This window comes from Enterobacter sp. BNK-13, from assembly GCF_048685015.1.
Lineage (GTDB): Bacteria > Pseudomonadota > Gammaproteobacteria > Enterobacterales > Enterobacteriaceae > Enterobacter > Enterobacter quasiroggenkampii.
In genome coordinates this window covers 4,719,183-4,771,595 of the sequence record NZ_JBLQTP010000001.1, presented here as the reverse complement: position 1 = coordinate 4,771,595, position 52,413 = coordinate 4,719,183, and the positions used below count along the sequence as shown (strand labels likewise).

The following is a 52,413-nucleotide window of genomic DNA, read 5'->3' as shown; positions in this document are numbered from 1 at the left end:
CCCGAACGACCGCAACCGAAAAGTTGCAAAAAAATGACTGACTGCTGCATTCCCCAGCAAAACCCCGCCTTATACCCTTTTATGCACAAAGTTATCCACAATCATGCACGGGTCCGGACGCGATCCCACGAATTGAGCGGGAAGATCAACTATACTAGCGGCAAATACTCTCCTCTGTGCAGGCCGCTTCATGACCACACAACGCCTCACCCGTGACTGGCGTCTCCCTACCGCTGGGTTGATGCTGCTGGCAATTCTCTTTGCCGGTTTTACCCTGCATACGCACTGGAACGCCTTTATCCAGTGGTGTCTTGCCACGCAAATTACCCTGCACCGTTATCTGGTGATGTACCTGCTGCAGCTGAATAACCACCAGTACAGCGGTGGGTTATGGCTGTTAACGGGGGCTTTCCTTTATGGTGTTCTTCATGCCATCGGACCTGGGCACGGAAAATTCATTGTGACGACCTATCTGACCACCAATAAGGAAAGCGAGCTGGCCGCCCGGGTCGTCCCCTTCCTGGGTAGCCTGATGCAGGGCGTCAGCGCCATTCTGTTTGTCTTTATTCTAGCGGTGGGGTTCAACCTCGCCTCAGGGGATATCAGTACCAGCCGCTGGTACGTGGAGAAGATCAGCGCAGTACTTATTGGCGCATTCGGCGCATTTGTCATTTACCAGGCGCTGAAGAGTCTGCGCCCGCGCAGGATGTCTGTCTCTGCCATTAAGCCGCTTCATCAGCACGACGAACACTGTGGCTGCGGCCATCACGGCGTAGGCACAGACCTGACGCAGGGCGACTGGAAAACCCGTCTGGGCGTGATTCTGGCAATTGGGGCACGCCCGTGCAGCGGGGCGATTATGATTCTGATGTTTTCGAACGCGCTGGGCATTGTTACCTGGGGAGTGGCCGCAGTCATGACCATGTCTCTGGGAACCGCGCTCTCTATTGTGGGGCTTTCCCTGGCTGTACGGTACGCCCGCGAACGTACGGTGACCTGGTTCGGAGAAAGCGCCTCATTAAGCTGGCTGGTGCCGGCAGTCAAAATAGCCGGAGGGATAGTCCTGATCCTGTTCGCGACGGTGCTGTTCCTGACGGTGATCCCCATCAGTGCCAATGGCGACTACATCGCCGCCGGATGCTAATAAAAGAAAACCCGCCGTTGGCGGGTTTCTTTATTACTCGTTGATGCGTGGATGCTGATCCACCAGTCGGGAGCGTTTTTTCTGCAGCTCTTCAATCTCGGCGTCAATATCCTCAATCTTCTGCTCTACATTATCGTAGTGCTCACGCAGGATCTCTTTCGCTTCCTGAATATCCGATGCCGCAGGCGTGGCGCCTTTCAGAGGACGATTCGCCGTCTCCTTCATGGTAATACCGGTAATCAAACCAATCACCGCGATCACCATCAGGTAATAAGCCGGCATCATCAGGTTCTGCGTGCTCTCCACCAGCGAGGCGGCAAGCGTCGGGGTCAGACCGGCAATCAGTACCGAGATGTTAAAGGCCGCGGCCAACGCGCTGTAGCGAATGTGGGTCGGGAACATCGCGGGCAGCGTTGAGGCCATCACCCCGATAAAGCAGTTAAGGATCACCGCCAGCATCAGCAGACCGGCAAAAATCAGCCCCAGCACATCGCTGTTAATCAGAATAAATGCCGGGATTGCCAGCGCAAACAGCGCAACGCTTCCCAGAATAATGAACGGTCGACGGCCAAAACGGTCACTCAACAGGCCCATAATCGGCTGCACAAACAGCATACCGACCATGATGGCGATAATAATCAGCACACCGTGATCTTCCGAGTAGTGCAGGTTATGCGACAGATAGCTCGGCATGTAGGTCAGCAGCATGTAGTAGGTCACGTTGGTCGAAATCACCAGACCAATACAGGTCAGCAGGCTGCGCCAGTGCTTAGTGGCGATCTCTTTGAACGATACCTTCGGACCATCCTGCAGCCCTTCACGGTCACCCTGTTCCAGTTTATCGACGTGCTGCTGGAACGCAGGCGTCTCTTCAAGCGCATGACGAAGGTAGAGACCAATGATCCCCAGCGGCAGTGCCAGGAAGAACGGGATACGCCAGCCCCAGTCGAGGAAGTTCGCTTCCCCCACTACGGTTGAAATCAGCACCACCACGCCCGCGCCCAGAACGAACCCGGCAATGGAGCCGAAGTCCAGCCAGCTTCCCATAAAGCCGCGCTTACGGTCGGGGGAATACTCGGCAACAAAGATCGAGGCACCGGTATATTCACCGCCCACGGAGAAGCCCTGCGCCATCTTACAGATCAGCAGCAGAATCGGTGCCCAAATGCCGATGGTGGCGTAAGACGGGATAAGACCGATACAGAATGTACTGATCGACATAATGACGATGGTGATAGCCAGGATCTTCTGACGACCATATTTATCACCGAGCATACCGAAGAACAGACCACCCAGCGGGCGAATCAGGAAGGGGACGGAGAACGTACCCAGTGCGGCAATCATCTGCAGGCTGGGATCGGCCCCGGGGAAAAACACTTTACCTAACGCATAGGCCACAAAGCCGTAGACACCAAAATCGAACCATTCCATCGCATTACCGAGCGAGGCTGCGGTAATCGCTTTACGCAGTTTTGCGTCATCAATAATGGTGACGTCGCGAAGCGTGATGGGTTTAATCTTTTTCCTTCTCAGCATAGCTATCCTCGTTGACTCGGCCCTGTCTGTTTCACAGTCCAGTTTACGTTCTGTGAACCATGGGATCCGCTCCATGCGAATCGCCTTATTCAAGCGTAGCAGGTTTACTTACATTGACGTTTTACGTCGATACAACCGAACCTGTTGACGCCTGCCTGGGCAGTTAATGACCTTTTTACCCTACCAGCGTTTATATTTGTGATCAACTTCACACATATTTCAGCGTCAGGTCAACTCGTTCCCGGATTTGTCAATGAGTGCAAATAAGCACTTTCTCATCCCCGCCTTTAGAGCCCCTTCACACACATCATGAGTTCTTTCTCAACAAAAAAAACAAACCACGTTTTCTCACATCCAATTTACATAAATTTTCATCATCAGGAAGCCATCGATGTTTTTACATTGAATATGTGACAAAGATAACTAAAACGATATTTTATTTTCATTGAATCAATATTCCATTGATCGCATGATAAATCCGAATACAACGTTTCATGTGTTTTCTAATGAGGTTAATCGAGAGCACGCATTTATTTTCCTTGCAGGGTTATCGAGAAATGCCCCTCAAGCAAAAACGCCAATCAATTGAATTTATTGACTAATTTTTAGCACCGATCGCCCGTCAGGCGGGGTCAGATGTGAGGATTGTCTATGAAGATTAAAGCCACGATAGAACGCATACCCGGCGGTATGATGCTGGTTCCGCTGGTACTGGGCGCCATCCTGAATACCCTTGCCCCTGATACCGGGGCTTATTTTGGCGGTTTCACAAAAGGCATGATAACGGGCACGGTTCCGATTCTTGCCGTCTGGTTTTTTTGTATCGGTGCATCTATTAATTTGCGGGCGACGGGTACCGTATTACGGAAATCCGGTACGCTGGTAATAACCAAAATAGCGGTAGCCTGGGCAGTAGCGATGATATGCGCGATGTTCATCCCGGAGACTGGAATTCAGACCGGGTTCTTCGCGGGATTATCGGTCCTGGCGATTGTCTCAGCGATGGATATGACTAACGGCGGATTGTACGCCAGCCTGATGAACCAGTACGGGACAAAAGAAGAGTCCGGCGCATTTGTGTTGATGTCTCTGGAGTCTGGCCCGCTGATGACGATGCTGATCCTGGGGTCTGCTGGCCTGGCCTCTTTTGAACCCCACCACTTTGTCGGCGCGATCCTGCCCTTCCTGATCGGCTTTGCCCTTGGCAATCTCGATCACGATCTGCGTGATTTCTTCAGCAAAGCCACGCCGGTGCTGATCCCGTTCTTCGGCTTCGCGCTGGGGAACACCATCAATCTGAAGGTTATCCTTGATACTGGCCTGCTGGGTATTGTGCTGGGTGTCGCCGTAATTATCATTACCGGTATCCCGCTAATCATTGCCGACCGCGCGATCGGCGGAGGAAACGGCACAGCGGGCGTCGCCGCCTCTTCAGCCGCAGGCGCTGCCGTCGCCAACCCGGTGATTATTGCCCAGATTAACCCGGCCTTCGAACCGGTGGCCGCTTCCGCGACGGCGCTGGTTGCGGCCAGCGTGATTGTCACCGCGATTCTGGTGCCGATCGTCACGGCGCTGTATGCGAAACGCTACGGGAATATGCAAGAGACCCAGCCTGAACCGAAACCAATTGAAATGAATCATTAACGCGCCGCACCAAACCACTCCCTCTCCCCCCGGGGAGAGGATCAAGGTGAGGGGAAGAAGGGATTCACCCAAAAATCTCTTCCACCATCCCGTCCACCAGCCGTTTTGCCGAACAGAGCCTCGGCATTCCCAGCGCGACGGTCTGCCAGTTTTGCGTCACTGACCAGCTCACCGGATGCTTATCCGCCTGACACCAGTCCCCCAGCCAGCCCAGCATGTCTTTATGATCGATCAATCCCGGCGAAGCCGGCGTTGTCAGCCACTGGTGATAAAAATGGCGGGTCGTGGGGGAGGCATTGATGCCCTGCGCCAGATAGTTAGCCGCCATGCTGCGCAGGTTATCCTTAAGCATTGCCGCCACATCTTCGTTCGCGAGACGGCATGCGTCGCCAAATGCCCCCCAGCGCAGCTCCTCCAGGACGATAAAACAGCGCCCGGCCAGCGACCAGCCATCATAATGCCCGGCCCGCCAGCGGGTAAAAATTTGCTCGCTGTGCTCACCCGCCTGCACCGTCAGGCCGCGCTGGGTCAGCGCCTTTTCCTTATAGGCTGCGCGTTGGGTAAAATGAGACACGAGATCGGCGTACTGCTGCGTCAGTCCGGGGGACTGCAGGGTGCGCGGGTGAGTCTGCTGACGCAGCGCTATCAGCTTCTCTGCCATCAGAGTCAGCGCGAGATGACCCGGATCAAGCATGCTGGCCAGTTTTTCCGCCAGCCCCAGACGCAGCCCCGCATTTTCATTGAGCATCCCCGCCATTGCCCAGGGGCGTAGCCGGGTATGCGTCATGATTTCCTGCGTCAAACGCTCACGAAACTGCAGCTGCTGTGGTCCCAGGCGGGGATGACGCGCCGCGTCTCCCCCCTGCACCAGATCGACCATAAATTTTGGATTAATACACTCCAGCGTTCGCCCGGGGCCGTCCAGTAGTGGTGTTGTCATGGTTGCTCTGCCGCGAATAGGGTTTGAATATCATCGCGTAACAGTCGGGTATCTTCCTGTATCCACGTCGCAGTAGTGATGCTTTGCTTCAACAACTGGCAGAGCGCTCGGGTTGAGTGCTCATTTTGCTGACGCACTGCGAGGCTATCACGCAAGCTTTCCTGTAACCCGGTCAGGCACAACGAAAATTCTGCAAAGAACGTCGCCATTCCTGCCGTAACAGAGACATCGACCTGCGCGGACAAAGCTTTACGTATTTGTTCACAAAACTGATCAATATGTTGCTTAAATTTGTCATGTAGCTGCGCAATGTCGATAACATACCGCGTGCGCGTTTCCACATACTCGTCCCAGCCCCAGCCTGGATTATTGAGCCAACGAGAGACCGTTTCACGCATGCTGCTCCCGCCGGAGGGAGGGACGGCCTGGCTGTCGTCCTGCGCAATCGCATCGTTGAACAGCGCCCGCGTATTAAAGTTAAGCTGGCTTGCCTGAAACGCCGGGAAGCTGATCCGCGCCCGAAAACCCGCATGGCTCAGATGCTCTTTAATACGCGTTTCGATGGGACGCATGGCTTCGTTCAGAGAGCGCGCCAGCGTGGACTCCAGCTGATCGAAGCGTAACGCCAGCTCCCGGCCGATCTTCGTCTGGGCATCCAGCATCACCTGCTCGCAGGAGGCGCGTAATTTACTCAGCGCAATCTGCGCCTGCCTTTCATCGTCCAGAACCAGCTGCTTCAGCACCTCACCGCGAAGGTTCGGCCGGTCGGTGCCTGGCAAATCAAGAATCGGGTGCGTGCTGAACACCAGGTCAATTTCATGGTGTAGCGCGGTTTTTTGGGACCCGATAAAGTCCGCGGTAGCGCTCAGCGCTTCCTCAACCTCGTGTTTCACCTCATCGCTCACCACGCACTGACGCGTCTGCAAAAGCGCCATGTCCTCTTCCAGACGTGCGATATTCAACTCCAGCGCCTCAAAGGCCACCGTCAGCCCCTGATAGCGGAAATCGAGATACTCGCGGGCATTTTGCGCGTAGTTGAGCAGCTTATGCGAGGCTGAACGCAGCGCGTATAGCGAGGCATTGGCATAGGCGGCGTAAATCAGCTTACGTATCGGTTGCTCGAAGAGCGAATCTTCCCAGAGCAAATCGGCAGAATGTCGGATATGGTCGATATCGTCCAGGTCCGCCGTACGCCAGCGACGTCCGAGTGCCGCTTCGGCAAAATCCTGCACCCAGGGTTGCTCCTGATGATCCGGCAGTTGACCGTGCGTACTCAACTCGTAGCGCGCGCGGTTCGCCAGATACGCCCACATGGACGAAACGGGATAAATCTGCCCAGGCGAAATATTGCCTTTCATTAAGGTGCCGGAGATCATCGCCCGGATTTGTTCTTCATCGTCGCTATTGCGATCTTTCTGATCGAATTTATTAACCAGCGCATACAGCGGCACCGATTTTCCCGCCGCGGAAATGGCCTGGCGGACTTCTTCATCAGAGATGGATTTAAGCTGGGTATAATCCATCACGGCCAGCACCGCCGATGCGCGGGAGAGTTGCTCGCTGAGCATTTTTTGCAGATGCGGCTGTCCGGCCTCGTTCGGCCCGGGCGTGTCGAGCAGCGTCAGCTGCCCGAGGTGGGCATCCAGGCCCGCAAGATGCACGAACTCCACTTCAATGACCGGGATATGTTCGATAGCCGCATATTCCGAGAACGGAAACGCCACGCCCAGCGCCTGGGAAAGTCTCACCAGGTCATTGAGGCTTTTCAGACAATGAAATATCGGCTGCGCGCCCAGATGATGCTTCTCAAACGCTTCCCCTTTTTCAATGCGCTCCAGCAGCGTATTCATGTCTTTATCAATTTCCAGACGCTGGGCCAGCTTCCCGCGATCGTAATCGCATAGCTGTTTCTGAAGCAGTTGGATCAATTCATCAATCGGGGAGGCATGAGAGAAATGCAGCACCGGCTCCTTCTGACCCGGCGTGTGGCGGATCAGCGTCGGCAGCGCCGTCATCGGACGATTGCGGTTCGGCAGCACTTCGGTACCCACAATCGCATTAATGGTGGTCGATTTTCCCGCTTTCATGGTGCCCACAATGGCCAGGACCATTTCCAGCCGGGTTATTTTCCGTAATTCATTATTCAGCATCGCCTGCTGCGCGTCGACGCCGCGCGCGCTAAAATGCAAAGGTAAAACGTTGTTCGTTTCGCCTGTAATAGCAGCCGCAGTGCTCTCCAGCATTGCAGTCGGCATTGATTTCAACGTATCAAGATTTTGCAGGGCAAGCTGTAACAAACGCTCCGCTTCCTGGCTTAATTCAAAAATGGTCTGTGTGTGCATGATAAAAGCCTTTCCTTAACGCAAATTTATTACTTTTATTAAGCCACTTGTTTTAATTATGTCGTTCAGGCTTATATGATCACGTGTGGAAAACATGTTCGCCGAAATATAACTGATTGAAGATAATCAGAAATAATTCACTATCCTTGCATGGCGTGTATAGCTTCTCTCCTGGCCCGTTAGCCAAAAGAAAAAAGCGTAGCCCATTTTTAAGAAACTTCAGGATATATCATCATTATTTATCCACCTAAAAAGAGAGGTAATGTGCCACTGCCATAAGATATGTAGGGCAGTGAAGTCCGGCGATAAATAACAATGTGTCGCTTCACCTTATCCGAAATGGCAGAGCGTAGCAATTTGCTGCAATAAAATATTCGATATATTTATCGTCATTTCTTCCCACCGTGTTAATGGGCATAAGCATCGCTTAACTGACTGACAGAACGTGTCACTCCCGATACGCTTTTTGCCTTTTTAATTCACAATATCACCGACAACGGTGTGGATTTGCGCTATACTTGCCGCCTTTTTCGGCACCCTGCCGTCATTTTGCTGGCACTTTCCAGCGCGTTTACACTTTTGAGGATACCGATATGTCACTTCCACACTGCCCAAAATGCAATTCTGAATACACCTATGAAGATAATGGCATGTTCATCTGCCCGGAATGCGCTCATGAATGGAATGATGCCGAGCCGGCTCAGGATGCTGATGCGCTCATCGTGAAAGATGCGAACGGCAATCTGCTGGCGGACGGTGACAGCGTTACCGTCGTTAAGGACCTGAAGGTGAAAGGCAGTTCTTCCATGCTGAAAATCGGCACCAAAGTGAAGAATATCCGTCTGGTTGAAGGCGATCATAATATCGACTGCAAAATTGACGGCTTCGGTCCGATGAAACTGAAATCTGAGTTCGTGAAAAAGAACTGATTTACCCGCCCGGTGGCGCTTCGCTTGCCGGGCTTTCGGGAACTACACTTAATGGGCTTTTCTTACGTGAGGTAAAGATTATGCCGTTAAGTCCCTACATCTCTTTCGCCGGCAACTGCGCTGAGGCCACCGCCTTCTACCAGCAAGCCGTCGGCGCAGAGCTTCTCTATAAAATTACCTTCGGCGAAATGCCAAAAAGCGATAACAGCGATGAAGGCTGTCCGTCCGGTATGCAATTTCCGGATTCGGCTATCGCCCACTCCAACGTCCGCATTGCGGGCAGCGATATCATGATGAGCGACGGGTTGCCGCCTGGCAGCAATGCGCAGTACGCGGGCTTTACGCTGGTGCTCGACACCCAGGACGTCGATGAAGGCAAGCGCTGGTTCGACAACCTTGCCGATGGCGGGAATATCGAAATGGCCTGGCAGGAGACCTTCTGGGCGCACGGTTTCGGTAAAGTCACCGACAAATACGGCGTGCCGTGGATGATTAACGTCGTCAAGCAACAAACGTCGTAGGCAGGACACGCGCAGCGCATCCGCCCACAGCGCCGGTGGCGCTGCGCTGACCGGGCCTACGATGATTGTCATCAAACTCCGCTCAACTCTTCAAACTCCCGCAACCTGCACTTAACCCAAATGTCACATTGATGCGCCAGCATGAGGCCACATTTATCGTGAGGCCCAGCACATGCAAACTGTCATCCGCGTCGAGAAACTGAGCAAGACCTTCAATCACAACAAGGCTCTGCATGCCGTTGATCTGACCGTCCGGCAGGGCGATATGGTGGCACTTCTCGGGCCTTCCGGCTCGGGTAAATCCACTCTTCTGCGCCATTTGAGCGGGCTTATCACCGGCGATAAAACGCCGGAAAGCCACGTCGAGCTGCTGGGTAATACCGTGCAGCGCGCGGGGCGTCTGGCGAGCGATATCCGCAAGAGCCGTGCCCAGACGGGCTATATCTTCCAGCAGTTCAACCTGGTAAACCGCCTGACGGTGCTGGAGAACGTGCTGATTGGCGCGCTCGGCAGCACCCCGTTCTGGCGCACCTGTCTGCGCTGGTTCACCCCTTCCCAGAAGCAGGAAGCCTTACAGGCGCTGACCCGCGTCGGCATGGCGCACTTCGCCCACCAGCGCGTCTCCACCCTGTCCGGTGGACAACAGCAGCGCGTGGCGATTGCGCGCGCGCTGATGCAGAAAGCGCAAATCATTCTTGCTGACGAACCCATCGCCTCGCTGGACCCGGAGTCCGCCCGCATCGTGATGGAAACCCTGCGCGACATTAACCAGAACGACGGCATCACAGTAGTGGTCACGCTGCATCAGGTGGATTACGCCCTGCGCTATTGCGAACGCATCGTCGCCCTGCGTCAGGGGCACGTGTTCTTTGATGGCGCGAGCCATCAGTTTGATAACGAACGTTTTGACCATCTCTATCGCAGCATTAACCGCGTCGAAGAGAACGCGCAGGCTGCTTAATTAAACCCGATCCGAGGAAAGTACATGAGCTACAAAGCCGTTGCCGCGCTGGCCTTTACCAGCATGTTCAGCCTCAGCACCCTGTTAAGCCCGGCGTATGCACAAGAGCAGGAAAAAGCGCTGAACTTCGGCATTATTTCGACGGAATCACAGCAAAACCTGAAACCTCAGTGGGAACCGTTCCTGAAAGATATGGAAACCAAACTGGGGATCAAAGTGAACGCCTTCTTCGCCCCGGACTATGCAGGCATCATCCAGGGGATGCGCTTTAATAAAGTAGACATCGCCTGGTACGGCAACCTCTCCGCCATGGAAGCGGTGGACCGCGCGAACGGCCAGGTCTTTGCCCAGACCGTCGCGGCAGATGGCTCCCCGGGCTACTGGAGCGTGCTGATCGTCAACAAAGACAGCCCAATCAACAACCTCAATGACATGCTCGCCAAACGCAAAGAGCTGACCTTCGGCAACGGCGATCCGAACTCTACCTCCGGCTACCTTGTCCCTGGCTACTACGTCTTCGCCAAAAACAACGCCTCTGCCAGCGACTTCAAGCGCACGGTAAACGCCAGCCATGAAACCAACGCTCTGGCCGTGGCCAACAAGCAGGTGGATGTTGCCACCAACAACACCGAGAACCTCGACAAGCTGAAGACCTCCGCCCCGGACAAGCTGAAAGAGATCAAGGTTATCTGGAAATCCCCGCTGATCCCCGGCGACCCGATCGTGTGGCGTAAAAACCTGTCCGAAAGCACCAAGGACAAGGTGTACGACTTCTTTATGACCTATGGCAAAACGCCGGAAGAGAAAGCGGTCCTCGAACGTCTGGGCTGGGCGCCGTTCCGCCCGTCAAGCGACCTGCAGCTGGTCCCGATTCGCCAGCTGGCGCTGTTTAAAGAGATGCAGGGCGTGAAGGACAACAAAGGCCTGAAGGACGAGGAGAAGACCAGCAAAGTGGCCGCGATTCAGGCCCAGCTTGAAGACCTCGACCGCCTGACCGCCGCGCTCGGCGCGATGACGAGCGTGAATAAAGCGGTGCAGTAACGCTTTTCGCCCGGTGGCGCTGCGCTTACCGGGCCTACATTTTGGATCGTAGGCCGGATAAGCGTAGCGCCATCCGGCACACAAAGACCTGCGGAGTAATACATGCAAACCATCACCCTCCCACCGCCAAAGCGCAGCTGGTTCTCGCTCATAAGCTGGGCCATCCTGCTGGCGGTGCTGGTTATCTCCTGGAAGGGCGCGGAAATGGATCCGCTGCTGCTCTTCAAAGACGCGGGCAACATGGCGACCTTCGCCGCCGACTTCTTCCCGCCGGACTTCAGCCAGTGGCAGGACTACCTCAGCGAAATGGCGGTCACCCTGCAAATCGCCGTCTGGGGCACCGCGCTGGCCGTTATTCTCTCTGTTCCGTTTGGCCTGATGAGCGCCGAAAACATCGTGCCGTGGTGGGTATACCAGCCCATGCGCCGCCTGATGGACGCCTGTCGAGCGATCAACGAAATGGTCTTTGCGATGCTGTTCGTGGTCGCCGTCGGCCTGGGTCCGTTTGCGGGCGTCATGGCGCTGTTCATCCACACCACCGGTGTGCTCTCCAAGCTGCTCTCCGAGGTGGTCGAAGCCATTGAGCCCGGTCCGGTGGAAGGCATTCGCGCGACCGGCGCCAACAAAATCGAAGAGATCCTCTACGGCGTTCTGCCACAGGTGATGCCGCTGCTGATCTCCTACTCCCTGTACCGCTTTGAGTCCAACGTCCGCTCCGCCACCGTCGTCGGCATGGTCGGCGCAGGCGGGATTGGCGTCACCCTGTGGGAAGCGATTCGCGGTTTCCAGTTCCAGCAAACCTGTGCCCTGATGGTGCTTATCATCATCACCGTCAGCCTGCTGGATTTCCTCTCTCAACGTTTGCGTAAGCACTTCATCTGAGAAGCGAGGCTTTGTTTTCTATGCACTTATCCAGACATCCGACCAGTTACCCTACCCGCTGGCAAGAGATTGCGGCGAAGCTCGAAGTGGAGCTGCGCACGCACTACCGCTGCGGAGACTACCTTCCTGCCGAGCAGCAGCTTGCCGACCGCTATGAAGTGAACCGACACACCCTGCGCCGTGCCATTGACCAGCTGGTCGAGCGCGGCTGGGTCCAGCGCCGTCAGGGCGTGGGCGTGCTGGTGCTGATGCGCCCGTTCGACTACCCGCTTAACGCCCAGGCGCGCTTTAGCCAGAACCTGCTGGATCAGGGCAGCCACCCGACCAGCGAAAAGCTGCTCTCTGTCTTACGCCCGGCCTCCAGCCACGTGGCGGACGCGCTGGGTATTCAGGAGGGCGACAACGTCATCCACCTGCGCACCCTGCGCCGGGTCAACGGCGTCGCGGTGTGCCAGATAGACCACTACTTCGCGGATCTCACCCTCTGGCCAGTGCTGCAGAATTTCTCCAGCGGTTCGCTACATGATTTTCTCCAGAATGCGACAGGCATTGCGCTGAAACGCACCCAGACGCGTATCAGCGCCCGCCGCGCGCAGGCGAAAGAGAGCAAAGTGCTCGAAATCCCCAATATGGCCCCGCTGCTCTGCGTGCGCACCCTCAACCACCGTGACGGCGAGATCGACGCGACGGAATATTCCGTCAGCCTGACCCGCGCCGACATGATCGAATTCACCATGGAGCACTGAATGCACTTCGACACCGCCACCCGACAGCGCTGGATGCGCGTGCTGGCCCACAGCCAGCCTGCTGCGCTGTCTGCCCGCATGAACGCCCTTAGCCTGGCTCCCGGGTACGACATCCTCCGCGCGCCGGAGATCGGCCTCGTGCAGATCCAGGCGCGCATGGGCGGCACCGGCGAGCGCTTTTTCGCCGGGGATGCCACCCTCACCCGCGCAGCGATCCGCCTGCACAGCGGCACGCTGGGCTACAGCTACGTACTGGGGCGTGATAAAGCCCACGCCGAGCGCTGCGCGGTCATCGACGCGCTTTTACAGGAACCACCGCATTTCCAGACGCTGATGGAAACCCTTATTTCCCCGCTGGAGGCCGACCGCACCGCACGTCTTGCCGCGCGTCAGGCCGAAGTGAATACCAGCCGGGTCGACTTCTTTACGCTCGTTCGCGGAGACAACGCATGACGCTTCAACCTGCTTTTACCCTGGCCGTCCAGGATGCCCAACACAGTTTTCGTCGCCTGCTGAAGGCCATGAGCGAGCCGGGCGTGATTGTCTCGCTGCACCAGCTCTCCCAGGGCTGGCTGCCGCTGAATCTGGCCACCACCAGCGTACTGCTGACCCTGGCCGACAACGATACCCCGGTATGGCTTTCGGGTGCCCTGTCGAACGACATCGCCAGCCAGAACCTGCGTTTTCATACCGGCGCTCCGCTGGTCGATCAGCCCCGGCAGGCGATCTTTGCCGTGGCCGACGAACAAATCAGCCATGAACAGCTGAATGCCCTGAGCGAAGGCACCGCCGTCGCCCCGGAAACCAGCGCCACGCTGATTTTGCAGGTCGCCAGCCTGAGCGGCGGCCGCATGCTGCGCCTGACCGGCGCAGGCATCGCCGACGAGCGCATGGTCGCGCCGCAGCTGCCAGAGTGCATCATTCACGAGCTGACCGAGCGCCCGCACCCGTTCCCGCTGGGCATTGACCTGATCCTGACCTGCGGCGAACGCCTGCTGGCCATCCCGCGGACCACCCACGTGGAGGTGTGCTGATGTACGTAGCCGTTAAAGGGGGCGAGAAGGCCATCACCGCCGCCCATGCGCTGCAGGCGCACAGACGACGGGGCGATGAACAGCTCCCCGAGCTGAGCGTCGCCCAGATTGAGCAGCAGCTTAATCTCGCCGTAGACCGGGTAATGACCGAAGGCGGCATCGCCGACCGAGAACTGGCGGCGCTGGCCCTGAAGCAGGCCAGCGGTGATAACGTGGAAGCGATCTTCCTGCTGCGCGCCTACCGCACCACGCTGGCGAAACTGGCGGTCAGCGAGCCGGTGAACACGGCGGAGATGCGCCTGGAGCGCCGCATTTCTGCCGTTTATAAAGACATCCCCGGCGGCCAGCTGCTTGGCCCTACCTATGACTACACCCATCGCCTGCTGGATTTTACCCTGCTGGCGAACGGCGAGGCGCCACGACTCAGTAACTCTGACGCCGAACAGGAACCGTCTCCGCACGTCTTCAGCCTGCTGGCGAAACAGGGCCTGGCGAAGGCGGAGGAGGACTCCGGCGCGCAGCCGGATGACATCACCCGCACGCCGCCGGTCTACCCGTGTACACGCTCGTCCCGCCTGCAGCAGCTGATGCGCGGCGACGAAGGCTATCTGCTGGCGCTGGCCTACTCCACCCAGCGCGGCTACGGGCGTAACCATCCATTTGCCGCCGAAATTCGCAGCGGCTACATCGACGTTGAAATCGTGCCGGAAGAGCTGGGATTTGCGGTGAACATCGGCGAACTGCTGATGACCGAATGCGAAATGGTGAACGGTTTTGTTGCCCCCGAAAATGAAGACCCGCACTTTACCCGCGGCTACGGGCTGGTGTTTGGCCTTGGCGAGCGCAAGGCGATGGCCATGGCGCTGGTCGACCGCGCCCTGCAGGCGCCGGACTACGGCGAACACATCGCGGGCCCGGCGCAGGACGAAGAGTTCGTCCTGGCCCACGCGGATAACGTCGAGGCCGCGGGCTTCGTCTCGCATCTCAAGCTGCCGCACTACGTCGATTTCCAGGCCGAACTGGAACTGCTGAAACGCCTGCAACGGGAGCGCAAACATGGCTAACTTAAGCGGCTACAACTTTGCCTATCTGGATGAGCAAACCAAACGCATGATCCGCCGAGCGATACTTAAAGCGGTGGCGATCCCTGGCTATCAGGTGCCGTTCGGCGGCCGCGAAATGCCGATGCCCTACGGCTGGGGTACCGGCGGTATTCAGCTCACCGCCAGCGTGATCGGTGAAGCAGACGTGTTGAAAGTGATCGACCAGGGCGCGGACGACACCACCAACGCCGTATCGATCCGCACCTTCTTTCAGCGGGTGACGGGCGTCGCGACCACGGAAAAAACCGAAGACGCGACGCTGATCCAGACCCGCCACCGCATTCCGGAAACCCCGCTGACGGAAGATCAGATTTTGATTTTCCAGGTGCCGATCCCGGAGCCGCTGCGCTTTATCGAGCCGCGCGAAACCGAAACCCGCACCATGCACGCCCTGGAAGAGTACGGTGTCATGCAGGTGAAGCTGTATGAGGATATCGCCCGCTTCGGCCATATCGCCACCACCTATGCCTACCCGGTGAAGGTCAACGGGCGCTACGTCATGGACCCGTCGCCGATCCCGAAATTCGATAACCCGAAGATGGACATGATGCCCGCCCTGCAGCTGTTCGGTGCCGGACGTGAAAAACGCATCTACGCCGTCCCGCCCTACACGCGTGTCGAAAGCCTGGATTTCGACGATCACCCGTTTACGGTGCAGGAGTGGGACGAACCGTGCGCCATCTGCGGTTCCAAACACAGCTATCTGGATGAAGTGGTGCTGGAAGACACGGGCAAACGGATGTTTGTCTGCTCCGACACCGATTTCTGCCGCCAACAGAGCGAGGCGAACGGCCAATGAAACCGCTGCTTTCGGTTAACAACCTGACCCACCTGTATGCGCCGGGCAAAGGCTTTAGCGACGTGTCGTTCGAGCTGTGGCCGGGCGAAGTGCTGGGGATTGTCGGCGAGTCCGGCTCAGGCAAAACCACCCTGCTGAAGTCCATCTCCGCGCGCCTGACGCCGCAACACGGCGAGATACTCTATCAGGGACACTCCCTCTATGGCATGAGCGAGGCCGAGCGCCGCCGCCTGCTGCGCACCGAGTGGGGCGTGGTGCACCAGCACCCGATGGACGGCCTGCGCCGTCAGGTCTCGGCGGGGGGAAATATCGGCGAACGCCTGATGGCCACCGGCGCGCGCCACTACGGCAACATCCGCGCTACGGCGCAACACTGGCTGGAAGAAGTGGAAATCCCCGCGTCGCGCATCGACGACCTGCCCACCACCTTCTCCGGCGGTATGCAGCAGCGCCTGCAGATCGCCCGCAACCTGGTCACGCACCCGAAGCTGGTGTTTATGGATGAACCCACCGGCGGGCTGGACGTCTCGGTGCAGGCGCGCCTGCTCGACCTGCTGCGCGGCCTGGTGGTAGAGCTGAACCTGGCAGTGGTGATTGTCACCCACGATCTGGGCGTTGCGCGCCTGCTGGCGGACCGCCTGCTGGTGATGAAGCAGGGTCGGGTGGTGGAAATTGGGTTAACCGACCGTGTGCTCGACGATCCCCACCATCCCTACACCCAGCTGCTGGTGTCGTCCGTGTTGCAGAACTGAGGGTGCTGCTGCCGGGTGGCGCTGCGCTTACCCGGCCTACGAATAGCGCACCTGTAGGCCGGGTAAGGCGAAGCCGCCACCCGGCAAAACAAATCGCGAGGCCAACATGATCCACGTACAAAACGTAAGTAAAACCTTTGTGCTCCACCAGCAAAACGGCGTACGTCTGCCGGTGCTGCAAAATGCCTCTCTGGAGGTTAATCGCGGCGAATGCGTGGTGCTGCACGGCCACTCCGGCAGCGGAAAATCGACCCTGCTGCGCTCCCTCTACGCCAACTATTTGCCCGACGAAGGCCATATTCATATTCGCCACGGCGATGAATGGGTCGACCTGGTACAGGCCCCCGCGCGGAAGGTGCTGGACGTGCGCCGCACCACGATCGGCTGGGTGAGCCAGTTTCTGCGGGTGATCCCGCGGATCTCCGCCCTCGACGTGGTGATGCAGCCCCTGCTGGATCTCGGCGTGCCGCGCGAAACCTGCGCCGCCAAAGCCGCCAGCCTGCTGACGCGCCTGAACGTGCCCGAGCGCCTGTGGCACCTTGCCCCGTCGACCTTTTCCGGCGGCGAGCAGCAGCGCGTCAATATCGCCCGCGGCTTTATCGTCGACTACCCGATTTTACTTCTGGATGAACCCACCGCCTCGCTCGACAGCAAAAACAGCGCCGCCGTGGTGGAACTGATCGAACAGGCCAAAGCGCGCGGGGCGGCGATCGTCGGGATCTTCCACGACGAGAACGTTCGCACCCGCGTCGCGGACCGGCTGCACCCAATGGGGACTCCCGCATGATTATCAATAACGTCAAGCTGGTACTGGACAATGAGGTGGTTGGCGGCTCGATTGAGATCCAGGACGGAACAATCCGCGCGTTTGCCGAAACCCAGAGCCGCTCACCCGAAGCGATGGACGGCGACGGCGGCTGGCTGCTGCCGGGGCTGATCGAACTGCATACCGATAATCTGGACAAGTTCTTCACGCCACGGCCGAAGGTGGACTGGCCCGCGCATTCAGCGATGAGCAGCCACGACGCGCTGATGGTCGCCAGCGGCATCACCACCGTACTGGACGCGGTGGCCATCGGTGACGTGCGCGACGGCGGCGACCGTCTGGAGAACCTGGAGAAGATGATCAACGCCGTGGAGGAGACGCAAAAACGCGGCCTCAACCGCGCCGAGCACCGCCTGCACCTGCGCTGCGAGCTGCCGCACCACACCACCCTGCCGCTGTTTGAAAAGCTGGTAGGCCGCGAGCCGGTCTCGCTGGTCTCCCTGATGGACCACTCGCCGGGGCAGCGTCAGTTCGCCAACATTGAAAAGTATCGCGAATACTATCAGGGCAAATATTCTCTCAGCGATGCGGAGATGGCCCGTTACGAAGAAGAGCAGTTGGCGCTTGCGGCACAGTGGTCGCAGCCTAACCGTCTCAGGATCGCGGCGATGTGCCGGGACCGGAATATCGCGCTGGCCAGCCATGACGACGCCACACACGATCACGTGGTCGAATCCCACCAGCTTGGCAGCGTGATCGCTGAATTTCCCACCACGTTCGAGGCGGCTGAAGCCTCTCGCAAGCACGGGATGAACGTGCTGATGGGCGCACCGAACATCGTGCGCGGCGGCTCACACTCCGGCAACGTCGCGGCAAGCAAGCTCGCTTCCCTCGGCCTGCTGGATATCCTCTCGTCCGACTATTACCCCGCCAGCCTGCTCGACGCGGCGTTCCGGGTGGCCGACGACGAGGGCAACCGCTTTACGCTACCACAGGCGATTCGCCTGGTGACGAAAAACCCGGCTTCGGCGCTTAACCTGCAGGATCGCGGCGAGATAGCCGAAGGCAAGCGGGCGGATCTGGTGCTGGCCCACCGCAGGGGCGAGCACATCCATATCGACCACGTCTGGCGTCAGGGAAAGAGGGTGTTCTGATGGGAAGACTTATCTGGTTAATGGGGCCGTCCGGCTCCGGTAAGGACAGCCTGCTGTCCGCCTTACGGCAGCAGGAGCATCCGCAACTGCTGGTGGCGCACCGGTACATTACCCGGTCGGCGAATGCGGGGAGTGAAAACCATATCGCCCTGAGCGAGCAGGAGTTTTTCACCCGTGCCGGGCAAAATCTGCTGGCGCTGAGCTGGCACGCCAACGGTTATTACTACGGGATCGGCATCGAGACCGATCTGTGGCTGCATGCGGGGTTCGACGTGCTGGTCAACGGTTCACGGGCGCATCTTTCGCAAGCGCGCGCCCGCTATGGAGCGGCCCTGCTGCCGGTCTGCCTGCAGGTTTCACCGGACGTCCTGCGCAGCCGGTTGCAGAGCCGGGGGCGTGAATCCGCCCGTGAGATCGACCAGCGGCTGGAGCGTGCGGCCCGCTATACCCCGTCCGACTGCCACGTCCTCAATAACGACGGAAGTTTGCTACAGTCAGTCGAGACCTTTTTATCGCTTATCCGTCAGAAGGAGAAACAGCATGCCTGACTGCACGCTTCGTCCCGCCACCGCCGACGATGCGCAAATCGTTTACGCGTTAATCTGCGAGTTAAAGCAGGCCGAGTTCGATCGCCAGGCGTTTCACGCGGGCTATCTTGCCAATCTGCAGGATCGCAATATGCGCTATCAGCTTGCCGAACTGGACGGGCAGGTCATCGGCATGATCGGCCTGCACCTGCAGTTTCACCTCCACCATGCACGCTGGATCGGCGAGATCCAGGAGTTGGTGGTGATGCCGCAGGCGCGCGGATTAAAGGTGGGCAGCCAGCTGCTGGCCTGGGCGGAAGGGGTGGCACGAGAGGCCGGCGCGGAGCTGACCGAACTCTCCACCAGCGTGAAGCGCGTGGACGCCCATCGTTTTTACGTTCGTGAAGGATATACGCAGAGCCATTTCCGATTCACCAAACCGCTGTAGAGGTGCGTTATGAGTCTGACAATCACGTTAACAGGAACCGGAAGCGCGCAACTCGTGCCGGTCTTTGGCTGCGACTGCGCGGCGTGTCGCCGGGCGCGCCTGCAGGATAACTATCGCCGTCGTCCCTGTAGCGCGGTGGTCAAATTCAACGATGCGGTGACCCTGCTGGATGCCGGTATTCCGCACCTGATGGACGACTGGGCCGCAGGCAGCTTTCAGCAATTTTTGCTCACCCATTACCATATGGATCACGTCCAGGGGCTCTTCCCCCTGCGTTGGGGCGTGGGCGCGACGATCCCCGTTTACGGTCCGCCGGATGAAGCGGGATGCGACGACCTGTTTAAACATCCGGGGATTCTGGATTTCAGCCACACGGTCGAACCGTTTGTGATGTTTGAGCTCCAGGGTTTGCGGGTCACGCCGCTGCCGCTCAACCATTCGAAACTGACCTTCGGGTATTTGCTGGAATCGGCCCACAGCCGCGTGGCCTGGCTGTCCGATACCGCCGGACTGCCGGAAAAAACGGTGAAGTTCCTGCTCAACAATCAGCCGCAGGCGATGATTATCGACTGCAGCCACGAACCGCGCGACGAGACGCCGCGAAACCATTGCGACTTAAATACCGTGATGGCGCTAAACGAGGTGATTGGCTGCCCGCAGGTGATCCTGACGCATATCAGCCATCAGTTTGACGTGTGGATGATGGATAACCCGCTGCCCGACGGCATTGAAGCGGGGTATGACGGGATGGTGCTGGTACTGGACTGAGTTTTGCCGGGTGGCGGCTGCGCCTTACCCGGCCTACGGTCCAGGTTTTTGCAGGCCTGCGCCTGCGAAGCGCCACCAGGCTTTAGCCTCGATCGTAATCGTCTTCTAACCTGCGCTCATCCTCTTCTAACCGACGCCTGTCGTCATCCAGCTGGCGCTGGCGCTCGTCTAAACGGCGGCGTCTGTCTTCGAGCTGCCGACGACGATCGTCGTACTGTCGACTGTCGATTTGACGGCTGCGGTCATAACGATCGTCGTCGTCATTGCTGCGGCTGCTGCTGGGGTTGTAGGCATCGTTGATCGCCTGCTGAATGTTGCCAATAGCATCATCAACAATGTCGGCATGAGCCAGTTGGCTGGTGAGTGACAGCAGACCAAATAACAGAGCAGTTGAGTAACGTTTCATAAGGCCAGACTCGCAGGTGAACTGGCCTTACGATAATGAACAGCAGGAAACGGGGGTAGCGGAGGAATCTCAAATTCAGTTGTGTCCTGGGACTTCCATCAGTTGATTCGCACGCTGTTTATTTTCTGCGACCAGGACGATGCCGTAGCATTTTTGATCCGGCGAATGGCTCCAGATACGATCTTCGGGGATACACCCTCCGTCATAGATAACCTTGCTACCATCATACGGCCAAAATGCGCCCTGCTCGGTATCGAGAACAAATACAGCGATTTGGTCAGACTCGCGGGCAATTTTCTGCCAGAGCATCTTCCCACCCTCATATTGTTCAAAGTCGCTGACAAGTGTCACGCCACACTGTAATACCAGGGCTTCATACAGGCGAGTTGCCAGTCCCTTGTCACGCTCGGCGGGATCAACACAGATACCTTCTACCTGAATAACATTGGCATCTTCCCAACAGCGCTCGACGGCAATGATATCTTCACCCAAATGCGTTTTACGTTGTAAATCCAGGGCAGCAACAACCCGATGCCGGGGCACCCCATCGAAGGTTTCGATATCCGCTTCAATAATCGCAGCTCTTGGCGTCTGGCTGTCAAAAATAACATGTAGCACTCGCCCGGAAAGCTCAAACTCATCAACGAGTTTAAACGACCTGGCAATTGTGCTCGGGCTGTATGTTGTAGGCATCACGATCATTTGTGAGTCCCCCTTTGTGAGTACCGGCATAATTCCTTTTATATCCCAATCTGCTAAATTTTGCGCAGATTAACATCACCGGCGTCAACGATGCTCTTAATGAAATCCTAAACAGGGGCATTTAAAAACATATTTTCCGCAGAGCCTGTGCCAGCTGCAACCGCGTAAACGGCTTACGCAGTAACGGAACGTCCGGCAGCTGAGGATTATGCGTGGGCCGTAAATCCTGGCCGCTGATCAGCAGCACCGGAAGCTGCGGATAGTGACTGCGCACATGGCTAATCACCTCGGCCCCGCTCAGGCTTCCGGGCAACATCAGGTCGCTGATAAACATGCCAATATCCGGCGACGCCGCCAGCATGTTCAGCGCCTGCTCGCCGTTGTCCGCTTCGAGCGTCAGATAGCCAAGCTGGTGCAATTGCTCGCACAGGGTCTGACGGACATCCGCTTCATCCTCCAGAACCAGCACCAGGCGCTCGCTCTCGACGGAGGCGGTGGCTGACAGTGCTTCATCAACTGCAGCGGCGGGCTGCGTCGAGCGCGGGAGGTGAAGCCGCACGGTCGTTCCCTGTCCCGGCGCGCTTTCAATCTCCACGCGACCACCGGACTGGCGCACAAAGCCGTACACCATCGACAGGCCTAACCCGCTCCCGCTCCCGGTCTGTTTGGTGGTGAAGAACGGTTCAAAGACCCGGGATTTGACCTCCTGCGACATGCCGCTGCCGCGGTCAATGACTTCCAGCGCCACCATATCCTGCCTGCGTCCGTCGCTGCGGGTAACGCGCTGATTCCAGGTGCGAATTTTAATCACCCCGCTTTGCCCTTCCATCGCATCACGCGCGTTCATCACCAGATTAATGATGGCGTTTTCCAGCTGGCTGACGTCGATCCATGCGGGCCATGCCGGGGATTGCGCTTCAATTTCCAGGGTCAGGGTGGCGGGCAAGGAGTGACGCAGCAGTTCCCGGAGGTTCTCCAGCAGCGGGCGCATCTCAACCGCATGTGGCGTCAGGGATTGCTTACGGGAGAACGCCAGCAGGCGCTGCGTCAGCAAGGCGCCACGCTCGGCAGCCTTCAGTGCTCGGGTAATTCGCGGCGCGTCTTTTGCGTCAGGATCGGTGAGCTCAAGACTGCCGATGATCACCGCCAGCAGGTTATTAAAATCATGCGCCAGCCCGCCCGTCAGCTGCCCAACGGCCTTCATTTTCTGGCTGTGCAGCAGCGCCTCTTCCAGGCCCTGACGCTCAATGCGGTCGATCTCCATCTGCGTGGTTTTTTCTTTCAGCAGGCGCGTGGTGTGCTCAAGCGAGGCGGTATTGCGGGCAAAAACGTTAAACGCGCGCGCCAGTTCACCCAGCTCATCGCGCCGCTGCAGCGCGGGGACGGACACATTCTGTTCACCGTGAGCAAGACGCGACATCGCCCGGGAAATGGCCGTCAGGTTGGAGGCCAGATTGCGGTAGATATACCAGCAGGCACACCCGGTGATGATCAGCGCCAGCACGGCGAAAATGGTGATAAATACGCTGATGGATTGCAGTTCGTGATGGCTCTGGGCGGTGCGAAGCCGGGAGGCCTGCGCCACCTGCTCAACGTACTGATTGATGTCGCTATTGAGGATCGCCACCAGCGCCTTGATGTGGAACATATACCAGCTTATCGCCAGATCGCTCTCCTCCAGTTGCTTCGACAGCGGGGCGAGCTGACCTAGCTCGGCATTAAAATCAGGCAGAACCGTATTTACGACCGGCTGTGCGGCACGCCGGGGCAACGTTGCGGCCACCGCGTCCAGTTGCTGGATGGTCGCGCGCGGCGAAGGGGTATCGATGGCGGCGGCGATCAGCCGGTCCATCTCCATCAGCTGCTGCGCACCCGGTACGTTACTGTCATAACGGCGGTTGATGTCCTGCAGATGACGCAGGTAACTCTGGCTTTGGTATAGCGAGCTCAGCAGCGCGTTACGCTCCAGATGGCGTCGCTGTCCGCGCTCCAGCATCTCCGTCACGCTCTGCTGTAGCTCATTGCTTCGTTGAATAATACGCGCCACCAGGGCTGGCTCCTGCTGCGCCAGCGGCGCCTCCGCAAGCTGCTCCAGTGAATGGCGCAGGGCCATTTGCGTCTGCTTGAGGCGCTCGGCTTCCCCTTTGTACTCGAGCGCCCCCACCACCTGCGAGAGCCGCACCGCCGCCGTCGCCACGTTGGCGGTATCGCGGGCCAGGTTCATGCTGCCGGTCATATCGTCCAGCGTTTGCTGCTGCACCTGCTCCTGGATTTGACTGGCGTGACGGAAGCCGAGCACCGCCACACCGCTCACCATCAGCGTCACGGCGACCACCAGCAGATTGAAAATCAGCAGGCGACCGCGGGCGCTGGCGAAGAACGGGGGGCGGTGTGATGGCATGAAGTTGGGTTCCTGTGTGGTTTGATGTCCCCTCACCCTAACCCTCTCCCCAAAGGGGCGAGGGGATGATTTGCTCCCTCTCCCTTTCAGGGAGAGGGCTGGGGTGAGGGTAAAAATATTCATAACTATGACAAATATGAACAGCTTCTGACATTTTGCATTTACGCACCTGTGATGAAGTGCAGAAATCGGCATTCACAGGAGATCCGCCATGAGCAGAACCCCGGTATTAGAGATGCGCAACATTGCCAAAACGTTTGGCAGTTTCCACGCGCTCAAGGGTGTGGATTTGACGGTTTTTCCCGGTGAGATCCACGCGCTGATGGGCGAAAACGGCGCGGGAAAAAGCACGCTGATGAAAATCCTCGCGGGGGCCTATACCGCCACCCACGGCGAGATCCTGATTGACGGTCAGCCGTTTCACATTAAAGGGCCGAAGGATGCGCTGGCCGCGGGCATCACCCTGATTTATCAGGAGATGCAGCTCGCGCCCAATCTGACCGTAGCCGAAAATATCTTCCTCGGCAGCGAGCTGTCGCGCGGCGGGATGGTGCAGCGCAAAGAGATGGCTGCCCAGGCGCAGGCGGTGATTGACCGCCTCGGCGCACAGTTCAGCGCCACCGATCTGGTGATGAAGCTCACCATCGCCGAACAGCAGCAGGTAGAAATTGCCCGCGCGCTGCACCGCAACAGCCGCATTCTGGTGATGGATGAACCCACCGCCGCCCTCTCCTCGCGGGAAACGCATCGCCTGTTTGAACTGATTTTACGCCTGCGCGATGAAGGGATGGCGATCATTTATATCAGCCACCGCATGGCGGAAGTGTATGAACTCTCTGACCGCGTCAGCGTTCTGCGCGACGGGCAGTACGTCGGCAGCCTGACGCGCGACAAGCTTAACGCCTCCGAGCTGGTGCGCATGATGGTGGGACGACCGTTAAGCGACCTGTTCAACAAGGAGCGTGATATCCCCCTCGGCAGCCCGCGCCTCAACGTGCATCACCTCACCGACGGTAAAAAAGTACAACCCTGCAGCCTGCAGGTGCGTTCCGGCGAAATCGTCGGGCTGGCGGGGCTGGTCGGGGCCGGACGTTCCGAGCTGGCACAGCTTATCTTCGGCGTGCGCAAAGCCACGGGCGGCATGATTGAGGTCGACGGCGAGCCGGTGGTGATCCACTCCCCGCGTGCGGCCATCGAAAACGGCATCGGTTTTCTCACCGAGAACCGCAAGGAGCAGGGACTGTTTCTGGAGCTGGCGGCGCAGGAGAACATCACCATGGCGACGCTGGAGCGCGACGCCACCTTCGGCATGTTAAACCGCAAAAAAGCGCAGGCCATCTCCGATGACGCCATCGCCCTGCTTAACATCCGCGTGCCGCATGCACAGGTGCGCGCGGGCGGGCTGTCGGGCGGCAACCAGCAGAAGCTGCTCATCTCCCGCTGGGTCGCGATTGGCCCACGCATTCTGATTCTGGACGAACCCACGCGTGGCGTGGACGTCGGGGCGAAAAGCGAGATCTACCGCATCATGAACCAGATGGCGCGCAAAGGGGTGGCGATTTTGATGATCTCCAGCGAGCTGCCGGAAGTGGTGGGGATGAGCGACCGGGTGTACGTGATGCGCGAAGGCAGCATCGCGGGCGAGCTTCACGGGCGTGACATCTCTCAGGAAAACATTATGACGCTGGCAACCGGCGTGAACGACACTCATCATCAGGCGGTGCAATCATGACAACTCCAACCCATCCGCAGCAGGTGGCGAAATCCGCCTCCGCCAAAAAAATGCTGATGAGCGATCTGATGCAAACGGTCGGTATTTTGCCAATTCTTATCCTGATTGTGGCGGTATTTGGCTTTATTGCCCCGAACTTCTTTACCGAGAGCAACCTGCTCAACATTACCCGTCAGGCGTCGATCAACATCGTGCTGGCGGCGGGAATGACCTTCATTATCCTCACCGGCGGGATTGACCTCTCCGTGGGGTCGATTCTCGGCACCACGGCGGTAGCCGCGATGGTGGTATCGCTCATTCCTGAATTCGCCGGGCTGTCCATTCCGGCCGCGCTGATGCTCGGCATGGTGCTGGGCCTGTTTAACGGCGCGCTGGTGGCCTTTGCCGGGCTGCCGCCCTTTATCGTCACGCTCGGCACCTACACGGCGCTGCGCGGCGCGGCATACCTGCTTGCCGACGGCACGACGGTCATTAACTCGAACATCAACTTCGAGTGGATCGGCAATAACTATCTCGGCCCAATTCCCTGGCTGGTGGTGATCGCCCTGGCGGTCATCGTGGTGTGCTGGTTCATCCTGCGCCGTACCACGCTCGGCGTTCATATCTACGCCGTGGGCGGCAACATGCAGGCGGCGCGCTTAACGGGCATTAAGGTCTGGCTGGTGCTGCTGTTTGTCTACGGCATGAGCGGCCTGCTCTCCGGCCTCGGCGGCGTCATGAGCGCCTCACGCCTCTACAGCGCTAACGGCAACCTCGGCACGGGTTACGAGCTGGATGCGATTGCGGCGGTGATCCTCGGCGGCACCAGCTTTGTCGGCGGGATCGGCACGATCACCGGCACGCTGGTCGGCGCATTGATCATCGCCACCCTGAACAACGGCATGACGCTGATGGGCGTCTCCTACTTCTGGCAGCTGGTGATCAAAGGGGCGGTGATCATCATTGCGGTGCTGATCGACAAATACCGTACCCGACACCATCAAAGTGCATAACAACAATACCCTACGAGTGAGGAAGACAAGATGCGTTTGAAACCGTTAGTAACTGCGCTCTGTGCTGGCGCGCTGCTTGCCGCAACGCCGTTTGCGCAGGCGAAAGATCTGAAGTCCATTGGCGTGACGGTGGGTGACCTGGCTAACCCGTTCTTCGTGCAGATCACCAAAGGTGCCGAGCTGGAAGCGCGCAAGCTGGCGGGGGATAACGTCAAGGTGACGCTGGTCTCCAGCGGCTACGATCTGGGCCAGCAGGTGGCGCAGATCGACAACTTCATCGCCGCGAAAGTGGACATGATCATCCTCAACGCCGCGGACTCCAAAGGGATCGGCCCGGCGGTGAAGCGCGCGAAGGACGCCGGGATCGTGGTCGTGGCGGTTGACGTCGCGGCGGAAGGGGCTGATGCGACCATCACCTCCGATAACACCCAGGCGGGTGAGATGGCCTGTAAGTACATTACCGACCGCCTGAAAGGGAAAGGCAACGTGGTGATCATCAACGGACCGCCGGTCTCAGCGGTGCAAAACCGCGTGGAAGGTTGCCAGACGGAGTTCAAAAAACATCCGGATATCAAGGTGCTCTCGGATAACCAGAACGCCAAAGGCAGTCGTGAAGGCGGTCTGGAAGTCATGACCTCCCTGCTGGCGGCCAATCCGAAGATCGACGGCGTGTTTGCGATTAACGATCCGACGGCGATCGGCGCCGATCTGGCCGCGAAACAGGCTCAACGTAATGAGTTCTTTATCGTTGGCGTGGATGGTTCACCGGACGGTGAGGAAGCGCTGAAGCGCGAAAACTCGCTGTTTGTGGCGACCCCGGCGCAGGATCCGCAGGTCATGGCGGCAAAAGCGGTGGAGATCGGCTATGACATTCTCCAGGGCAAACCTGCGCCGAAAGCGCCCGTGCTGATCCCGGTGACGATGATCGATAAAAAGAACGTCGGCACGTATAAGGGGTGGACGGTTAAATGATCCTTTTCCCTCTCCCGCAGGGAGAGGGGACTGTTTTCAAGGAGTCCCCATGAAACGCTCCGACATTAACGAAATCCTCGGCCACACGCGGCAGTTTTTCTCCATGCACGACGTTCATCTCCCGCCTTTTGCCAGCTTTCCGCCAACGAAATGGCAGCAGCTGGACCTGGCTGCATGGCAGGAAGTGTTCGACCTCAGGCTCGGCTGGGACGTGACGGCATTCGGCGGCAACAACTTTGCCGCTGAGGGCCTGACGCTGTTTACCCTGCGCAACGGCTCGCCCAACGGCGTGCCGTATGAAAAAAACTATGCCGAAAAAATCATGCACGTGCGGGACGGCCAGGTCACGCCGATGCATTTTCACTGGCGTAAACGGGAAGACATCATCAACCGGGGCGGCGGGAATCTGATCGTGGAATTATGGAATGCCGGGGCGCATGAAGAGACGGAAAACACCGACGTGACGGTCACCGTCGACGGCTGCCGTCAAACCCACGCCCCCGGCAGCCAGCTGCGCCTCACACCAGGGGAAAGCATCTGCCTGACGCCCGGTCTTTACCACAGTTTCTGGGGCGAACGCGGCTTCGGCGACGTGCTGGTCGGGGAAGTGTCCTCGGTCAATGACGATGAACACGACAACCACTTTTTGCAGCCCGTTGCCCGCTATAACAACATCGAAGAAGACGAGCCGGCGCTGCTGGTGCTGTGCAATGAGTACAACCTGTTTCGGATATAAGGGGTGAATGATGCCATTGATTTCTCTTGCCGACGGTCTTGCCCACGCCAGACAACACCGCTATGCGCTGGGCGCATTTAACGTGCTCGATTCCCACTTCCTGCGCGCGCTGTTCGCCGCCGCAAAGCAGGAGCGCTCGCCGTTTATCATCAATATCGCCGAAGTGCATTTTAAGTACGTGTCGCTGGATTCCCTTGTCGAAGCGGTTAAGTTCGAAGCCGCCCGTCACGACATTCCCGTGGTGCTCAATCTCGACCACGGCCTGCATTTCGAGGCGGTGGTGCGCGCCCTGCGCTTAGGGTTCAGCTCGGTGATGTTCGACGGCTCTACGCTGAGCTATGAGGAAAACATCCGCCAGACGCGGGAAGTGGTGAAGATGTGCCATGCGGTGGGCGTCTCGGTGGAGGCGGAGCTGGGCGCGGTCGGGGGGGATGAAGGCGGCGCGCTTTACGGACATGCGGATGAAGCCTTCTTCACCGATCCACAGCTGGCGCGCGAATTTGTCGATTCAACCGGCATCGACGCGCTGGCCGTCGCCATCGGCAACGCACACGGCAAGTATAAAGGCGAGCCGAAGCTCGATTTCCCTCGCCTGGACGCCATTCGTCAACAGACGGGACTGCCGCTGGTTTTACACGGCGGCTCCGGGATTAGCGATGCCGACTTCCGCCGCGCCATCGAGCTGGGCATTCATAAAATCAATTTCTATACCGGGATGTCGCAGGCCGCGCTCGCCGCCGTGGAGCAGCGTATGGCAAAACGCCAGCCGCTCTACGACGAGTTTGCCGAGCTGCTGCTGGGCATAGAAGAGGCGATTACGGATACGGTCGCCGAACAGATGCGCATCTTCGGCAGCGCGGGGCAGGCATAATGGAACGCAAAGGCATCATCGCCGCAGGCAATATGCTGGTGGACCACGTTCACCAGATCGTGCAGTGGCCGGAGCGCGGCTGGCTGGCGGAAATCACCCACAGCGAACGCTCAACCGGCGGCGCGCCGCTCAACGTCCTGCTGACGCTGGCGAAAATGCACGTTGGCCTGCCGCTGCAGGCGGTGGGGCTGATTGGCGAAGACAGCGACGGAGACTACATTCTGGCGATGCTCGACCAGTACCACGTCAACCGCCAGCGCGTACAGCGCACCACCTTTGCGCCAACCTCCATGTCGCAGGTGATGACCGATCCCAGCGGACAGCGCACCTTTTTCCACTCACCGGGGGCCAACCGCCTGCTGGATCTTCCCGCTTTCGATCGCTTAGACGGATCGATGAAGATCTTCCATCTCGGCTATCTCCTGCTGCTCGACAGCCTGGATATGCCCGATGACGAGTTCGGCACCCGCAGCGCGCGGCTGCTGGCACAAATGCGTGACCAGGGGTATGAAACCTCGCTCGACCTGGTTTCCCGCAAGGGTGACCCACGCTATCAGCCGCTGGTGCTCCCTGCCCTGCGCCATCTCGACTATCTGGTCATTAACGAGCTGGAGGCCGGTGAGTTTAGCGGCCTGACAATGCGTGATGAAAACGACGCCCCGCACATTGCCCATATCGCCGATGCCGCGGCGCAGCTGCTGGCGGCAGGCGTACGCCAGCGGGTGGTGATCCACTGCCCGGAAGGCGCATGGGGAGAAGCCCGCGGTGAAGAGGGTCGCTGGATCCCGTCATGGATGCTGGAGCAGGAAGAGATTATCGGCAGCGTCGGCGCGGGCGATGCCTTTTGCGCGGGCTTTTTATACGGCTGCCATGAATCGCTGCCGCTGACAGAGAGTATTTATCTGGCGCACGCCTGCGCGCGGGCAAGCCTACTGGCGGCCAATGCGATTGACGGTGCAAAAACGCTGGCCGAGCTGCAGGCGTTTATTCGCGAGAGCGTGTAATTTAACAATAATTGCGATATTTCATTACAGTTCTATGAATTTTACATCCCCGAACTACACTCTCTCCATCTGGCATATTCGGCGTGGGCAGCACACTGTCCGCACGCTTTTCCGAAATGAGATAGAAAGAGGACAAGGGAAAAATGTTCGCAGCCATCATCATCGGTATTTTCATTATCAGCGTTATTTATGCGCATTCACGCGGCAAAGAAAAACAGACGCTTTCTCGTCAGCTCTTCGACCATTCGACGTTCATGGCGCCCATCAATATGTTTATGACGGCGTTTTCTTCCCTGCCCGCCAGGCAGCCTTTCTTTGAAACAGAACGCTTCCCGGAATTAAATAAGCTGACGGAAAACTGGCTGGTTATTCGCGAAGAGGCGCTGCGTTTGCAGCATCATATTAAGGCAGCGGAAAATAATAACGACGCTGGCTTTAACACCTTTTTTAAACGCGGCTGGAAACGTTTTTATCTGAAGTGGTATGCCGATGCCCATCCCTCCGCGCAGTCTTTATGCCCGGTGACGACCCGGCTGGTAAGTGAAATCCCCTCAGTGAAGGCGGCCATGTTTGCCGAGCTGCCGGCGGGAGCGAAGCTTGGCAAGCACCGGGACCCGTACGCGGGCTCGGTTCGTTACCATCTGGGCTTATTCACACCGAATGACGATCGCTGCTTTATTGAAGTCGACAGGCAGCGCCACAGCTGGCGGGATGGTGAAGCCGTTATTTTTGATGAGACCTACGTCCACTGGGCAGAGAATAAAACGGATCAAACGCGCATTATTCTCTTCTGCGATATTGAGCGTCCGATGAAATGGCGCTGGGCGCAGGCGGTTAACCATTGGGTGGGAACCACGCTAATGTCTGCAGCCAGCTCACCGAATGACGAGAATGACAGCACTGGTGGCATTAACCGCATTTTTAAATACGTTCATGCAGGTCGCGAGCGGGGGCAGCGTCTGAAAAAAAGAAACCGTAAGGCCTATTACGCCCTCAAGTATCTGTGCATCGCTGCAATCTTTGCCGCCATCATTGTTCCGGCGATAACGTAAGCCTTATGCCGCCTGTTCGGGCCGGCTCACATCGGTGGCAAACACGTAACCCAGCCCGCGGATCGTTTTGATCAGCGCAGGCTGATGCGGGTTAGCCTCTATTTTCCGGCGCAGGCGCATGATCAGCACATCAATCGTGCGATCGAACACGTCGGCGCTTTCGCTGTGGGTCAGCTCGAGCAGCCTGTCACGGCTCAGCACCCGACGGGCATTTTGCGTGAGCGCCAGCAGCAGGCCGTACTCGCCCTGGGTTAAGGGCACGGGATTACGCTGCGGATCGCTCAGCTCGCAGCGGGTGGTATCAAGCGTCCATCCGTTAAACGCAATGCCCGCGACGGGCGCTGCGGGAGCTTCCGCCGCCAGCACGCCCGTACGGCGCAGCACCGCTTTCACCCGGGCGACCACCACGCGCGGGTTAAACGGTTTGCCAATATAATCGTCGGCCCCCATCTCCAGCCCCACCACCACGTCTGACTCGCTGCCCAGCCCGGTTAACATCACAACCGGTAGCGCCGGACGCTGCTTTTGCAACTGCAGCAGAACCTGCAGGCCATTAATATCCGGCAGCATCATATCCAGCAGCACAAGCGCGATATTCGGCTCCTGTTGTACCCGGCGAAGTGCATCCTGGCCGTTATGGCAGACAAGCACGCTAAAGACGTGCTCGCTCAGCACGTCCTGAAGCAGTTCGCAGACTGCCGTATCGTCATCAACCACCAGAATCGCCGGTTTCATCGTATGCTTCCGTCAGGGGATTATGTTAAGTCTGAACTATTCTGCCGTCGGCTCCAGTCAAAAGGTTTTTTCAGTGACGGAAATTCAACCCATGTCACATCCGCCGCACTGTCGACACGTCAATTTTGACGATTGGCTGCTTTTTGTCAGGGTTTTCACCCCGAATGGGCCGTAAAGTCAGGGGATACCCATACAAAAAACATGGCATAGAAGCTGCATAGTGGGTGCGAACGATTCGATTAACTGGAGCAGACTGATGAAAAAAGTCGTCACGGTTTGCCCTTATTGTGCCTCAGGTTGCAAGATCCACCTGGTGGTCGATAACGGCAAAATCGTCCGGGCGGAGGCCGCACAGGGGAAAACCAACCAGGGCACGCTGTGCCTGAAAGGTTACTACGGCTGGGATTTTATTAACGATACCCAAATCCTTACCCCGCGCCTGAAAACCCCTATGATCCGCCGCGAGCGCGGCGGCAAGCTGGAAGCCGTCTCCTGGAACGAGGCGCTGGATTACGTCGCCACGCGCCTGAGCGCCATCAAGGCCAAGTATGGCCCGGATGCCATCCAGACTACCGGCTCTTCCCGCGGGACGGGAAATGAAACCAACTATGTGATGCAAAAATTCGCGCGCGCCGTTATTGGTACTAATAACGTCGACTGCTGCGCTCGCGTCTGACACGGCCCATCGGTTGCAGGTCTGCACCAGTCGGTCGGTAACGGCGCAATGAGTAATGCCATCAACGAGATAGATAATACCGATCTCGTCTTCATCTTTGGTTATAACCCGGCGGATTCTCACCCTATCGTCGCGAACCACGTTATTCGCGCTAAACAGAATGGGGCGAAAATCATCGTCTGCGATCCGCGCAAAATTGAAACCGCGCGCATTGCGGATATGCACATTGCATTGAAAAACGGCTCGAACATCGCGCTGTTGAATGCAATGGGACACGTCATCATTGAGGAGAACCTGTACGACCAGGCGTTTGTCGCGACCCGTACGGAAGGCTTTGAAGAGTATAAGAAAATAGTCGAAGGCTACACGCCAGAGTCGGTTGAAGCGATAACCGGCGTCAGCGCGCAGGCGATCCGTCAGGCGGCCAGGATGTATGCCGGGGCGAAAACCGCCGCCATCCTCTGGGGCATGGGCGTGACCCAGTTCTACCAGGGCGTGGAAACCGTGCGCTCGCTGACCAGCCTCGCGATTCTGACCGGTAATCTGGGTAAAGCCCACGTTGGCGTGAACCCGGTCCGTGGTCAGAATAACGTGCAGGGCGCCTGCGATATGGGCGCGCTGCCGGATACTTATCCTGGCTACCAGTACGTGAAATTCCCGGAGAACCGCGCCAAATTCGCGAAGGCCTGGGGCGTGGAAAGCCTGCCGGAACACACCGGGTACCGCATCAGCGAGCTGCCGCACCGCGCGGCGCACGGCGAAGTGCGTGCGGCCTACATCATGGGTGAAGATCCGCTTCAGACCGACGCCGAGCTCTCTGCAGTGCGTAAAGGGTTTGAGGATCTGGAGCTGGTGATTGTCCAGGATATCTTCATGACCAAAACCGCGGCGGCGGCGGATGTCATTTTACCGTCGACCTCCTGGGGCGAGCATGAAGGCGTCTACACCGCGGCCGACCGCGGCTTCCAGCGCTTCTTCAAGGCGGTCGAGCCGAAGTGGGATCTGAAAACGGACTGGCAGATTATCAGCGAAATAGCCACCCGTATGGGCTACCCGATGCACTACAACAACACCCAGGAGATCTGGGACGAGTTGCGCAGCCTGTGTCCGGACTTCTACGGCGCCACCTATGAAAAAATGGGTGAGCTGGGATACATCCAGTGGCCGTGCCGGGATGAGTCGGAGGCCGATCAAGGCACGTCCTATCTCTTTAAGGAGAAATTCGACACCCCGAACGGGCTGGCGCAATTCTTCACCTGCGACTGGGTCGCGCCCATTGATAAACTCACCGATGAGTATCCGATGGTGCTCTCCACCGTACGTGAAGTGGGCCACTACTCCTGTCGTTCGATGACCGGCAACTGCGCCGCGCTGGCCGCGCTGGCGGACGAGCCCGGCTATGCGCAAATCAACACCGCCGATGCGGAACGCCTTGGTATTGAGGACGAGGCGCTGGTGTGGGTGAATTCGCGCAAAGGGCGGATCATCACCCGTGCGCAGGTCAGCGATCGTCCAAACAAAGGGGCGGTCTATATGACCTATCAGTGGTGGATTGGTGCCTGCAACGAGCTGGTAACGGAGAATTTAAGCCCGATAACCAAAACGCCGGAGTATAAATACTGCGCCGTCAACGTTGAGCCGATTGCGGATCAGCACGCGGCAGAACAGTACGTGATCGACGAATATAACAAGCTAAAAGCCCGACTGCGCGAAAGCGCAATGGGTTGAAGCCGTTAATTCATCGATGAATAAAGGGAGTGATATATTCACTCCCTTTTTATTTCCGATTAATTCATAAGAAATATAAATTATTATTCTGGAAAGCGGCTCGCAGAAATAATGTAATTTTCGCGAAAAGAAATTACATCTTTGCATTTTAATTCAGAGAGATAAGATATGCGGCGGGTGCTTAAGACTTTCTGTCTTGAGCATTGTTGAGGGACAGAAAGTAGAAAGCCCCGGGAAATTTTCATTTACCCGAGGCTACTCCCTCAACTCCCAACAGGTTGAGAGTAGCCTCTTATTCTTTTTTTGACAAGGAGTAAAAGGCATGACGCCATTAAAAACTGCGTTAGGCATCGTCTTTATTGTTTGCCTGACGATAGTGATCTTTACCTTTATTACTCGCGGTAAGCTCTGCGAGTTTTCAATAAAGAGTGAACATCAGGAGGTGGCGGCTAAATTAGCCTGCAACCCAGGCTAACCTCTATGGGCGGAACAACGGTTCCGCCCGACTTGTAGGATGCTGAGGTCTTAATGCACCCATTTTTTTCTTTTGCGCCCGCGATTATACTGCGCGGCGTGTACCCAGATGATAAGAATCCATGAAAGCCATTTTTCTGTTGTTAGTGTTTTTAACGTCCTTCGCCCGCGCGGATGAGATAGGCAGCCAGTATCGGAAACAGGCGGAAGCCGGTGATGCGCGTGCCCAGTATTATCTTGCCGATACGTACTTCAGCTCCGGCGACAGCAAGCAGGCCGCGCTGTGGGCCGAGAAAGCCGCGAAAGGCGGCGATGTCGACGCCATGGGGTTGCTCTCGCAAATCCTCTTTACGCAGGGCGATTACGCACAGGCCAAAGCCCTGGCCCAACAGGCAAACATTGCTGGCAGCAAACGCGGCGCGATCATGCTGGCGCGCATTCTGGTGAATACTCAGGCGGGGAAAACGGACTATCCGCAGGCTATCAGACTGTTGCAAACGGCAACCGAAGATATCGACAGTGACTCTGCGGTCGATGCGCAGCTGCTGCTGGGGTTGATTTATGCCAACGGCGTAGAGGTGGCGCAGGATGACGTGCAGGCCGCCTCGTGGTTCAAGCGAAGTTCAGCCCTTTCGCGTACGGGCTATGCCGAGTACTGGGCAGGGATGTTGTTCAGGCAGGGTGAGAAAGGCTTTATCACGCCAAATAAGCAGAAAGCACTGTACTGGTTGAACCTGAGCTGTACTGAAGGTTTTGATACGGGATGTGAAGAGTTTGATGCGTTGAGCGGGGAGTAAAGTGCCGGGTGGCGGCTTCGCCTTACCCGGCCTACAAGACCCGCAGGCCCGGTAAGCGCAGCGCCACCGGGCTTAAGAGGTTAGCGATCGGCAGTCTTATCAAAACGACCCAGCACCTCGCGTTCATACGCCAGCGCCTTTTTACGATCAAATTTGTGTTCCCACTTGGCGATAACCAGCACCGCCAGTGCATTACCCACCACGTTCAGCGCCGTACGCGCCATGTCGAGGATACGGTCCACACCGGCAATAAAGGCCAAACCTTCCAGCGGAATACCGACGCTGCCCAGCGTCGCCAGCAGCACCACGAACGAAACGCCCGGTACGCCTGCGATACCTTTAGAGGTCACCATCAGCGTCAGCACCAGGACGATCTCCTGCCACAGCGACAGGTCAATGCCGTACAGCTGGGCAATAAAGATAGCGGCGATACTCTGGTACAGCGTGGAACCATCCAGGTTAAAGGAGTAACCGGTCGGCACCACGAAGCTGGTGATCGACGCTGGCGCGCCGTAGGCTTCCATCTTCTCAATAATACGCGGCAGCACGCTCTCAGAGCTTGCCGTGGAGTAGGCCAGAATCAGCTCATCTTTCAGGATACGGATCAGGATCCAGATGCTCAGCCCGCACAGACGCGCCACGATGCCCAGCACCACCAGCGCAAAGAACAGGATCGCGAAGTGCACCAGAATCACCAGCTTCGCCAGCGGCCAGAGGGAGGCAAAACCGAAGTTCGCCACGGTGACGGCGATAAGCGCAAACACCCCTACCGGCGCGTAACGCATCACCATGTGGGTCACTTTAAACATGGTCTCGGAGATAGAGCGGAACACGGTCACCAGCGGTTCGCGGTGCGTCGCGGGCAGAGAGGAGAGCCCCAGACCAAACAGGACCGAGAAGAAGATAATAGGCAACATCTCGCCCTTCGCCATCGATGCCACGATGTTGGTCGGTACCAGAGAAAGGATAGTGCCCATCAGGCCGTGTGCATGGCTCTGCACGTCAGCGGTTGTACTTTGGTATTTCGAAATATCCACCGTAGCCAGCTGCGACATATCAATCCCGGAACCCGGCTGGAACACGTTCGCCAGGGTGATACCGAGAATGATCGCAACCGTAGTGATCACTTCGAAATAGATAATGGTTTTCGCGCCAATACGACCTAACTGCTTCGCATCGCCGACGCCCGCAATACCCACCACCAGCGTCGAGATCACAATCGGTACCACTATCATCTTGATCAGATGAATAAAGATATCTCCTGCCGGTGAAAGCAGGTTCGCAATCAGCCAGTCGCGGCTGTCGCTGTGATAGTGGAGGTAACTGCCCAGCAAGATGCCCAGCACAAGGGCAATTAAGATCTGCCAGGCCAGGCTGACTTTAACGTTTTTCATAGAAACTGACTTCCTCAATGAAGCGCCTTATTCACTCAAACTGCATGAATAAGGGGACATACTGATAGGGTATGAATTGTGTTGCGTCGATTTATGGGATTTTTTAACGCGGCGTATGAGTATCATTTGCGCGGCCTGTTGCGCAAGCCTTAAAGAACGACGCATTTCACTCGTAAAAGCGTCCGTGACGGGAGTTTCTCCTGTTTCTAATAAATAACCTTTTGTTATAAAAACGCTTTTTTAAACATAAATGTGAATAATCGTCAGCATAAATTATTTTCCTTCAAAGTTTCATTCGCTCATTTTTCAACCTGTTCAAACAATGCGTGATCTGTAGCCCAAATAATAAACAAAGCTTGTAAAGCCCCTACTATTAACGTTTTTGCGACATATTATTAACATCTTACAAGGAGAAAAAAAGCCATGAGCCAAATACACAAACATGACATTCCCGCAAACATTGCGGACCGTTGCCTGATCAACCCGGAGCAGTACCACGAGAAATATCAGCAATCTATCACCGCCCCGGACACCTTCTGGGGTGAGCAGGGTCATATCCTGGACTGGATCAAACCTTATCAGAAGGTGAAGAACACCTCCTTTGCGCCCGGTAACGTCTCCATTAAATGGTATGAAGATGGCACGCTGAACCTGGCGGCGAACTGCCTTGACCGTCACCTTGCCGCGCGCGGGAACGAGACGGCGATTATCTGGGAAGGCGATGATGCCTCGCAGAGCAAACACATTACTTATAAAGAACTGCACCGCGACGTGTGCCGCTTTGCCAACGTCCTGCTGGATAAAGGCATTAAAAAAGGCGACGTGGTCGCAATCTATATGCCGATGGTGCCGGAAGCGGCGGTGGCCATGCTGGCCTGCGCGCGTATCGGCGCCATTCACTCGGTTATCTTTGGTGGGTTCTCGCCAGAGGCGGTTGCGGGTCGTATTGTCGATTCAAGCTCAAAACTGGTGATCACCGCCGATGAAGGCGTGCGTGCAGGACGCGGTATCCCACTCAAGAAAAACGTCGACGAAGCGCTGAAAAACCCGAACGTCAAAACGGTCAGCAACGTCATCGTCCTTAAGCGTACCGGCGGCAAAATCGACTGGCACGAGGGGCGCGACCTGTGGTGGAGCGACCTGATTGAAAAAGCGAGCGACCAGCATCAGCCTGAAGAGATGAATGCGGAAGATCCGCTCTTCATTCTTTACACCTCTGGCTCAACCGGCAAACCGAAAGGCGTGCTGCACACCACCGGCGGCTATCTGGTCTACGCGGCCACCACTTTCAAATACGTCTTCGACTACCACCCGGGCGACATCTACTGGTGCACCGCCGACGTGGGCTGGGTCACCGGGCACAGCTACCTGCTGTACGGCCCGCTGGCCTGTGGCGCAACAACGCTGATGTTTGAAGGCGTACCCAACTGGCCGACCCCGGCGCGTATGTGCCAGGTCGTCGACAAGCATCAGGTCAATATTCTCTACACCGCGCCTACGGCGATCCGCGCCTTAATGGCGGAAGGCGATAAAGCCATCGAAGGGACCGACCGCTCTTCATTGCGCATCCTTGGTTCCGTGGGCGAGCCGATTAATCCGGAAGCCTGGGAGTGGTACTGGAAGAAAATCGGCAACGAGAAATGCCCGGTCATGGACACCTGGTGGCAGACCGAAACCGGCGGTTTCATGATCACCCCGATGCCGGGCGCCACGCAGCTGAAAGCAGGCTCGGCAACCCGTCCGTTCTTCGGCGTGCAGCCTGCGCTGGTGGATAACGAAGGCAACCCGCTGGAAGGCGCCACCGAAGGCAACCTGGTGATCACGGACTCGTGGCCGGGTCAGGCGCGTACCCTGTTCGGCGATCACGATCGCTTCGAGCAGACCTACTTCTCGACCTTTAAAAACATGTACTTCAGCGGCGACGGCGCGCGCCGTGATGAAGACGATTATTACTGGATCACCGGACGCGTGGACGACGTGCTGAACGTCTCCGGCCACCGTCTGGGCACCGCGGAAATTGAATCAGCGCTGGTGTCGCATCCGAAGATTGCCGAAGCGGCCGTTGTCGGTATTCCGCACAACATCAAAGGCCAGGCGATTTACGCCTATGTCACTCTGAACCACGGTGAAGAGCCGTCGCCAGAACTTTATACAGAAGTGCGCAACTGGGTGCGTAAAGAGATTGGCCCGCTGGCCACGCCGGACGTGCTGCACTGGACCGACTCGCTGCCGAAAACCCGCTCTGGCAAAATTATGCGTCGTATCTTGCGCAAAATCGCGGCAGGGGACACCAGCAACCTCGGTGATACCTCAACGCTCGCGGATCCTGGCGTGGTGGAAAAACTGCTCGAAGAGAAGCAGGCCATCGCAATGCCATCGTAATCTTTTCTCCCTCTCCCCGTGGGAGAGGGCCGGGGTGAGGGCATCAGACCGCACCTTCCTCCCCTCACCCTCACCCCATAGGGGAGAGGGGATAAAAACAAACCAACCTTACCTTTGGAGACTCTGTGATGAATGACCATATTTGTCAGCAGATAGAGAATAGTGCGCACTACAGGGAGCTCGTCGATAAGCGGCAACGGTTTGCCTTCACCCTTTCCATCATCATGCTGATTATCTATGTCGGCTTTATTCTGCTGATCGCCTTTGCGCCGCACTGGCTGGGCACCCCGCTGCACGAGGGGACCAGCGTGACGCGCGGTATTCCCATTGGCATTGGCGTGATTGTGATTTCATTTGTGCTGACCGGCGTCTACGTCTGGCGCGCGAACGGTGAATTCGATCGTCTTAATAAAGCGGTACTGCAAGAGGTAAAAGCATCATGAAGCGAGTCCTGACGGCGCTAGCCGCCACACTTCCCTTTGCCGCCCACGCGGCGGATGCCATTACCGGCGAGGTACAGCGCCAGCCAACCAACTGGCAGGCGATTATCATGTTCCTGATTTTCGTGGTGCTGACGCTGTACATTACGTACTGGGCGTCGAAACGCGTGCGCTCCCGTAACGATTACTACACTGCAGGCGGCAATATTACTGGCTTCCAGAACGGGCTGGCGATTGCGGGTGACTTTATGTCCGCCGCCTCGTTCCTCGGGATCTCCGCGCTGGTCTACACCTCCGGCTATGACGGCCTGATTTACTCCCTCGGCTTCCTCGTCGGCTGGCCGATCATTCTGTTCCTGATTGCCGAGCGCCTGCGCAACTTGGGCCGCTATACCTTCGCCGACGTGGCCTCGTATCGCCTGAAGCAGGGGCCGATTCGCACCCTCTCCGCCTGCGGTTCGCTGGTGGTGGTGGCACTGTATCTGATCGCGCAGATGGTGGGCGCGGGTAAATTGATCGAGCTGCTGTTCGGCCTGAACTACCACATCGCGGTGGTACTGGTGGGCGTGCTGATGGTGATGTACGTCCTGTTCGGCGGCATGCTGGCGACCACCTGGGTGCAAATCATCAAAGCGGTATTGCTGCTGTTCGGCGCCAGCTTTATGGCCTTTATGGTGATGAAGCACGTCGGGTTCAGCTTCAATAACCTGTTTACCGAGGCCATGGCGGTCCATCCGAAAGGGGAAGCCATTATGAGCCCGGGCGGGCTGGTGAAAGACCCGATTTCTGCCCTGTCGCTCGGTCTGGGCCTGATGTTTGGTACCGCAGGTCTACCGCACATTCTGATGCGCTTCTTCACCGTGAGCGATGCGCGTGAAGCGCGCAAGAGCGTCTTCTACGCTACCGGCTTCATGGGCTACTTCTATATCCTGACCTTTATCATCGGCTTTGGCGCGATCATGCTGGTGGGGGCAAACCCGGCGTTTAAAGATGCCGCGGGCGCGCTGATTGGCGGCAATAACATGGCGGCGGTGCATCTGGCCGACGCGGTGGGCGGCAACCTGTTCCTCGGCTTTATCTCTGCCGTGGCCTTCGCCACCATTCTTGCGGTGGTTGCGGGGTTAACGCTGGCCGGGGCGTCGGCGGTCTCTCATGACCTCTACGCCAACGTCTTCCGCAAAGGCGCGAGCGAGCGCGATGAGCTGAAAGTCTCCAAAATCACCGTGCTGGTGCTGGGCGTTGTGGCGATCCTGCTGGGCATTCTGTTCGAGAAGCAAAACATCGCCTTTATGGTGGGGCTGGCCTTCTCCATCGCGGCAAGCTGTAACTTCCCGATCATCCTGCTCTCCATGTACTGGTCGAAACTGACCACCCGTGGCGCGATGATTGGCGGCTGGCTGGGGCTGCTGACGGCGGTGATCCTGATGATTCTGGGCCCGACAATCTGGGTGCAGATCCTCGGTCACGCCAGCGCCATCTTCCCGTATGAATACCCGGCGCTGTTCTCCATTGCCGTGGCGTTTATCGGTATCTGGGTCTTCTCGGCCACCGACAATTCGCCGGAGGGTAACCTGGAGCGCGAGAAATTCCGCGCCCAGTTTATTCGTTCACAAACCGGTCTTGGCGTTGAGCAGGGCCGCGCGCACTAAACCTTTCTCCCCGGCCATTCTGGTCGGGGAGCTTAAAACATCACCCACGCCACCAGCGGCGCAACCAGCACCATCACCACGCCCGACAGCATCATCACCAGGCTCGCGACAACGCCCTCCTGCTGGCCCAGCTCATAGGAACGAGCCGTGCCCGCGCCGTGCGACGCGGCGCCAAATCCCGCGCCTTTGGCCATTCCTTCCCGAATAGAAAGCCGCAGAAAGAGCATATCGCCCACTGCCATCCCGAAGACGCCCGTCACCACCACAAACAGCGCCACCAGATCCGGCTGTCCGCCGAGGGGTTTAGCCGCCGCCAGCGCAAACGGCGTGGTCACCGAGCGCACGGCCAGGCTGCGTTGAATTTCATCGGGCAGCGTAAACAGTCTCGCCAGCCAGACGGAGCTACAGACCGCGACCACCGTGGCGGTGATCACGCCTGCGCTGAGCGACATCCAATGGCGCCTGATAATCGCCAGGTTGTCATAAACGGGCACGGCAAAGGCGATGGTCGCCGGGCCGAGCAGCCACAGCAGCCAGTGGGATTCACCAATGTAGTTCTGCCAGGAAATGTGGCCGAAGACCAGCATCAGCACCAGCAGGATCGGCGTGAAGACCAGCGGCATCAGCGGCAGCGCATGAAACCGGCGATACAGCCGCTTGTTGGCGAAGTAGATCCCGAGCGTCGCGATCAGGCACAAGACGCTGATCTGAAAGTTAGTCATGTTTGTGCCTGCTGATTTCAAACCGGTAGACTTTATCCACGACCCAGGCGGTCGCCCCCAGCACCATCAACGTACTCAGCGCGATCACCGCAAAGATTCGCCAGCCGTCCACCATCAGCAGTTGCGCATAGTTCACCACCGCCACCACGGCAGGGACAAAGAACAGCAGCATCTCCGCCAGCAGCCAGCGCGCCCCGGCGCGCACCCAGTTAAGGGGGATCACGCGACAGAGGATAAGCGTCAGCATCAACAGCATCCCCACCAGGTTGGCAGGCAGCGGTAGGTGGAGCCAGCCGACAAGATATTCGGCGAAAACAAACAGTCCCGCGTAGAGCAGTACCTGAACCGGGACCTGGAGTCGTTGTACAACGGCAGGCGTAACACGGCTTAACGCCACGGCCATGGGGGTTTTCCTCAAAAATGAGACGAGGCGCCAGTATAGTGAGCGCACGGTGTGGACTGAAATGAATTAAAATCATCAAAGGTATAGTTTCGAGGAATAATCATGGACATAAGAACGCTGCGCTATTTTGTCGAAGTGGTTCGTCAGCAAAGTTTTACCCGCGCAGCGGAGAAGTTGTTTGTTACCCAGCCCACCATCAGCAAAATGCTGAAAAACCTCGAAGATGAACTGAACTGTACCCTGCTGATCCGCGACGGGCGCAAGCTGCTGCTGACCGACACCGGACGCGTGGTGTTCGAACGCGGGCTGGCGATTCTGGCGGAGTTCCGCCAGCTGGAAGCAGAGCTGGACGATATTAATCATCTGACCAAAGGGGTGCTTCGCCTCGGCATTCCCCCGATGGTCGGCATGATGATGGCCGGGCCGATTAGCCTGTTTCGCCAGCGTTATCCCGGCGTAGAGCTGAAGATTTCGGAGTTTGGTGGGTTAACCGTCCAGCAGGCCGTCACTAACGGCGAGCTCGACGTGGCAATGACCGCCCTCCCCGTTGAGGAAGAGAGCGGCCTGGCGACGCTTCCGCTCTTTAGCCACCCGCTGTGCGTGCTGGTGCCCCGCTCCGGCGACTGGCTAAAGAGGGAGTCGGTGAAGCCTGAACTGCTCGGCGAGCACCCTCTGCTGATCTACAACGAAGACTTCGCCCTCAGCCGCCAGCTGATGACGCTGTTTAACCAGCATAACGTCAAGCCGCGCATTGCGGTACGCAGCGGACAATGGGATTTCCTGGCCGCGATGGTGCAGGCGGGCGTGGGGATTGCCATTCTGCCGCAGCCGATTTGCGAGCGTCTGGATAAAAACACGTTGCGCTGGATCCCACTGGAGAGCGATCTGCACTGGCAGTTAGGGATGATCTGGCGTGAAGGGGTCTATTTGTCGCAGAGCGCGCAGGCGTGGCTGCAGTGTTGTGAGGGGTTTTGGGTGCGGTCTGAATAGTGCCCGGTGGCGCTGCGCTTACCGGGCCTACGTTCGAACCGTAGGCCGGGTAAGGCGAAGCCGCCACCCGGCAAAACAGCGCTACTGATTCTCTATCAACAGCGCTTCCAGCAGGTCCAGATCGTGCAGCAGCTTTTGCAGCGTCTCGTTGCTGATCTGGCGCGTGGCGCGCAGGTGGTACAGTTCGGCACGCTCTGAGCGCAGCGCTGCCAGACGGAACCGGCGTTCCAGGTTCTCCTCCTGCAGCGAGCTTTCCACATCGTTACGCCCGTCCGCGCGGCGGCGAAGGTTACCAATTACGCGGGAACTCACCTCCGTCAGCAGCTGATTATCGATGTTCTCTTCCGCATCTGCGGCCAGACGCTCTTCCATTTTCTGGATGGCGACAATCGCCACTTCGGCGGTCGCTGCACGCGCAATACGCTCTTCCTTGTGCTGCTGGGTCGAATCTCCGACATCAATATGCTGGAGTAAAATCGGCAGCATAATCACGCCAACAAACAGTGAGAACAGAATGACGCCCGCTGCCAGGAACACCAGCTCGTAACGCGCCGGGAAGACGTCGCCCGTCGGCAGCAGCAGCGGAATGGAGAGGACACCGGCAAGGGTGATCGCCCCGCGTACGCCCGCAAAAGAGGCAATCAGCAGTTCACGCGTTGTCCACGAACCAAACTCCATCGGCTTTTTCTTCAGGAAGCGGACGCTGAAGTTTTTCATCGTCCACAGCCAGCCGAAACGCACCAGCATCAGCGCCAGGTAGATCAGCACGATGTCGGTAAACAGCATCCAGACTTCAACGTTCGGATCGGCTTCGGCCGCCACCAGCGAGGATTCCATAATGCCCGGCAGCTGCAGGCCCAACAGCAGGAACACCATGCCGTTAAAAACAAACTCCAGCATGGCCCAGGTGCTGTTTGCACGCAGACGCATGGCCAGCGGCGCGCGGCGCATCACGCCGGAGCGGGTGATGGTCATCCCTGCCGCCACTGCCGCCAGAATGCCCGACACGCCGATATGTTCGGCAATCAGATAAGAGGCGAACGGCAGCAGGAACAGCAGCACGATCTGCGTCGCGGGTTCATCGCCGCCCCAGCGGCTGAGGAAGCGCAATGAGCGGCCGTACAGCCAGCTCACCACGAAGCCCGCGAGAATACCGCCGATGGCTACCTTAAAGAACTCCAGCGTCGCGCCGCCGACGGTAAAGACCATCGTGCCCATCGCAACGGCCACGGCAAACTTCAGGGCAACCAGGCCGGAGGCGTCATTCATCAGCGCCTCACCCTGTAAAATCCCCATGATTTTCTTCGGAATGCGGCCTTCACCCACAATGCCGGACAGCGCCACGGCATCGGTTGGCGACAGCACGGCGGCCAGCGCAAAGGCAGGAATTAACGGGATACCCGGTACCGTCCAGTAGATCAGGAAACCAATCCCGACGACGGTGACCACCACCAGCGCCAGCGCCAGGCCGAAGATCTCTCGCCCGTGCTCAAGGAATTCGCGCGTGGGCGTTTTCCAGCCATCCGCAAACAGCAGTGGTGGAATGAACAGCACGAGGAACAGTTCGGGGTCAAATTCCACGTGCAGGCCAAACGTCGGCCACGCCAGCAGCGCGCCGATGGCAATTTGCATTAATGGCAGGGGGACCTGAAAGGGCAGTACGCGTGTAACCACCCCGGATAGCGAGACCACAAGGGTCATGATGAGTATTGTGAAGAAGATTTCCATGCGTTCCCTGTTTGCTGTGTTGCTTATGTACTCCGGAAGGCGTCGTGCCTTTTATTCTATCTTCACCAGAGTAACGCAAAAGGCAACAGGATGAGTCCTGAAAATAAAAACGGGCGGCCTGAGCCACCCGTTTTCGCATCAAAGGCCAATTTAGATAGCCCAGCCGCCCGCGTAAAACGCCACCAGCGCAACGGCAATCACAACGGTGCCAACGTTCAGCTTGCGCCATTCCCCGGAGACCAGACGACCAATCACCAGCGACGCGAAACCGATCATAATGCCGGTCACGATGTTACAGGTCAGCACGATAAAGACCGCGGTAATCAGGCCAGACATCGCGTCCACGAAATCCGCAAAGTCGATTTTCGCCACGTTGCTCAGCATCAGCAGGCCAACATACATCAGCGCTGGCGCGGTCGCGTACGCCGGAACCAGGTAGGAGAGCGGAGAGAGGAACAGGATCAGCATGAACAGCACGCCAACGGTGATCGCCGTCAGGCCGGTTTTACCGCCTGCCGCCGTACCCGCTGCGGACTCGATGTACACCGCCGCAGGCGCTGCACCCACTAGGCCTGAGAAGACGCTGCTCAGGGAGTCCGTCGTCAGCGCTTTGCCACCGTCAATAATCTGACCGTCTTTATCCAGCAGGTTCGCCTGACCGGCCACCGCACGAATGGTCCCGGTCGCGTCAAACACCGCGGTCATTACCAGCGCCAGCACGCTCGGCAGGATGACCGGGTTCAGCGCGCCAACGATATCCAGGCTGCCAATCAGAGAGTTGCCTTTGTCATCGCTCAGCGACGGCATGGCGAAAATGCCGGAGAAATGGACGTTCGGATCGAAAATCAGGCCGACAATGGAAACGCCGATAATGGTCAGCAGGATGCCGCCCGGGACTTTCAGTTTTTCCAGACCGATAATCACCGCCAGCCCGATCAGCGACATGATCACCGGGAAGCTGGCGAAATGGCCGAGCGCCACCGGCAGACCGTCCAGCGGGTTCTTGATGACCAGACCGACGCCGTTGGCGGCGATCAGCAGCAGGAACAGGCCGATACCGATGCCGGTACCGTGCGCCACGCCCTGCGGCAGGTTGCGCAAGATCCAGCTACGGATGCCGGTCGCTGAAATAACGGTAAACAGCACACCCATCAGGAACACGGCGCCCAGCGCAACCGGTACGCTGATGTGCTGGCCCAGCACCAGGCTGAACGCGGTAAACGCGGTCAGGGAGATGGCGCAACCAATCGCCAGCGGCAGGTTCGCCCACAGGCCCATCACGATAGAGCCCACGCCGGCCACAAGGCAGGTCGCTACAAAGACAGCGGCTGGCGGGAAGCCCGCTTTGCCCAGCATGCCCGGCACAACGATGACGGAATACACCATCGCCAGAAACGTTGTCAAACCGGCAACGATTTCCTGGCGCACGGTGCTGCCGCGGGCCGAAATTTTAAACATGGCGTCAAGTGAACCGCCAGTACGCGCAGATGGCGTAGACATAGAAAACATCCCCTGAGAGTTTTTTAGGAAGTCCGTAAGCGAGGTGGAGACGCCACTGCCAGCTAAACGTCAAATCCTTGTGTTGCGTTTGCGACGAAAGGGCGTCACAGAAAAAGCAAACGTTTAGCTCCGCGCTTACAAACGGGTGGTCAAATTAAGGCAAACGATTATCTAGCCTAATCCCCGCCCTTTTCAACTGAACTTTATCGTTTTTCGCTAAAATTCACTTATGACGCTGAAGAAATAAACAGAGGATGCGCAAACGTTATCGTCTATGCGCAATTTGTTTACATTTCAATCCTCCCCCGGGATGGATAATGGCCCCCCTTGTGCCAGGGTTCGTTGCCAGCCAGGGCTGTTTTCAACCTTCGTTTTCCATGCCTGACTATGCGGCAGGTTATTAATACCGCCGCGCGCCAGCAGGGCAAAGATCGGGAAACTCATCTGGATGTCGGCCATGCTGAGCGAATCCCCGGCAAACCAGCTGTTTTTAGCAAGGTGCGACTCAATAAAGCGTGCATGGGTTTCCAGCTGGCGGTTGAGGTACGCTTTCTGCACCCCCTGCCCCAGCGCTTTCCCCAGGGTTCGGATACCAAACGGCACGGGCGGCTTGCCGAGGCTGTTGAAGACCAGCTTCATTAACAGCAGCGGCATCAGCGATCCTTCCGCGTAGTGCAGCCAGAAGCGGTACTGCACCTTATGCGCCGGATCTAAAGGCTTAAGCCGCGACTCAGCATCGTATGTTTCCTGCAGATACTCCAGAATGGCGCCTGACTCTGCGAGGATCAGTCCGTTATCTTCGATGACCGGTGATTTGCCCAACGGATGCACCTTTTTGAGCGCCTCAGGTGCCAGCATGTTCTTTTCGCGCTGATAGTGAACGATCTCATAAGGCAGACCGAGTTCTTCCAGCGCCCAGATTACGCGGTGCGAGCGCGACTGGTTTAGGTGGTGTACCGTGAGCATGGCTTTCTCCTGTTATTCATACTTTTTAACTATAGAAAATTGAACAACACCGCGAAAAAAATTCGGCTAAAAACCGGTCAGCGTCGCTGGCGAAAAAACGGGCCTTGCATAGAATTAAAGTGTCAGCACAATCCGGAACCTCCCCAACCAGCTCGACACGAGGGGTGCTGATGTCGGGGGAAACCCTCCCGTGAACCAGCGGGATAGAGAGAAAGACAAAGACCGGGAAAAACTAAAGCGCCCTTTGTGGCGCTTTAGTTCTTTATGTATGTGGGGTTTTGCCGGGTGGCGGCTACGCCTTACCCGGCCTACATTTGACGGTTTGGTAGGCCGGGTAAGCGAAGCGCCACCCGGCAAACCGCTCTCAATCCTCTTCCAGCAACCGCGCGCCCGTCCCCTGCTCGCCCAGTTTGTCGCCGGGGTTACGCAGCGGGCAGTCGCTGCGCGACAGGCAGCCGCAGCCAATACAGCCATCCAGTTCGTCACGCAGCGCGACCAGCGTATGAATACGCCTGTCCAGCTCTTCACGCCACTGGGACGACAGCTCTTTCCACTCTTTCGGGCTCAGCGTGTGCCCTTCCGGCAGTACGCCAAATGCCTCGCCGATCGTGGCCAGGGGAATTCCGATTCGTTGCGCAATTTTGATAATCGCCACGTAGCGAAGCACGTCGCGGGTATAGCGACGCTGGTTGCCGCCGTTACGGATGCTTTTAATTAACCCTTTGCTTTCATAGAAGTGGAGCGCCGATACCGCCACGCCGCTTCGCTTTGCTACTTCGCCGGGGGTTAACAGCGCTTTAATGCGCGGCAATCTCTTTTCCATAAAACCTCTTTACCTCAAGTTAACTTGAGGAATTATACTCCCCCGCAGAGAAAACGACGAATTAACCGAGATAGTTGTATCTACAGAGGGGCAACCTTATGTCGCATCAGCAGATTATTCAGACGCTTATTGAATGGATTGATGACCATATCGACCAACCGTTGAACATTGATGTGGTCGCGAAAAAGTCGGGCTATTCGAAATGGTATTTACAGAGAATGTTCCGTACGGTCATGCATCAGACGCTGGGTGAGTACATTCGTCAGCGCAGACTGCTGCTGGCGGCGCAGGCGCTACGCTCAACGCAGCGGCCGATTTTTGATATCGCGATGGATCTTGGCTATGTGTCGCAACAAACCTTTTCCCGCGTGTTTCGCCGCGAGTTTGACCGCACGCCGAGCGACTATCGCCACCAGTTAAATTAATCACGCTCAGTGCAAAGGTTGCTGCTGCCAGGTCATAAATTCCTGGGGCGGCATCGCTTTCGCGAAGTGCCATCCCTGACAAAACTGGACGCCGCGCTTCAACAGCCAGCTCACCTGCTCTGCCGTCTCAACCCCTTCCGCAATGGTTTTCAGCCGCAGGCTTTGCGCCATCTCGATAATATGCTCGGCGATCAGGTGGCTGGTGCTGTTGGTCGTTAAGGTATCGATAAACGATTTGTCGATTTTCAGAATATCGACGTTCAGCGAGTAGAGATTGTGCAGGTTCGAGTAGCCGGTACCGAAATCATCGATGGCGACTTCATACCCCGCCTGACGAAAAGCCTGAATCACCGGCGTGGTTTTAGGCACATCGATAAAACCGCGTTCCGTCACTTCAATTTTGATTTGCTGCGCGCGGACGGCATAGTGGCGGGCCTTCTCAGAAATCATGGCGATCAGCCGCGAGGAGTGGAAATCCGTCGCCGACAGGTTAATCGAAATATAGAGATGCGGATGCTCAGCCAGGAAATGGCCCAAATCACTGAACACTTCCTCAACGACATAATCCGTAATCCGCTCGCTCATCCCCTCATTTTCAGCCAGCGGAATAAACTCAGCCGGGCTCATCACCTGCCCGTTAAAACCAGGCCAGCGTAATAACGCCTCCGCGCCGACACACCGGTTGTTCTTGATATCAATAATCGGCTGATAGTGCACGCAAAGCTGGCGTTTGTTCAGCGCCCTGTGCAATAAACGCCCCGGCGAATTGAGCTCACGATGGGTACGGGACCAGACCAGCAAAATAATAATGCTGCAAATCATTCCCAGCGGCAGCGTTAATGTCGCCTGATGGTAAAGCGTTTCATAAAAGCGTTTATTCGATGTCGACACGATGGCCGCAATCGGTCTTTTGGGGGATGTGACGATCGTATAAAAGCGGTTATCTTTTTGAAATACCGATTCCTTATCCCGAATCATCGAATTTAATAAAGAAACATTGGCTTTCTGACTGACGGAAAAGAAAGCATTGGTTACCGTGTCGTATACCCCCCACGAGAGAGAATGATCCGCAGACATGACTTCGCTGTATGAAAGTGGATTAACGACCACCACATAATTTCCACGCTGCATATATGTCATTTTATAACCAGTATAAAATGGGGTATCGCGATAATAATAGATAGCGACGTCAGGTTTACGCGTGTAATTAGCGACGGGAATAGCGTAGGGACGATCCGGTGTAAAAACGGTCGAACAAAGAAAATTCTGACCTTCAGCATAAATTAAATCGGCAACAAACAGGCGGCCACGAACAACGTTCAACATATATTGACGGTGTCCCGGGGTGCAAAGCTCGCCCCGATATTTTTCCGCCTCGTCCCGGGCCAGATCAACCTGCTGTATAACCAGCTCTGTTTTGTCTAAAGCCAGTTCAGCAAATGTCCGTAGCTGGGCGCTTGTTTCAGACACGGCTCTTAGCTGGGCAAACCATAGCGCAAGCATCACCGGCAGCATAACTACCATGATGATCCCTACCACCCTGAGCATCTTGCGCTGCGCGCTACGATTCATTTCCCGCCCTATATCCCTGCATGTTGTACGCCTGTAGTAATGAAGGCCGGATGCTGTGTTAAACAGGTGATTACGTTGCATGAATCATGCGAAGTTAGCAACTGACTTTTCGTATTAAAAATCTTAAATTTCGTTATGACGATAATATTTTCCCGTAAGTGAAACTGTAAGTATTCGTTCCGTTTCAATTAAGGAAAATAATTATCCAGCCCGTAAGGGCGGTGGGAAGATAACACAACAGACGATTGTTGATTAAGCCAAACTTCTGGCAGCATGAAAAAAGCACACCGTCATCATGACGTTTTATGCTATTTGATCGGGTGTATTGTGTTCACTGATTTATAAATAATCAGCCGCCACCACCGTTTTTCCTCGCCCCAAATGCTTAGCCTCATATAACGCTTTATCAGCACGCCTTAGCAAGGCTGAAGTATCCCGCTGTCCCCCGCGGACTTCCACGACCCCTGCGCTAAACGACAGCGACAGCGTTCTCTCGCCCACAATCAGCGGATGAGTTTGCAAAACGGTGCGCAACCTGGCGGAAAGTTGCGCAGCGCCATTGCCGTCAGTTTGCGCCAGCAGGAGCAAAAATTCCTCCCCTCCCACGCGCCCTAATGCGGAGCCTGAAGGGGCCAACTCACGGATAGCATTACAGAAGTGAAGAAGCGCCGCATCGCCCACCGGGTGTCCCCACTCGTCGTTGATCTGTTTGAAAAAATCCAGGTCAAACATCAGGACGCAAAAATGGCTGTTGACCTCCTGCCTGGTACTGGCGGCCAGCGCAAGCTCCAGCTGCTGCAAAATCGCCGACCGGTTAAAGCAGCCGGTGAGATCGTCAGTGGTGGCTTTAACTTCGAGCTGCTGTTCGGCTTTTTTCCGCTCGGTGATATCCAGCCCAATATTGAGGATAGAGTTGTCCGGCAACAGAATGTTTGACCACAGCACCGTCAGCGGGGTGCCGTCTTTGCGTAGCGGATGCCATTCATACATATCCTTCAGCGGCGAGACATTGACCGACTCTCTTACCCGCCGCCGCTCTTCAGGATCGGGATAAAACAGCGAAAGCGGATCGGCATGTTCCGCGATCTCCGCCATCGTCCAGCCGAATACTTTTTCACATTCGGCATTCCACAGCACGCAGCGGTTAAATTTGTCGAAAGAGTTCATTAAAACCGGGGCGCGTTCAAAGAGCGTCTTATATTGCGTCACGACGCGCTGCATTTCCTGCGCCGTTTTTTCTCGGGCAATAATTTCCGCAAAATAGTCTTTTAATTTTTCAACCAGCACCACGACGATATTTTTCAGAATCGGCAAAGAAGAAAGCCTTTCTTCGAACGCTAAAAAGAAATAGCCGCTGCAGTGCCAGTTTTGGGTTGAAAGCTTGCACAGCACACCGCTTTGCAGTTGCGCATAGCCCGGGTGCTGAGGAGGAAATAACGTGCGGCCAATATTCTCTTTCCAGTAAACCACCCGCCACGATCGATGATGTCGCTGAAGCAGCGTGTTCGCCAGGAAATCGGCCACGTCGAGGGGATGGCAGGTCATCTCCCCGGCGGACACCACGCGCTTCAGCCCGTCATCACCGTTAACGCTGACCCAGGCAAGGCTTGCGCCCAGCGCGCGACTGATGGTCGCCAGCATGTCGGCCAGAGAACATTGAGCATGAAGCTGGGGCATTAGCTTAGCCAGCGCATGCAATGCCTGCATGCTGTCATTAACAATCTCACGTCGGTTTTCTTTCATTTTTTTCGCTGATTATCAGGCGATAAACCGGACGCAACTTTCTTCAGATTCGAAAAATCGACAAACCAACGCGCAGGCTGAATCTCAGCGTAGCGAATTAAAAACAACGTTGTGTGTAATTAAAAACGTACAAAGAAATAAAAAAATAATAAAATTCAAAAACCTGAAAGGTTAGCTGCGAGTAAAATTAATTGTCCACTCAAGCATAAGCCATAGGGTTATTGCTGTAAACATTGTACAGAGTGCGCCCTTTTGCATCAGTTTTGCTATCTTAATGAATTCATTATAAAGAGTGCGTGAACCGGGGAACTTAGCCAGCAAAGATATATTTTCACTCAGGCACCCACTGATTCTCGGCAAC

General features: G+C 57.1%; 49 protein-coding genes. 33 read left to right on the top strand and 16 right to left on the bottom strand.

The window, feature by feature from the left end:
• Positions 1-190: 190 nt before the first annotated feature.
• Positions 191-1,144: a nickel/cobalt transporter gene (locus tag ACMGGQ_RS22990; protein ID WP_048030293.1), complete on the top strand. Its 954-nt coding sequence runs from the start codon at positions 191-193 to the stop codon at positions 1,142-1,144.
• A gap of 33 nt (positions 1,145-1,177) precedes the next feature.
• Here ACMGGQ_RS22990 and proP read toward each other — a convergent pair whose 3' ends face one another.
• Positions 1,178-2,680, bottom strand: coding sequence for a glycine betaine/L-proline transporter ProP (gene proP / locus ACMGGQ_RS22985; protein ID WP_024906762.1), 1,503 nt, complete (start codon positions 2,678-2,680; stop codon positions 1,178-1,180).
• A gap of 651 nt (positions 2,681-3,331) precedes the next feature.
• Between proP and kdgT the strand changes: the two genes are divergently transcribed.
• Positions 3,332-4,324 (top strand): 2-keto-3-deoxygluconate transporter, encoded by a 993-nt coding sequence (gene kdgT / locus ACMGGQ_RS22980; protein ID WP_045909208.1) that lies wholly within the window; start codon positions 3,332-3,334, stop codon positions 4,322-4,324.
• Positions 4,325-4,388: 64 nt separating this feature from the next.
• On the opposite strand, the gene ACMGGQ_RS22975 is transcribed toward kdgT, so the two are convergent.
• Positions 4,389-5,264, bottom strand: a complete 876-nt coding sequence (locus ACMGGQ_RS22975) for a diguanylate cyclase regulator RdcB family protein (RefSeq protein WP_045909207.1) — start codon at positions 5,262-5,264, stop codon at positions 4,389-4,391.
• Positions 5,261-7,606, bottom strand: a complete 2,346-nt coding sequence (gene crfC, locus ACMGGQ_RS22970; protein ID WP_223539895.1) for a clamp-binding protein CrfC — start codon at positions 7,604-7,606, stop codon at positions 5,261-5,263. Before crfC ends, ACMGGQ_RS22975 begins: the two co-directional genes overlap by 4 nt.
• A 593-nt stretch (positions 7,607-8,199) precedes the next feature.
• Here crfC and ACMGGQ_RS22965 point away from each other — a divergent pair.
• The 16 genes from ACMGGQ_RS22965 (at position 8,200) to phnP (ending at position 20,037) form a co-directional block, all read left to right on the top strand.
• The gene (locus tag ACMGGQ_RS22965) at positions 8,200-8,535 is read left to right on the top strand and encodes a zinc ribbon domain-containing protein YjdM (protein ID WP_008500067.1); all 336 of its coding nucleotides are present in this window, start codon (positions 8,200-8,202) and stop codon (positions 8,533-8,535) included.
• 80 nt (positions 8,536-8,615) lie between these two features.
• Entirely contained in the window at positions 8,616-9,056 is a 441-nt protein-coding gene (gene yjdN, locus ACMGGQ_RS22960) for a VOC family metalloprotein YjdN (protein ID WP_063622845.1), read from the top strand.
• A gap of 172 nt (positions 9,057-9,228) precedes the next feature.
• Positions 9,229-10,017 (top strand): phosphonate ABC transporter ATP-binding protein, encoded by a 789-nt coding sequence (gene phnC / locus ACMGGQ_RS22955; protein ID WP_023618659.1) that lies wholly within the window; start codon positions 9,229-9,231, stop codon positions 10,015-10,017.
• A gap of 24 nt (positions 10,018-10,041) precedes the next feature.
• A complete protein-coding gene (phnD, locus tag ACMGGQ_RS22950; RefSeq protein WP_024906756.1) occupies positions 10,042-11,058 on the top strand; it encodes a phosphonate ABC transporter substrate-binding protein in 1,017 nt (338 codons plus the stop codon).
• A gap of 102 nt (positions 11,059-11,160) precedes the next feature.
• Entirely contained in the window at positions 11,161-11,940 is a 780-nt protein-coding gene (gene phnE, locus ACMGGQ_RS22945; RefSeq protein WP_420290548.1) for a phosphonate ABC transporter, permease protein PhnE, read from the top strand.
• Between the two features lie 20 nt (positions 11,941-11,960).
• The gene (phnF, locus tag ACMGGQ_RS22940) at positions 11,961-12,686 is read left to right on the top strand and encodes a phosphonate metabolism transcriptional regulator PhnF (RefSeq protein ID WP_023326523.1); all 726 of its coding nucleotides are present in this window, start codon (positions 11,961-11,963) and stop codon (positions 12,684-12,686) included.
• Positions 12,687-13,139, top strand: a complete 453-nt coding sequence (gene phnG / locus ACMGGQ_RS22935) for a phosphonate C-P lyase system protein PhnG (protein WP_420290547.1) — start codon at positions 12,687-12,689, stop codon at positions 13,137-13,139.
• Positions 13,136-13,720 (top strand): phosphonate C-P lyase system protein PhnH, encoded by a 585-nt coding sequence (phnH, locus tag ACMGGQ_RS22930; protein ID WP_023345283.1) that lies wholly within the window; start codon positions 13,136-13,138, stop codon positions 13,718-13,720. Before phnG ends, phnH begins: the two co-directional genes overlap by 4 nt.
• On the top strand, positions 13,720-14,784 hold the full coding sequence (locus ACMGGQ_RS22925) for a carbon-phosphorus lyase complex subunit PhnI (protein ID WP_420290546.1): 1,065 nt from the start codon (positions 13,720-13,722) through the stop codon (positions 14,782-14,784). Before phnH ends, ACMGGQ_RS22925 begins: the two co-directional genes overlap by 1 nt.
• A complete protein-coding gene (locus tag ACMGGQ_RS22920; RefSeq protein ID WP_420290545.1) occupies positions 14,777-15,622 on the top strand; it encodes an alpha-D-ribose 1-methylphosphonate 5-phosphate C-P-lyase PhnJ in 846 nt (281 codons plus the stop codon). The genes ACMGGQ_RS22925 and ACMGGQ_RS22920 overlap by 8 nt, the downstream gene beginning before the upstream one ends.
• A complete protein-coding gene (gene phnK / locus ACMGGQ_RS22915; protein ID WP_420290544.1) occupies positions 15,619-16,374 on the top strand; it encodes a phosphonate C-P lyase system protein PhnK in 756 nt (251 codons plus the stop codon). Before ACMGGQ_RS22920 ends, phnK begins: the two co-directional genes overlap by 4 nt.
• 106 nt (positions 16,375-16,480) lie before the next feature.
• Positions 16,481-17,161, top strand: coding sequence for a phosphonate C-P lyase system protein PhnL (gene phnL / locus ACMGGQ_RS22910; protein ID WP_045909196.1), 681 nt, complete (start codon positions 16,481-16,483; stop codon positions 17,159-17,161).
• Positions 17,158-18,294 (top strand): alpha-D-ribose 1-methylphosphonate 5-triphosphate diphosphatase, encoded by a 1,137-nt coding sequence (phnM, locus tag ACMGGQ_RS22905; protein ID WP_045909195.1) that lies wholly within the window; start codon positions 17,158-17,160, stop codon positions 18,292-18,294. The genes phnL and phnM overlap by 4 nt, the downstream gene beginning before the upstream one ends.
• Positions 18,291-18,842, top strand: a complete 552-nt coding sequence (gene phnN / locus ACMGGQ_RS22900) for a ribose 1,5-bisphosphokinase (protein ID WP_090393124.1) — start codon at positions 18,291-18,293, stop codon at positions 18,840-18,842. Before phnM ends, phnN begins: the two co-directional genes overlap by 4 nt.
• Positions 18,835-19,269, top strand: a complete 435-nt coding sequence (gene phnO / locus ACMGGQ_RS22895) for an aminoalkylphosphonate N-acetyltransferase (protein ID WP_045909193.1) — start codon at positions 18,835-18,837, stop codon at positions 19,267-19,269. The genes phnN and phnO overlap by 8 nt, the downstream gene beginning before the upstream one ends.
• Before the next feature lie 9 nt (positions 19,270-19,278).
• Complete coding sequence (gene phnP, locus ACMGGQ_RS22890; RefSeq protein WP_045909192.1) at positions 19,279-20,037, top strand: phosphonate metabolism protein PhnP; 759 nt, start codon at positions 19,279-19,281, stop codon at positions 20,035-20,037.
• 82 nt (positions 20,038-20,119) lie between these two features.
• Here the strand turns inward: phnP and yjdP are convergent, their stop codons facing one another.
• From yjdP to ACMGGQ_RS22875, 3 genes are all read right to left on the bottom strand, one after another.
• Positions 20,120-20,443, bottom strand: coding sequence for a DDRRRQL repeat protein YjdP (yjdP, locus tag ACMGGQ_RS22885; RefSeq protein WP_033144428.1), 324 nt, complete (start codon positions 20,441-20,443; stop codon positions 20,120-20,122).
• Between the two features lie 75 nt (positions 20,444-20,518).
• Complete coding sequence (locus tag ACMGGQ_RS22880) at positions 20,519-21,145, bottom strand: GNAT family N-acetyltransferase (protein WP_008500049.1); 627 nt, start codon at positions 21,143-21,145, stop codon at positions 20,519-20,521.
• A 121-nt stretch (positions 21,146-21,266) separates the two neighbouring features.
• Positions 21,267-23,546 (bottom strand): ATP-binding protein, encoded by a 2,280-nt coding sequence (locus ACMGGQ_RS22875; RefSeq protein ID WP_420290543.1) that lies wholly within the window; start codon positions 23,544-23,546, stop codon positions 21,267-21,269.
• A gap of 211 nt (positions 23,547-23,757) precedes the next feature.
• Here ACMGGQ_RS22875 and ACMGGQ_RS22870 point away from each other — a divergent pair, with 211 nt between their 5' ends.
• The 7 genes from ACMGGQ_RS22870 to lpxO all read left to right on the top strand — a co-directional run bounded on the left by ACMGGQ_RS22870 (position 23,758) and on the right by lpxO (position 30,905).
• Positions 23,758-25,278 carry a sugar ABC transporter ATP-binding protein gene (locus tag ACMGGQ_RS22870; RefSeq protein WP_039266969.1) on the top strand — a complete coding sequence of 507 codons (1,521 nt, stop codon included), beginning with the start codon at positions 23,758-23,760 and terminating at the stop codon, positions 25,276-25,278.
• The gene (locus ACMGGQ_RS22865) at positions 25,275-26,270 is read left to right on the top strand and encodes an ABC transporter permease subunit (RefSeq protein ID WP_048030254.1); all 996 of its coding nucleotides are present in this window, start codon (positions 25,275-25,277) and stop codon (positions 26,268-26,270) included. The genes ACMGGQ_RS22870 and ACMGGQ_RS22865 overlap by 4 nt, the downstream gene beginning before the upstream one ends.
• Before the next feature lie 30 nt (positions 26,271-26,300).
• A complete protein-coding gene (locus tag ACMGGQ_RS22860; protein ID WP_021242935.1) occupies positions 26,301-27,242 on the top strand; it encodes an ABC transporter substrate-binding protein in 942 nt (313 codons plus the stop codon).
• Between the two features lie 49 nt (positions 27,243-27,291).
• A complete protein-coding gene (locus tag ACMGGQ_RS22855; RefSeq protein WP_420290542.1) occupies positions 27,292-27,978 on the top strand; it encodes a D-lyxose/D-mannose family sugar isomerase in 687 nt (228 codons plus the stop codon).
• A gap of 10 nt (positions 27,979-27,988) precedes the next feature.
• Entirely contained in the window at positions 27,989-28,849 is an 861-nt protein-coding gene (locus ACMGGQ_RS22850; protein ID WP_048226469.1) for a ketose 1,6-bisphosphate aldolase, read from the top strand.
• A complete protein-coding gene (locus ACMGGQ_RS22845; RefSeq protein WP_045909186.1) occupies positions 28,849-29,853 on the top strand; it encodes a carbohydrate kinase family protein in 1,005 nt (334 codons plus the stop codon). Before ACMGGQ_RS22850 ends, ACMGGQ_RS22845 begins: the two co-directional genes overlap by 1 nt.
• Before the next feature lie 143 nt (positions 29,854-29,996).
• Positions 29,997-30,905 carry a lipid A hydroxylase LpxO gene (lpxO, locus tag ACMGGQ_RS22840; protein ID WP_008500041.1) on the top strand — a complete coding sequence of 303 codons (909 nt, stop codon included), beginning with the start codon at positions 29,997-29,999 and terminating at the stop codon, positions 30,903-30,905.
• A gap of 3 nt (positions 30,906-30,908) precedes the next feature.
• Here lpxO and ACMGGQ_RS22835 read toward each other — a convergent pair whose 3' ends face one another.
• Positions 30,909-31,640: a response regulator gene (locus ACMGGQ_RS22835; RefSeq protein WP_126534922.1), complete on the bottom strand. Its 732-nt coding sequence runs from the start codon at positions 31,638-31,640 to the stop codon at positions 30,909-30,911.
• A gap of 256 nt (positions 31,641-31,896) precedes the next feature.
• Here ACMGGQ_RS22835 and fdhF point away from each other — a divergent pair, with 256 nt between their 5' ends.
• The 3 genes from fdhF to ACMGGQ_RS22820 all read left to right on the top strand — a co-directional run bounded on the left by fdhF (position 31,897) and on the right by ACMGGQ_RS22820 (position 35,315).
• Positions 31,897-34,044, top strand: a complete 2,148-nt coding sequence (gene fdhF / locus ACMGGQ_RS22830) for a formate dehydrogenase subunit alpha (RefSeq protein ID WP_420290541.1) — start codon at positions 31,897-31,899, stop codon at positions 34,042-34,044.
• 322 nt (positions 34,045-34,366) lie between these two features.
• Positions 34,367-34,519: a Hok/Gef family protein gene (locus tag ACMGGQ_RS22825; RefSeq protein ID WP_045909184.1), complete on the top strand. Its 153-nt coding sequence runs from the start codon at positions 34,367-34,369 to the stop codon at positions 34,517-34,519.
• 121 nt (positions 34,520-34,640) lie between these two features.
• The gene (locus tag ACMGGQ_RS22820) at positions 34,641-35,315 is read left to right on the top strand and encodes a tetratricopeptide repeat protein (RefSeq protein WP_023618154.1); all 675 of its coding nucleotides are present in this window, start codon (positions 34,641-34,643) and stop codon (positions 35,313-35,315) included.
• Between the two features lie 80 nt (positions 35,316-35,395).
• Here the strand turns inward: ACMGGQ_RS22820 and gltP are convergent, their stop codons facing one another.
• Positions 35,396-36,709, bottom strand: a complete 1,314-nt coding sequence (gltP, locus tag ACMGGQ_RS22815) for a glutamate/aspartate:proton symporter GltP (RefSeq protein ID WP_045909183.1) — start codon at positions 36,707-36,709, stop codon at positions 35,396-35,398.
• A 423-nt stretch (positions 36,710-37,132) separates the two neighbouring features.
• Here gltP and acs point away from each other — a divergent pair, with 423 nt between their 5' ends.
• The 3 genes from acs (at position 37,133) to actP (ending at position 41,180) form a co-directional block, all read left to right on the top strand.
• The gene (gene acs, locus ACMGGQ_RS22810; protein ID WP_277718290.1) at positions 37,133-39,091 is read left to right on the top strand and encodes an acetate--CoA ligase; all 1,959 of its coding nucleotides are present in this window, start codon (positions 37,133-37,135) and stop codon (positions 39,089-39,091) included.
• A gap of 128 nt (positions 39,092-39,219) precedes the next feature.
• Positions 39,220-39,534: a DUF485 domain-containing protein gene (locus ACMGGQ_RS22805; RefSeq protein WP_008503396.1), complete on the top strand. Its 315-nt coding sequence runs from the start codon at positions 39,220-39,222 to the stop codon at positions 39,532-39,534.
• Positions 39,531-41,180: a cation/acetate symporter ActP gene (actP, locus tag ACMGGQ_RS22800; RefSeq protein WP_045909181.1), complete on the top strand. Its 1,650-nt coding sequence runs from the start codon at positions 39,531-39,533 to the stop codon at positions 41,178-41,180. The genes ACMGGQ_RS22805 and actP overlap by 4 nt, the downstream gene beginning before the upstream one ends.
• A 32-nt stretch (positions 41,181-41,212) precedes the next feature.
• Here the strand turns inward: actP and ACMGGQ_RS22795 are convergent, their stop codons facing one another.
• Both ACMGGQ_RS22795 and ACMGGQ_RS22790 read right to left on the bottom strand, forming a co-directional pair.
• On the bottom strand, positions 41,213-41,902 hold the full coding sequence (locus ACMGGQ_RS22795; RefSeq protein ID WP_045909180.1) for an LrgB family protein: 690 nt from the start codon (positions 41,900-41,902) through the stop codon (positions 41,213-41,215).
• Complete coding sequence (locus ACMGGQ_RS22790; RefSeq protein ID WP_021242769.1) at positions 41,895-42,305, bottom strand: CidA/LrgA family protein; 411 nt, start codon at positions 42,303-42,305, stop codon at positions 41,895-41,897. Before ACMGGQ_RS22790 ends, ACMGGQ_RS22795 begins: the two co-directional genes overlap by 8 nt.
• A 102-nt stretch (positions 42,306-42,407) precedes the next feature.
• On the opposite strand from ACMGGQ_RS22790, the gene ACMGGQ_RS22785 reads away from it, so the two are divergent.
• A complete protein-coding gene (locus tag ACMGGQ_RS22785) occupies positions 42,408-43,295 on the top strand; it encodes a LysR family transcriptional regulator (RefSeq protein WP_024906729.1) in 888 nt (295 codons plus the stop codon).
• Between the two features lie 81 nt (positions 43,296-43,376).
• Here ACMGGQ_RS22785 and ACMGGQ_RS22780 read toward each other — a convergent pair whose 3' ends face one another.
• From ACMGGQ_RS22780 to soxR, 4 genes are all read right to left on the bottom strand, one after another.
• Positions 43,377-45,023 carry a Na+/H+ antiporter gene (locus ACMGGQ_RS22780; RefSeq protein WP_008503391.1) on the bottom strand — a complete coding sequence of 549 codons (1,647 nt, stop codon included), beginning with the start codon at positions 45,021-45,023 and terminating at the stop codon, positions 43,377-43,379.
• Between the two features lie 150 nt (positions 45,024-45,173).
• Positions 45,174-46,523, bottom strand: coding sequence for a guanine/hypoxanthine transporter GhxP (gene ghxP / locus ACMGGQ_RS22775; protein WP_008503390.1), 1,350 nt, complete (start codon positions 46,521-46,523; stop codon positions 45,174-45,176).
• 294 nt (positions 46,524-46,817) lie between these two features.
• Positions 46,818-47,489 (bottom strand): glutathione S-transferase family protein, encoded by a 672-nt coding sequence (locus ACMGGQ_RS22770; protein WP_104949641.1) that lies wholly within the window; start codon positions 47,487-47,489, stop codon positions 46,818-46,820.
• A gap of 364 nt (positions 47,490-47,853) precedes the next feature.
• Complete coding sequence (gene soxR, locus ACMGGQ_RS22765) at positions 47,854-48,312, bottom strand: redox-sensitive transcriptional activator SoxR (RefSeq protein ID WP_008503388.1); 459 nt, start codon at positions 48,310-48,312, stop codon at positions 47,854-47,856.
• Positions 48,313-48,410: 98 nt separating this feature from the next.
• Here soxR and soxS point away from each other — a divergent pair, with 98 nt between their 5' ends.
• Positions 48,411-48,737: a superoxide response transcriptional regulator SoxS gene (gene soxS, locus ACMGGQ_RS22760; RefSeq protein ID WP_008503387.1), complete on the top strand. Its 327-nt coding sequence runs from the start codon at positions 48,411-48,413 to the stop codon at positions 48,735-48,737.
• A gap of 6 nt (positions 48,738-48,743) precedes the next feature.
• On the opposite strand, the gene ACMGGQ_RS22755 is transcribed toward soxS, so the two are convergent.
• Both ACMGGQ_RS22755 and ACMGGQ_RS22750 read right to left on the bottom strand, forming a co-directional pair.
• Positions 48,744-50,309, bottom strand: coding sequence for an EAL domain-containing protein (locus ACMGGQ_RS22755; protein WP_048030238.1), 1,566 nt, complete (start codon positions 50,307-50,309; stop codon positions 48,744-48,746).
• Between the two features lie 339 nt (positions 50,310-50,648).
• The gene (locus ACMGGQ_RS22750) at positions 50,649-52,052 is read right to left on the bottom strand and encodes a diguanylate cyclase (RefSeq protein WP_420290540.1); all 1,404 of its coding nucleotides are present in this window, start codon (positions 52,050-52,052) and stop codon (positions 50,649-50,651) included.
• Between the last annotated feature and the right edge of the window lie 361 nt (positions 52,053-52,413).

Coding starts and splice junctions, on each gene's coding strand:
- ACMGGQ_RS22990 (WP_048030293.1), top strand. CDS start 191: ATGACCACACAACGCCTCACCCGTGACTGGCGTCTCCCTACCGCTGGG.
- proP (WP_024906762.1), bottom strand. CDS start 2,680: ATGCTGAGAAGGAAAAAGATTAAACCCATCACGCTTCGCGACGTCACC.
- kdgT (WP_045909208.1), top strand. CDS start 3,332: ATGAAGATTAAAGCCACGATAGAACGCATACCCGGCGGTATGATGCTG.
- ACMGGQ_RS22975 (WP_045909207.1), bottom strand. CDS start 5,264: ATGACAACACCACTACTGGACGGCCCCGGGCGAACGCTGGAGTGTATT.
- crfC (WP_223539895.1), bottom strand. CDS start 7,606: ATGCACACACAGACCATTTTTGAATTAAGCCAGGAAGCGGAGCGTTTG.
- ACMGGQ_RS22965 (WP_008500067.1), top strand. CDS start 8,200: ATGTCACTTCCACACTGCCCAAAATGCAATTCTGAATACACCTATGAA.
- yjdN (WP_063622845.1), top strand. CDS start 8,616: ATGCCGTTAAGTCCCTACATCTCTTTCGCCGGCAACTGCGCTGAGGCC.
- phnC (WP_023618659.1), top strand. CDS start 9,229: ATGCAAACTGTCATCCGCGTCGAGAAACTGAGCAAGACCTTCAATCAC.
- phnD (WP_024906756.1), top strand. CDS start 10,042: ATGAGCTACAAAGCCGTTGCCGCGCTGGCCTTTACCAGCATGTTCAGC.
- phnE (WP_420290548.1), top strand. CDS start 11,161: ATGCAAACCATCACCCTCCCACCGCCAAAGCGCAGCTGGTTCTCGCTC.
- phnF (WP_023326523.1), top strand. CDS start 11,961: ATGCACTTATCCAGACATCCGACCAGTTACCCTACCCGCTGGCAAGAG.
- phnG (WP_420290547.1), top strand. CDS start 12,687: ATGCACTTCGACACCGCCACCCGACAGCGCTGGATGCGCGTGCTGGCC.
- phnH (WP_023345283.1), top strand. CDS start 13,136: ATGACGCTTCAACCTGCTTTTACCCTGGCCGTCCAGGATGCCCAACAC.
- ACMGGQ_RS22925 (WP_420290546.1), top strand. CDS start 13,720: ATGTACGTAGCCGTTAAAGGGGGCGAGAAGGCCATCACCGCCGCCCAT.
- ACMGGQ_RS22920 (WP_420290545.1), top strand. CDS start 14,777: ATGGCTAACTTAAGCGGCTACAACTTTGCCTATCTGGATGAGCAAACC.
- phnK (WP_420290544.1), top strand. CDS start 15,619: ATGAAACCGCTGCTTTCGGTTAACAACCTGACCCACCTGTATGCGCCG.
- phnL (WP_045909196.1), top strand. CDS start 16,481: ATGATCCACGTACAAAACGTAAGTAAAACCTTTGTGCTCCACCAGCAA.
- phnM (WP_045909195.1), top strand. CDS start 17,158: ATGATTATCAATAACGTCAAGCTGGTACTGGACAATGAGGTGGTTGGC.
- phnO (WP_045909193.1), top strand. CDS start 18,835: ATGCCTGACTGCACGCTTCGTCCCGCCACCGCCGACGATGCGCAAATC.
- phnP (WP_045909192.1), top strand. CDS start 19,279: ATGAGTCTGACAATCACGTTAACAGGAACCGGAAGCGCGCAACTCGTG.
- yjdP (WP_033144428.1), bottom strand. CDS start 20,443: ATGAAACGTTACTCAACTGCTCTGTTATTTGGTCTGCTGTCACTCACC.
- ACMGGQ_RS22880 (WP_008500049.1), bottom strand. CDS start 21,145: ATGATCGTGATGCCTACAACATACAGCCCGAGCACAATTGCCAGGTCG.
- ACMGGQ_RS22875 (WP_420290543.1), bottom strand. CDS start 23,546: ATGCCATCACACCGCCCCCCGTTCTTCGCCAGCGCCCGCGGTCGCCTG.
- ACMGGQ_RS22870 (WP_039266969.1), top strand. CDS start 23,758: ATGAGCAGAACCCCGGTATTAGAGATGCGCAACATTGCCAAAACGTTT.
- ACMGGQ_RS22865 (WP_048030254.1), top strand. CDS start 25,275: ATGACAACTCCAACCCATCCGCAGCAGGTGGCGAAATCCGCCTCCGCC.
- ACMGGQ_RS22860 (WP_021242935.1), top strand. CDS start 26,301: ATGCGTTTGAAACCGTTAGTAACTGCGCTCTGTGCTGGCGCGCTGCTT.
- ACMGGQ_RS22855 (WP_420290542.1), top strand. CDS start 27,292: ATGAAACGCTCCGACATTAACGAAATCCTCGGCCACACGCGGCAGTTT.
- ACMGGQ_RS22850 (WP_048226469.1), top strand. CDS start 27,989: ATGCCATTGATTTCTCTTGCCGACGGTCTTGCCCACGCCAGACAACAC.
- ACMGGQ_RS22845 (WP_045909186.1), top strand. CDS start 28,849: ATGGAACGCAAAGGCATCATCGCCGCAGGCAATATGCTGGTGGACCAC.
- lpxO (WP_008500041.1), top strand. CDS start 29,997: ATGTTCGCAGCCATCATCATCGGTATTTTCATTATCAGCGTTATTTAT.
- ACMGGQ_RS22835 (WP_126534922.1), bottom strand. CDS start 31,640: ATGAAACCGGCGATTCTGGTGGTTGATGACGATACGGCAGTCTGCGAA.
- ACMGGQ_RS22825 (WP_045909184.1), top strand. CDS start 34,367: ATGACGCCATTAAAAACTGCGTTAGGCATCGTCTTTATTGTTTGCCTG.
- ACMGGQ_RS22820 (WP_023618154.1), top strand. CDS start 34,641: ATGAAAGCCATTTTTCTGTTGTTAGTGTTTTTAACGTCCTTCGCCCGC.
- gltP (WP_045909183.1), bottom strand. CDS start 36,709: ATGAAAAACGTTAAAGTCAGCCTGGCCTGGCAGATCTTAATTGCCCTT.
- acs (WP_277718290.1), top strand. CDS start 37,133: ATGAGCCAAATACACAAACATGACATTCCCGCAAACATTGCGGACCGT.
- ACMGGQ_RS22805 (WP_008503396.1), top strand. CDS start 39,220: ATGAATGACCATATTTGTCAGCAGATAGAGAATAGTGCGCACTACAGG.
- actP (WP_045909181.1), top strand. CDS start 39,531: ATGAAGCGAGTCCTGACGGCGCTAGCCGCCACACTTCCCTTTGCCGCC.
- ACMGGQ_RS22795 (WP_045909180.1), bottom strand. CDS start 41,902: ATGACTAACTTTCAGATCAGCGTCTTGTGCCTGATCGCGACGCTCGGG.
- ACMGGQ_RS22790 (WP_021242769.1), bottom strand. CDS start 42,305: ATGGCCGTGGCGTTAAGCCGTGTTACGCCTGCCGTTGTACAACGACTC.
- ACMGGQ_RS22785 (WP_024906729.1), top strand. CDS start 42,408: ATGGACATAAGAACGCTGCGCTATTTTGTCGAAGTGGTTCGTCAGCAA.
- ACMGGQ_RS22780 (WP_008503391.1), bottom strand. CDS start 45,023: ATGGAAATCTTCTTCACAATACTCATCATGACCCTTGTGGTCTCGCTA.
- ghxP (WP_008503390.1), bottom strand. CDS start 46,523: ATGTCTACGCCATCTGCGCGTACTGGCGGTTCACTTGACGCCATGTTT.
- ACMGGQ_RS22770 (WP_104949641.1), bottom strand. CDS start 47,489: ATGCTCACGGTACACCACCTAAACCAGTCGCGCTCGCACCGCGTAATC.
- soxR (WP_008503388.1), bottom strand. CDS start 48,312: ATGGAAAAGAGATTGCCGCGCATTAAAGCGCTGTTAACCCCCGGCGAA.
- soxS (WP_008503387.1), top strand. CDS start 48,411: ATGTCGCATCAGCAGATTATTCAGACGCTTATTGAATGGATTGATGAC.
- ACMGGQ_RS22755 (WP_048030238.1), bottom strand. CDS start 50,309: ATGAATCGTAGCGCGCAGCGCAAGATGCTCAGGGTGGTAGGGATCATC.
- ACMGGQ_RS22750 (WP_420290540.1), bottom strand. CDS start 52,052: ATGAAAGAAAACCGACGTGAGATTGTTAATGACAGCATGCAGGCATTG.